This is a genomic window from Nonomuraea sp. NPDC049625, from assembly GCF_040675285.1.
GTDB lineage: Bacteria > Actinomycetota > Actinomycetes > Streptosporangiales > Streptosporangiaceae > Nonomuraea > Nonomuraea angiospora_A.
The window spans coordinates 1-56,099 of the sequence record NZ_JBFAOQ010000011.1; the positions used below are offsets into that span (position 1 = coordinate 1).

The 56,099-nt window shown below is 70.9% G+C and carries 52 protein-coding genes (1 of these 52 running past the window's edge); 33 read left to right on the forward strand and 19 right to left on the reverse strand.

Going from position 1 to position 56,099, the window contains the following annotated elements; all coding sequences use genetic code 11:
* From AB0J87_RS38875 to AB0J87_RS38890, 4 genes are all read right to left on the reverse strand, one after another.
* Positions 1-1,346 (reverse strand): heavy metal translocating P-type ATPase (locus AB0J87_RS38875; RefSeq protein WP_363974093.1); only part of this gene is annotated, 1,346 nt, incomplete at its 3' end.
* A gap of 27 nt (positions 1,347-1,373) precedes the next feature.
* Positions 1,374-2,324, reverse strand: coding sequence for a hypothetical protein (locus tag AB0J87_RS38880; RefSeq protein WP_363974096.1), 951 nt, complete (start codon positions 2,322-2,324; stop codon positions 1,374-1,376).
* Complete coding sequence (locus AB0J87_RS38885; RefSeq protein WP_355195316.1) at positions 2,321-2,533, reverse strand: copper ion binding protein; 213 nt, start codon at positions 2,531-2,533, stop codon at positions 2,321-2,323. Before AB0J87_RS38885 ends, AB0J87_RS38880 begins: the two co-directional genes overlap by 4 nt.
* Before the next feature lie 28 nt (positions 2,534-2,561).
* On the reverse strand, positions 2,562-2,843 hold the full coding sequence (locus AB0J87_RS38890; protein ID WP_355195314.1) for a metal-sensitive transcriptional regulator: 282 nt from the start codon (positions 2,841-2,843) through the stop codon (positions 2,562-2,564).
* A gap of 309 nt (positions 2,844-3,152) precedes the next feature.
* Here AB0J87_RS38890 and AB0J87_RS38895 point away from each other — a divergent pair, with 309 nt between their 5' ends.
* The 5 genes from AB0J87_RS38895 (at position 3,153) to AB0J87_RS38915 (ending at position 9,279) form a co-directional block, all read left to right on the forward strand.
* Positions 3,153-4,763, forward strand: coding sequence for an ABC transporter substrate-binding protein (locus AB0J87_RS38895; protein WP_363974099.1), 1,611 nt, complete (start codon positions 3,153-3,155; stop codon positions 4,761-4,763).
* Entirely contained in the window at positions 4,760-5,758 is a 999-nt protein-coding gene (locus AB0J87_RS38900; protein ID WP_350727961.1) for an ABC transporter permease, read from the forward strand. The genes AB0J87_RS38895 and AB0J87_RS38900 overlap by 4 nt, the downstream gene beginning before the upstream one ends.
* Positions 5,755-6,606 carry an ABC transporter permease gene (locus tag AB0J87_RS38905; RefSeq protein WP_363974102.1) on the forward strand — a complete coding sequence of 284 codons (852 nt, stop codon included), beginning with the start codon at positions 5,755-5,757 and terminating at the stop codon, positions 6,604-6,606. Before AB0J87_RS38900 ends, AB0J87_RS38905 begins: the two co-directional genes overlap by 4 nt.
* Entirely contained in the window at positions 6,603-8,300 is a 1,698-nt protein-coding gene (locus AB0J87_RS38910) for an ABC transporter ATP-binding protein (protein WP_363974105.1), read from the forward strand. Before AB0J87_RS38905 ends, AB0J87_RS38910 begins: the two co-directional genes overlap by 4 nt.
* A gap of 226 nt (positions 8,301-8,526) precedes the next feature.
* Positions 8,527-9,279, forward strand: coding sequence for a (2Fe-2S)-binding protein (locus AB0J87_RS38915; RefSeq protein ID WP_363974108.1), 753 nt, complete (start codon positions 8,527-8,529; stop codon positions 9,277-9,279).
* A 260-nt stretch (positions 9,280-9,539) separates the two neighbouring features.
* On the opposite strand, the gene AB0J87_RS38920 is transcribed toward AB0J87_RS38915, so the two are convergent.
* From AB0J87_RS38920 to AB0J87_RS38930, 3 genes are all read right to left on the reverse strand, one after another.
* Positions 9,540-11,069 carry an MFS transporter gene (locus AB0J87_RS38920; protein ID WP_363974111.1) on the reverse strand — a complete coding sequence of 510 codons (1,530 nt, stop codon included), beginning with the start codon at positions 11,067-11,069 and terminating at the stop codon, positions 9,540-9,542.
* Between the two features lie 184 nt (positions 11,070-11,253).
* On the reverse strand, positions 11,254-13,986 hold the full coding sequence (locus AB0J87_RS38925) for an AAA family ATPase (protein ID WP_363974114.1): 2,733 nt from the start codon (positions 13,984-13,986) through the stop codon (positions 11,254-11,256).
* 68 nt (positions 13,987-14,054) lie between these two features.
* Positions 14,055-15,083 carry an alcohol dehydrogenase catalytic domain-containing protein gene (locus AB0J87_RS38930; RefSeq protein WP_363974117.1) on the reverse strand — a complete coding sequence of 343 codons (1,029 nt, stop codon included), beginning with the start codon at positions 15,081-15,083 and terminating at the stop codon, positions 14,055-14,057.
* A 356-nt stretch (positions 15,084-15,439) separates the two neighbouring features.
* Between AB0J87_RS38930 and AB0J87_RS38935 the strand changes: the two genes are divergently transcribed.
* Complete coding sequence (locus tag AB0J87_RS38935) at positions 15,440-15,784, forward strand: hypothetical protein (protein ID WP_350727953.1); 345 nt, start codon at positions 15,440-15,442, stop codon at positions 15,782-15,784.
* A 4-nt stretch (positions 15,785-15,788) separates the two neighbouring features.
* On the opposite strand, the gene AB0J87_RS38940 is transcribed toward AB0J87_RS38935, so the two are convergent.
* Positions 15,789-16,442: an Lrp/AsnC family transcriptional regulator gene (locus tag AB0J87_RS38940; RefSeq protein WP_363974119.1), complete on the reverse strand. Its 654-nt coding sequence runs from the start codon at positions 16,440-16,442 to the stop codon at positions 15,789-15,791.
* Between the two features lie 109 nt (positions 16,443-16,551).
* On the opposite strand from AB0J87_RS38940, the gene AB0J87_RS38945 reads away from it, so the two are divergent.
* From AB0J87_RS38945 to AB0J87_RS38970, 6 genes are read left to right on the forward strand one after another with little or no spacing between them, the layout of a single operon-like run.
* Positions 16,552-18,132, forward strand: coding sequence for an ABC transporter substrate-binding protein (locus tag AB0J87_RS38945; protein WP_363974122.1), 1,581 nt, complete (start codon positions 16,552-16,554; stop codon positions 18,130-18,132).
* Between the two features lie 13 nt (positions 18,133-18,145).
* Positions 18,146-19,216 (forward strand): ABC transporter permease, encoded by a 1,071-nt coding sequence (locus tag AB0J87_RS38950; RefSeq protein WP_363974125.1) that lies wholly within the window; start codon positions 18,146-18,148, stop codon positions 19,214-19,216.
* Positions 19,213-20,091, forward strand: coding sequence for an ABC transporter permease (locus AB0J87_RS38955; protein ID WP_350727950.1), 879 nt, complete (start codon positions 19,213-19,215; stop codon positions 20,089-20,091). Before AB0J87_RS38950 ends, AB0J87_RS38955 begins: the two co-directional genes overlap by 4 nt.
* A complete protein-coding gene (locus tag AB0J87_RS38960; protein WP_350727949.1) occupies positions 20,088-20,864 on the forward strand; it encodes an ABC transporter ATP-binding protein in 777 nt (258 codons plus the stop codon). The genes AB0J87_RS38955 and AB0J87_RS38960 overlap by 4 nt, the downstream gene beginning before the upstream one ends.
* A complete protein-coding gene (locus tag AB0J87_RS38965; RefSeq protein WP_350727948.1) occupies positions 20,861-21,769 on the forward strand; it encodes an ABC transporter ATP-binding protein in 909 nt (302 codons plus the stop codon). Before AB0J87_RS38960 ends, AB0J87_RS38965 begins: the two co-directional genes overlap by 4 nt.
* Complete coding sequence (locus tag AB0J87_RS38970) at positions 21,766-22,770, forward strand: Xaa-Pro peptidase family protein (protein ID WP_363974130.1); 1,005 nt, start codon at positions 21,766-21,768, stop codon at positions 22,768-22,770. The genes AB0J87_RS38965 and AB0J87_RS38970 overlap by 4 nt, the downstream gene beginning before the upstream one ends.
* On the opposite strand, the gene AB0J87_RS38975 is transcribed toward AB0J87_RS38970, so the two are convergent.
* On the reverse strand, positions 22,767-23,837 hold the full coding sequence (locus AB0J87_RS38975) for a hypothetical protein (RefSeq protein ID WP_363974133.1): 1,071 nt from the start codon (positions 23,835-23,837) through the stop codon (positions 22,767-22,769). The two genes, AB0J87_RS38970 and AB0J87_RS38975, sit on opposite strands and share 4 nt — an antisense overlap.
* A 60-nt stretch (positions 23,838-23,897) precedes the next feature.
* On the opposite strand from AB0J87_RS38975, the gene AB0J87_RS38980 reads away from it, so the two are divergent.
* From AB0J87_RS38980 to AB0J87_RS38995, 4 genes are all read left to right on the forward strand, one after another.
* A complete protein-coding gene (locus AB0J87_RS38980) occupies positions 23,898-24,404 on the forward strand; it encodes an acyclic terpene utilization AtuA family protein (protein WP_350727945.1) in 507 nt (168 codons plus the stop codon).
* Between the two features lie 107 nt (positions 24,405-24,511).
* Positions 24,512-25,285 (forward strand): GNAT family N-acetyltransferase, encoded by a 774-nt coding sequence (locus tag AB0J87_RS38985; RefSeq protein ID WP_363974136.1) that lies wholly within the window; start codon positions 24,512-24,514, stop codon positions 25,283-25,285.
* A complete protein-coding gene (menC, locus tag AB0J87_RS38990; protein WP_350727943.1) occupies positions 25,282-26,382 on the forward strand; it encodes an o-succinylbenzoate synthase in 1,101 nt (366 codons plus the stop codon). Before AB0J87_RS38985 ends, menC begins: the two co-directional genes overlap by 4 nt.
* Positions 26,383-26,508: 126 nt before the next feature.
* Positions 26,509-27,102 (forward strand): hypothetical protein, encoded by a 594-nt coding sequence (locus AB0J87_RS38995; protein ID WP_363974141.1) that lies wholly within the window; start codon positions 26,509-26,511, stop codon positions 27,100-27,102.
* Between the two features lie 130 nt (positions 27,103-27,232).
* Here AB0J87_RS38995 and AB0J87_RS39000 read toward each other — a convergent pair whose 3' ends face one another.
* Positions 27,233-27,622: a VOC family protein gene (locus AB0J87_RS39000; protein ID WP_363974144.1), complete on the reverse strand. Its 390-nt coding sequence runs from the start codon at positions 27,620-27,622 to the stop codon at positions 27,233-27,235.
* A 55-nt stretch (positions 27,623-27,677) separates the two neighbouring features.
* Complete coding sequence (locus AB0J87_RS39005; RefSeq protein ID WP_363974147.1) at positions 27,678-27,881, reverse strand: hypothetical protein; 204 nt, start codon at positions 27,879-27,881, stop codon at positions 27,678-27,680.
* Positions 27,882-27,999: 118 nt separating this feature from the next.
* Between AB0J87_RS39005 and AB0J87_RS39010 the strand changes: the two genes are divergently transcribed.
* The gene (locus AB0J87_RS39010; RefSeq protein ID WP_363974150.1) at positions 28,000-28,674 is read left to right on the forward strand and encodes a TetR family transcriptional regulator; all 675 of its coding nucleotides are present in this window, start codon (positions 28,000-28,002) and stop codon (positions 28,672-28,674) included.
* A gap of 32 nt (positions 28,675-28,706) precedes the next feature.
* Here the strand turns inward: AB0J87_RS39010 and AB0J87_RS39015 are convergent, their stop codons facing one another.
* Both AB0J87_RS39015 and AB0J87_RS39020 read right to left on the reverse strand, forming a co-directional pair.
* The gene (locus AB0J87_RS39015) at positions 28,707-29,612 is read right to left on the reverse strand and encodes an alpha/beta fold hydrolase (RefSeq protein ID WP_363974153.1); all 906 of its coding nucleotides are present in this window, start codon (positions 29,610-29,612) and stop codon (positions 28,707-28,709) included.
* 89 nt (positions 29,613-29,701) lie between these two features.
* Complete coding sequence (locus AB0J87_RS39020) at positions 29,702-30,532, reverse strand: NAD(P)H-binding protein (RefSeq protein ID WP_363974156.1); 831 nt, start codon at positions 30,530-30,532, stop codon at positions 29,702-29,704.
* 74 nt (positions 30,533-30,606) lie between these two features.
* Here AB0J87_RS39020 and AB0J87_RS39025 point away from each other — a divergent pair, with 74 nt between their 5' ends.
* The 3 genes from AB0J87_RS39025 to AB0J87_RS39035 all read left to right on the forward strand — a co-directional run bounded on the left by AB0J87_RS39025 (position 30,607) and on the right by AB0J87_RS39035 (position 33,682).
* Positions 30,607-31,539: an AraC family transcriptional regulator gene (locus AB0J87_RS39025; protein WP_363974159.1), complete on the forward strand. Its 933-nt coding sequence runs from the start codon at positions 30,607-30,609 to the stop codon at positions 31,537-31,539.
* Between the two features lie 398 nt (positions 31,540-31,937).
* Positions 31,938-33,149 (forward strand): cytochrome P450, encoded by a 1,212-nt coding sequence (locus AB0J87_RS39030; protein WP_363974162.1) that lies wholly within the window; start codon positions 31,938-31,940, stop codon positions 33,147-33,149.
* A 191-nt stretch (positions 33,150-33,340) separates the two neighbouring features.
* On the forward strand, positions 33,341-33,682 hold the full coding sequence (locus AB0J87_RS39035; protein ID WP_355196072.1) for a VOC family protein: 342 nt from the start codon (positions 33,341-33,343) through the stop codon (positions 33,680-33,682).
* A 406-nt stretch (positions 33,683-34,088) separates the two neighbouring features.
* Here the strand turns inward: AB0J87_RS39035 and AB0J87_RS39040 are convergent, their stop codons facing one another.
* Both AB0J87_RS39040 and AB0J87_RS39045 read right to left on the reverse strand, forming a co-directional pair.
* Positions 34,089-34,535 carry a hypothetical protein gene (locus tag AB0J87_RS39040; protein ID WP_363974166.1) on the reverse strand — a complete coding sequence of 149 codons (447 nt, stop codon included), beginning with the start codon at positions 34,533-34,535 and terminating at the stop codon, positions 34,089-34,091.
* 305 nt (positions 34,536-34,840) lie between these two features.
* On the reverse strand, positions 34,841-35,347 hold the full coding sequence (locus tag AB0J87_RS39045; protein ID WP_363974169.1) for a DUF2690 domain-containing protein: 507 nt from the start codon (positions 35,345-35,347) through the stop codon (positions 34,841-34,843).
* 838 nt (positions 35,348-36,185) lie between these two features.
* On the opposite strand from AB0J87_RS39045, the gene AB0J87_RS39050 reads away from it, so the two are divergent.
* The 10 genes from AB0J87_RS39050 (at position 36,186) to AB0J87_RS39095 (ending at position 45,194) form a co-directional block, all read left to right on the forward strand.
* On the forward strand, positions 36,186-37,391 hold the full coding sequence (locus AB0J87_RS39050; protein WP_363974171.1) for a hypothetical protein: 1,206 nt from the start codon (positions 36,186-36,188) through the stop codon (positions 37,389-37,391).
* 214 nt (positions 37,392-37,605) lie between these two features.
* Complete coding sequence (locus AB0J87_RS39055) at positions 37,606-38,799, forward strand: MFS transporter (protein WP_363974174.1); 1,194 nt, start codon at positions 37,606-37,608, stop codon at positions 38,797-38,799.
* 128 nt (positions 38,800-38,927) lie between these two features.
* Positions 38,928-39,812 carry a hypothetical protein gene (locus AB0J87_RS39060; RefSeq protein ID WP_363974177.1) on the forward strand — a complete coding sequence of 295 codons (885 nt, stop codon included), beginning with the start codon at positions 38,928-38,930 and terminating at the stop codon, positions 39,810-39,812.
* A complete protein-coding gene (locus AB0J87_RS39065) occupies positions 39,779-40,015 on the forward strand; it encodes a hypothetical protein (protein ID WP_363974179.1) in 237 nt (78 codons plus the stop codon). The genes AB0J87_RS39060 and AB0J87_RS39065 overlap by 34 nt, the downstream gene beginning before the upstream one ends.
* The gene (locus AB0J87_RS39070) at positions 40,012-41,274 is read left to right on the forward strand and encodes an MFS transporter (protein WP_363974182.1); all 1,263 of its coding nucleotides are present in this window, start codon (positions 40,012-40,014) and stop codon (positions 41,272-41,274) included. Before AB0J87_RS39065 ends, AB0J87_RS39070 begins: the two co-directional genes overlap by 4 nt.
* A 29-nt stretch (positions 41,275-41,303) precedes the next feature.
* Positions 41,304-42,245 carry a serine hydrolase domain-containing protein gene (locus AB0J87_RS39075; RefSeq protein ID WP_363974185.1) on the forward strand — a complete coding sequence of 314 codons (942 nt, stop codon included), beginning with the start codon at positions 41,304-41,306 and terminating at the stop codon, positions 42,243-42,245.
* 61 nt (positions 42,246-42,306) lie between these two features.
* Entirely contained in the window at positions 42,307-42,792 is a 486-nt protein-coding gene (locus tag AB0J87_RS39080) for a GNAT family N-acetyltransferase (protein ID WP_363974188.1), read from the forward strand.
* A gap of 96 nt (positions 42,793-42,888) precedes the next feature.
* The gene (locus AB0J87_RS39085; RefSeq protein ID WP_363974909.1) at positions 42,889-43,221 is read left to right on the forward strand and encodes a YciI family protein; all 333 of its coding nucleotides are present in this window, start codon (positions 42,889-42,891) and stop codon (positions 43,219-43,221) included.
* Positions 43,214-44,449, forward strand: coding sequence for an RNA polymerase sigma factor (locus AB0J87_RS39090; protein WP_363974191.1), 1,236 nt, complete (start codon positions 43,214-43,216; stop codon positions 44,447-44,449). The genes AB0J87_RS39085 and AB0J87_RS39090 overlap by 8 nt, the downstream gene beginning before the upstream one ends.
* Positions 44,450-44,540: 91 nt before the next feature.
* Entirely contained in the window at positions 44,541-45,194 is a 654-nt protein-coding gene (locus AB0J87_RS39095) for a DUF998 domain-containing protein (RefSeq protein ID WP_363974194.1), read from the forward strand.
* A 214-nt stretch (positions 45,195-45,408) separates the two neighbouring features.
* Here AB0J87_RS39095 and AB0J87_RS39100 read toward each other — a convergent pair whose 3' ends face one another.
* Positions 45,409-47,643, reverse strand: coding sequence for a hypothetical protein (locus tag AB0J87_RS39100; RefSeq protein ID WP_363974197.1), 2,235 nt, complete (start codon positions 47,641-47,643; stop codon positions 45,409-45,411).
* Between the two features lie 446 nt (positions 47,644-48,089).
* Between AB0J87_RS39100 and AB0J87_RS39105 the strand changes: the two genes are divergently transcribed.
* Entirely contained in the window at positions 48,090-48,794 is a 705-nt protein-coding gene (locus tag AB0J87_RS39105; protein WP_363974200.1) for a hypothetical protein, read from the forward strand.
* A 491-nt stretch (positions 48,795-49,285) separates the two neighbouring features.
* Complete coding sequence (gene tuf / locus AB0J87_RS39110) at positions 49,286-50,461, forward strand: elongation factor Tu (RefSeq protein WP_363974203.1); 1,176 nt, start codon at positions 49,286-49,288, stop codon at positions 50,459-50,461.
* Between the two features lie 69 nt (positions 50,462-50,530).
* Here the strand turns inward: tuf and AB0J87_RS39115 are convergent, their stop codons facing one another.
* The 3 genes from AB0J87_RS39115 to AB0J87_RS39125 all read right to left on the reverse strand — a co-directional run bounded on the left by AB0J87_RS39115 (position 50,531) and on the right by AB0J87_RS39125 (position 55,453).
* Positions 50,531-51,340 (reverse strand): methyltransferase domain-containing protein, encoded by an 810-nt coding sequence (locus AB0J87_RS39115; RefSeq protein ID WP_355196043.1) that lies wholly within the window; start codon positions 51,338-51,340, stop codon positions 50,531-50,533.
* Between the two features lie 88 nt (positions 51,341-51,428).
* Entirely contained in the window at positions 51,429-54,224 is a 2,796-nt protein-coding gene (locus tag AB0J87_RS39120; RefSeq protein ID WP_363974207.1) for a glycoside hydrolase family 2 TIM barrel-domain containing protein, read from the reverse strand.
* A gap of 80 nt (positions 54,225-54,304) precedes the next feature.
* On the reverse strand, positions 54,305-55,453 hold the full coding sequence (locus AB0J87_RS39125) for an amidohydrolase family protein (RefSeq protein WP_363974210.1): 1,149 nt from the start codon (positions 55,451-55,453) through the stop codon (positions 54,305-54,307).
* A 176-nt stretch (positions 55,454-55,629) separates the two neighbouring features.
* Here AB0J87_RS39125 and AB0J87_RS39130 point away from each other — a divergent pair, with 176 nt between their 5' ends.
* A protein-coding gene (locus AB0J87_RS39130; RefSeq protein WP_363974213.1) for an NAD(P)-dependent oxidoreductase crosses the window boundary here: on the forward strand, positions 55,630-56,099 show its start. Its footprint extends 535 nt past the window's final position; only the first 470 of its 1,005 coding nucleotides appear in the window; it begins with the start codon at positions 55,630-55,632; its stop codon lies beyond the right edge, outside the window.

Here is a 56,099-nt window from a genome sequence, read left to right on the forward strand (position 1 = left end):
AGGGTCATCTTGCCCTCGGTGACCGTGCCGGTCTTGTCCAGCACAACCGTGTCGACCTTGCGGGTGGACTCCAGCACCTCCGGACCCTTGATCAAGATCCCGAGCTGGGCCCCTCGCCCGGTCCCCACCAGCAACGCGGTCGGCGTGGCCAGCCCCAGCGCGCACGGGCACGCGATGATCAGCACCGCCACCGCCGCGGTGAACGCCGCCGCCACGCCGTTCCCGGTGCCCAGCCAGAAGCCCAGCGTCCCGACCGCCAGCGCGATCACGATCGGCACGAAGATCCCCGAGATGCGGTCGGCCAGCCGCTGCACCGCCGCCTTGCCGGTCTGTGCCTCCTCCACCAGCTTGGCCATCTGCGCCAGCTGCGTGTCCGCGCCCACCCGGGTGGCCCGGACGATCAGGCGGCCGCCCGCGTTCACCGTCGCCCCGGTGACCGTGTCCCCCGGCCGCACCTCCACCGGCACCGACTCGCCGGTCAGCATCGAGGCGTCCACCGCCGAGCTGCCTTCGAGGATCACCCCATCGGTGGCGATCTTCTCGCCGGGCCGCACCACGAACGTGTCACCGGCCTCGAGCTGGTCGGTGGGGATCCGGCGGCCGTCGGCCAGCTCCACCTCCTTGGCACCCAACTCCAGCAACGCCCGCAACGCCGCCCCCGCCCGCCGCTTGGAACGGGACTCGAAATACCGGCCGGCCAGAATGAACGCGGTCACCGCCGCCGCGGTTTCGAGGTAGATGTTGCCGGAGCCGTCGGTGCGCTCGATCGTGAAGGCGAACGGATGCGTCATGCCCGGCGTGCCCGCGCTGCCGAAGAACAGCGCCCACAGCGACCAGCCGAAAGCGGCCAGCGTGCCGACCGAGATCAGCGTGTCCATCGTCGCCGCGCCGTGCCGCAGGTTCGTCCAGGCCGCCTTGTGGAACGGCCAGCCCGCGTAGACCACCACCGGCGCCGCCAGCACCAGCGACAGCCACTGCCAGTTCGTGAACTGCAACGCCGGCACCATGGCCATCGCGACCACCGGCACACTCAGCACCACCGCGGTGATCAACCGCTGCCGCAACGGCCGCAGCTCATCGGCAGGCTCCTGCTCGGCCCCGGCGCCGGACTCGGCGGGCGGGGCGGGCAGCGCGGCGGTATAGCCGGCCTTCTCCACCTCGGCGATCAGCTGCTGCGGATCCACGCCATCCGGGAAGGTGACCTTCGCCTTCTCCGTCGCGTAGTTCACCGTCGCGCTCACGCCCTCGAGCTTGTTCAGCTTGCGCTCGATCCGGTTCGCGCAGGACGCGCAGGTCATGCCACCGATCGACAGCTCGACAGCCCTGCCTTCAGTCAGGGAAGACATCACATCTCCTTTCCTCGTGTCCTGCGATCAATGCGGCTGGTTGCCGTGAGAAGGGCTCGCGCTCGGCTCAGCCGTGGTTTTGGGCTGTCCGGTACCGGCCTGGGCGGTGAAGTCCGCGGTACGGACCTTGCCGTCATGCTGGAAATCCAGGAACAACCGGTAGTCGCCGCCGCTGGGCACCTCGGCGTAGAAGGTGATCTCCGGCCCCGCCTTGACACTCTCCTCCGGATGCACGTGCAGGTAGGCCAGATCACCGGCCCGCAACGCCACCAGATGCCCGTACGCCCCCAGATACGGCTGCAGGTCCGTCACCGGCTTGCCGTCCTTGCTCACGCTCAGCGTCAGCTTGCTCGCCTGGCCGGGCACGAGATCACCCGCCAACGAGACCGTGTAGCCGTCCACCTCAGCCGTACGAGTCGCCGGGGCCAGGGGCTGCGGCTTGTAGTCACCCGCCACCAGCAGATCCGCACCCAGCGTCAAGCCGCTCCCGCCAGTGGGGGCGAAGTCGGCGAAAGCCCGATAGGCACCCGGGTCATCCAGCGTCAACTTCACCGACCACACACCGTCAGCGGCCATGTCCGGGTGCACATGCTGGAAACTGGCCAGATCCCGCGACACCACGATGAAATGCAGCTTCTTGTCATGCTCGACCTGATAGTCAGTCACCGGCCTGCCATCGGGACCCGTCACGGTGAAACGGAAATCCGTGGGCTCGCCGGGCTTGACGGCGGTCAACGGGTTCAGCGTGTAACCGCTCTCGGACACTTGGAGCCCTCCAGGGGTATCGCCCTTCGCTGTTGCGGTGGCCTCCGCATGACCGCCATGACTCTCAGCGGCGGGAGTCGAATGGGTCGCCCCGTGTTCCGGCTTCGCCGGGGCGGGGCCGACCTCGCCCACCGCGTTCCCGACACCCAGAGCCCCGCCGAAAACCACGGCCAGCCCTACGACGTAGGCACCCAGCTTGGTTGCCGCGTTCATGACCGGCTCGCCACCTCGTAGCCCGCTTCCTCGACCGCGGCCACGATGTCCGCCGCCTCCACGGGGCTGTCACTCTCCACGGTCAGCAGGCCGCTCGCCAGGTCAACCTCCACCGAAGTGACCCCGGACACCTCACCGACCTCCTCCTTCACCGAACTCACGCAGTGCCCGCAGGTCATACCCGTGACGGTGTAGGTAGCGGTAGCCATATCGATCAACCCTTTCCGGTGATGTCTGTCAGGAACGAACGAGCCGCGCGATGGCGTCGGAAGCCTCTTTGACCTTCGCCTGAGCCTCCGGCCCGCCCTGGGCAGCGGCCTCGGCGACACAGTGCGCCAGATGATCCTCCAGCAGGGAGATCGCGACCGACTGCAGAGCACTGGTGGCCGCCGACACCTGCGTCAGCACGTCGATGCAGTACTTGTCGTCCTCGACCATCCGCTGCAACCCCCGCACCTGACCCTCGATCCGGCGCAGCCGCCGCAGCTGGTCCTGCTTGCTGCCGCTGTATCCGACCATGTCTCCCCCTTCCGGCTCCTTGAACGTACCATACCCCCCTACCGTATTCCAAGCCGAGCCTGAGCCCAGGCGGGCGACCAGGGCCAACCGCTGCCCCAACTATTAGTCGGCATAGTAGGTTTCCTACCCACCCCATGCACGAGCTCCGACCGAAGAAGCCCAGGCGGACACGTCATCGCAGCTCAATGCGAATTACGGTGTTTACACAATGGACTCTTGCATCTACGTAGCGGACCTATAGAGTCACGTGAAACGCACGCCCTCCCCGATGGGGTCACCTTGCACCTCATATACCCCCCGGAGGTTTTGTTGTACCACCGAACCACGGCTGCGCTGCTCTCCCTCGCGCTCCTCACGGCATGCGGATCCAGCACCGGCACGACACCCAGCGCCCCCGGCACCCAGCAGGCCAAGAGCATCACCATCGCCATCTCCTCTGACGAGGGCACGCTCACGCCGTTCACCAACCAGACCGGCTACCCGGGCAACAACCTGGTGAAGCTGCTCTTCGACACGCTGGTGATCGTGCGGGGCGACGGCGTCGCGCCGCTCCTGGCAAAAGAGATCAAGACCTCCGACAACAAGACGTTCACCCTGCCGCTCCGGCCAGGCGTCACCTGGCATGACGGCAAGCCGCTCACCTCCGACGACGTGGTGTTCAGCGTCGACTTCTACCGCAAGAACATGGAGGGTGACTCGTCGGTCGACGTCCGCCCGATCGCGAAGGTCAGCGCCAGCGGCGACGTCGTGACCATGACGCTCAAGGCGCCCGACCCCGAGTTTCCGCGCCGGATCCTGGCCGACATGGCGATCCTTCCCAAGCACCTGTGGGAGTCGGTGCAGAAGGTGAGCACGGCAGGGGTGGACAAAGCCGTCGGCAGCGGGCCGTACAAGCTGACGCAGTACGACAACGCCCGCGGCTACACCCTCACCGCCAACCCCGCCTATGCCCTGGGCAAGCCCAAAGTGGATTCGATCAAGGTGGCCGTGATCCCGGAGGAGTCCACCCAGTTCGCCGCCCTGCGCACCGGAGAGGTGCACATGTCCACGCGCATCGTGCCCCCGCAGCAGCTCGCGACGTTGGAAAGGCAGCCGGGCATCGGCGTGGTCAAGGGCACCGAGTTCGCCTCCACGCTGCTGGCGTTCAACACGACCAGACCGCCGTTCGACCGCCCCGAGGTACGCCGGGCTCTGGCCAAGGCCATCGACACGGGGGATCTGGTCAAGACGGCGCTGCTCGGCCAGGGCACCCCGGGCAACCCCGGCTTCATCCACGCGGAGTCGCCCATCAAGGGAGACCGGCTCCCGCCGATCTTCGACGCCGAGGCCGCCAAGCGGGAGCTCGACGCTCTCGGCGCCAAGCCGGGACCGGACGGGATCCGGGTGCTGGACGGCAAGCCCATGTCGTACGAGCTGCTGGTGCAGAGCGCCTCCACGGACCGGCTGCGCAGCGCCGAGCTGATCCGCGACATGCTCAAGAACGCGGGCGTCGCGGTGAAGGTCACCTCGCTCGACTCCGACTCCCTCGACGCCAAGGTCTGGCCCGACTACGACGTCCGGAAGGGCCGCAACTACGACATGTCCATGTGGGGCTGGTCCGCTCCCGTCATGCTCAGCAGCGGCACCATCGCCCAGCTTCTGGCCTCCGACCCGGACGACGGCAGCCTCAATGTCGTCGGCTTCAAGAGCCCGGCCGTCGACGAGACGATCGCCACCATGACCGCCGCGCCCACCATGGAGGCCAGAACGGAGGCCGCCAAGAAGCTCCAGGCCCAGATAGCGGAGCAGCTGCCGTTCCTCACTCTGTACTACCGCAACGGCGCCTACGCCTTCCGTAAGGACGTCTACAGCAACTGGACCTGGCAGAACGGCTCCGGCGCGCTGAACAAGTTCTCCCTCGTCGACTACCGGCTCGGATGACGGCCGTCCAGGCCGTCCGCCGCGGCTACCCCCGCTACATCGCCGGCAGGCTGGCCGAATACCTCTCGGTGCTGCTGGTCGCGCTCACGCTCAACTTCGCGCTCCCCCGGGCGCTCCCGGGTGGCCCGCTCAAGCTGTTCGGCAGCCCGGAGGCGCTGGCCAGGCTGACCGCCGACGAGCGCGCGCAGATCGCCACGCAGTACGGCTTCGGCCGGCCGCTCCCCCAGCAGTTCCTCGACTACCTGACCGGCGTGTTCACCCTGGACCTCGGCACCTCGCTGTCGGACGGCCGGCCCGTCACCCAGGCGCTGGCGGACGCGCTGCCGTGGACGCTGCTCCTGGTGGGCACCAGCACTGCGGTGACCGCCGTCCTGGGGGTGACGCTGGGCGTCGCGGGCGCCCTGCGTCGCCGCCGGGGCAAGGGCTCCGGGCTGCTCGGCGCGGCCGTGGTCGCCGATTCGGTCCCGCAGTTCTGGCTGGGCATGCTGCTGATCGTCCTGTTCGGGGTGAAGCTCCAGCTGCTGCCCACCTACGGCGTGTCCGGGCCGGAAGGGGTGACGGTCGGCGGGGTTCTGCAGCACCTGGTCCTTCCGGTGACGACGCTGACCGTCACCGGCATGGGATATCTGTTCCTCTACACCCGCTCGTCCCTGCTCACCGTCCTGACCAGCGAGCCGGTGCAGCACGCCCACGCCCGCGGAGTGCCGTACGGCAGGCTCGTGCGCAGGCACGCCCTGCGCCCGGCGCTGCTGCCCGTGCACACGATCCTCATGCTGGAGATCGGCTTCCTGGCCGCCGGGGCCATCGTGGTCGAGACCGTCTTCGCCTATCCCGGGCTCGGGCGGCTCACCTTCGACGCGATCACCGCCCGCGACTACCCGCTCATGCAGGGGGCGTTCCTGGTGCTCACCGTCATGGTGGTGCTCATGAACGCGCTGGCCGACGCGACGTACCCGCTGCTGGATCCCCGTGCCAGAACCGGAGACCGGAGATGATGTTCCTCAAGGCGCCGCGCCGGAACCTGCTCGGCGCGCAAGGAGTGATCGGCGTCGGCGTCCTCGTCGCGATCGTCGCCATCGCGGCGTACGGAGCCGTCCTGCCCGACGGTGCGGGGCGCGAGCGCGTGGCCGAGCCGTACGCACCGCCGCGGGCAGGCTTGCCGCTGGGTTCCGACGATCTCGGCCGGGACCTGCTCGACCAGCTCATCGTGGGCGCCGGCACGTCCCTGGGCCTGGCGTTCATCGTCGCCGTCTGCACCACGCTGCTGGCCGCGATCATCGGCGGCGCCGCCGGGATCGGCCCGCGCTGGTTGTCGGTCTCGCTGATGCGCGGCGCGGACGTCCTGCTGATCCTGCCCGAGCTGATCCTCTACATCCTGGCGGCCGCGTTCCTCGGTCAGTCCTTCGGCATACGGGCGGCGATCCTGGCGCTCATCCTGTGGCCGGTCCCCGCCCGCGTGCTCCGAGCCGGGGTGCTCACCGCCTGGTCCCGCGGCCATCTGGAGGTGTCGCGGGCCATGGGCGCACCGGCCTGGTGGTTGCTGGCCCGGCACGGCACGTACCTCATCGGGCCGCTGCTCATCCCGGTCTTCGTCCGCACCGCGAAGGTCGCCATCATCTACGACGCCACCCTGTCCTTCCTCGGCCTCGGCGACCCGACCTCGCCGAGCTGGGGCACCACGCTCTACTGGGTGCAGACCAACGGCGTCTTCCTGTCCGACGCCTGGCTGTGGTGGGCGCTGCCGCCCGGCGCCGCCATCACGCTCACAGTGCTCTCCCTCGCCCTGATCGGCGTCGCGGTGGAGGAACGGCTCAACCCTGCCCTGCGGGAGGCTGCTCGATGACCTTGAAAGTACGTGACCTGACCGTCCGGTACGGCGGCCTGGCCGCGGTCTCGCACGTCAACCTCGACATCGCCGACGGCGAGATCCTGGCGCTGGTCGGCGAGAGCGGCTGCGGCAAGACCTCGCTGGCCCGCACCCTGCTCGGCCTGCTCCCCTCCACGTCACAGGCCGGCGGGTCCGCGTTGCTGGGCGAACACGAACTGGTCGGACGGACCGACTGGACAGGTGTGCGTGGCACCCGCGTCGCCACCGTGCCGCAGGGCGCGATGACCGGACTCAGCCCCGTGCATCGCATCGGCGCCCAGCTCGCCGAGATGCTCACCCTGCACGGCGGCACGGCCCAGCCCGCCGACCTGCTCGACCGCGTCGGGCTCCAGGGGACGATGCTCAGGTCATATCCGCACGAGCTGTCCGGCGGGCAACGCCAGCGGGTGGCCATCGCGCTCGCCCTGGCCGGCGAGCCGGACCTGCTGGTCGCGGACGAACCCACCACCGGGCTGGACGCCGTCACCCAGCGGCAGGTCCTCGCCCTCCTGGCCGGGCTCCGCACCAGCATGCTGATCGTCTCGCACGACCTGGCCGGGCTGCTGCCGTACGCCGACCGCGTCGCCATCATGTACGCGGGCCGCCTCGCCGAAGTCCGCCCGGCTCGCGCGCTGTCCCCGGCCTCCGCCCACCCCTACACGGCGGGACTGCTCGGCGCGACCCCCGTCGCCGACCGCGAGATCGCCTGGGGCAGCATCCCCGGATCCGCGCCCGCCCTGGGGCACATCGCGGCCGGCTGCGCGTTCGCGGCCCGCTGCCCGCTCGCCGTCGACCGTTGCCGCGAGGAGACGCCGCTCTTGGTCGCACGCGGAGAGGCGCAGGTCGCCTGCCACCGTCACGACGAGCCGGACCACCCCTCCTACCCGAACGTGCCCCGCGTCGACAGCCCGTCGGGGAGCACCGTGGTCAGCGCGTCAGGCATCCGGCACACCTACCGGGCCCGCTCACGTGTCGTGGACGCGCTGCGCGACGTCGACCTCGAGATCAGCGCGGGCGAGATCGTCGGCCTCGTGGGCGAGAGCGGATCGGGCAAGAGCACGCTCGCCCGGATTCTGCTCGGTCTCATCAAACCGACCGCCGGTCGCGTGACGCTCGAAGGCCGGGAGCTGACGGCCGGCCGTGCACTGCGCCGCCTGCGACGACGGATCGGCTTCGTCCACCAGGACCCCTACGATTCGCTCCATCCTGGCATGCGGGTGGCGGCACTGGTGGCCGAGCCGATGGCGGTGGCCGGAGTGCCCCGGGGCGAGCGGCTCGGCCGCGTCCGGGAATCGCTGACCGCCGCCGGGCTGCCGGACGATTCCGAGTTCCTCGCCCGCTTCCCCGGCCAGCTGTCCGGCGGCCAGCGCCAGCGGGTGTCCATCGCCCGAGCTCTCGCCGGCAGCCCCGCGCTGCTCATCGCGGACGAGGCCACTTCCATGCTGGACGTCTCCACCCGCGCGGGGATCGCCACCACGCTGCGATCCCTGGCCGTCGAACGCGGCCTCGCCGTCCTGCTCGTCACCCACGACCTGGGCGAGGCCGTCCAGTCGTGCGACCGCATCCTGGTCCTCCAGGCAGGCCGGGTCGTCGAGCACGGCCCGGCCGACGACCTGGCCCGATCCCCGTCCCACGCCTATACGACCCAGCTCCTCCAGGCTGCCACATGAGTTGTCCGGGCCGGTTGACGAACGACAGCCGCACCCTCTCCCGGACCGCACCGGGTAAATGTCGGCGAGCCGTAGCCCTTCCGGTCGCCGGCCCCGGGAAGTGGACGGTGAGGTCGTCGGTTACGACCGGCTCGTGCCCCAGGAGTGGTCGTCCGGCCCTGGAAACCATATACCCGTTAGGGGTATCATCCTCTACTATGGCGATACGTAGTGCGGTTGTGCAGTGATGGATGTATTTTCGCGACTGGAGTCGTTCGGGGACCGCTTCCGGCTTGAACGTGGCCTGACGCCGCACGACGGCTGGATCGCATGCGACCGGCTGCTCGACTCCTCATCGGACGAACTCTCCCGTGTGCTCGAAGCCGAGCGGGTGGCCAGCGGCCAGAAGTCGGATCACGCCACCGCACTGACCGTCATGGCCGTGTACGCGGGCACCGTGACCGCGTCCGCGCTGCTGGCATGGGCGCTCGACCGGGTGGTCGTGGACATGCGACCGCGCAACGTCGCCATCCGGCTCTCCGAGCACCACGGGTTCGAGGCGGTCGCGCTACGCGAGCCGAACGCCGTGGAGGCGCCTGTCGACACGCTTGTCTCCTGGGTGCTCGACGAGCATCTCCTCCCGCTCGCGCACGCCATGCACACGCGCACCCGGGCGGGCCTACGCCAGCTCCATGGCGGAGTGGCGCACGGGTGCGCGGCGGCATTCTGCATCGCAAGCCGGCTCGGCGGCGACGTCGATCGGCTGCACCGAGCCTACGAGGAGTTCCTCGCCGCCTCCACCGGCGGCCTGGAAAAGCTCGGCGAAGTGATCAGGCTGCGAGAGGGCGATCGCGAAGGGCTGTTCTACCTACGCAACACGTGCTGCCTCTACTACACCTCCGACGAAGCGGTGAAATGCTCCAGCTGCTGCCTGGACAGTGCCGAGGACCGCGTGACCGCCTACCGCCAGGTCCTCGCGAACGGAGTGGTCCCCCACTGAGCCGCACAGCGCGCGACCCGAACGACTCCGGGGTCCGGCCACCGCCCCACTCCCCCGCCTCATCGGCCAAGCGTCTGCTTGGCCCGCGGACCCGTCATGGCTCCCCGGCGGCGCGGGACCTGGAGACCAGGCCGGCCCCGATGCGCTGGTAGAACCGCTGTGCCGCCACGTCGGTCTCGGCGACCTCCCAGCGGATCACCTTGCCGTCCGAGGCTGTCGATCCGTCGCGCGACGGATCGACACCATGGTCAATTCCCTTCTCAGCCGGTGGGCGGGATGTGGCGCAGCCGGAGGAGCGCGAGGATCGCCGCGCCGCCCGCGATGACCGCCGCGACGACGGCCGCCACGTTGAGCCCGCCCGCGAAGGCCTCACGAGCGGGGGCGAGGACCTGCGCGGCGAGCTCGCCCGGCAACCCCCGTGCCGCCGAGACCGCGCCGTCGAGGCTGTCGCTGCCGGCCGCGACGGCTTCCGGCGGCAGGCCGCCGGGCAGTTCGCCACTGATCCGGCTACGGTAGACGGCGGCGCCGATGCTGCCGATGACGGCGATGCCGAGCGAGATGCCCAGGTCGCTGCAGGTTGTCGCGAGCCCGGAGGCCGCGCCCGCCTTCTGCGGCGGCACAGAGCCCACGACGAGGTTGGTGGTCAGCGCCATGGACGGCGCGACCGCCGGATAGAGCACCATGAAGCCCGCGACCAGCAGCGGCAGTCCGCCGACGGCGCCGACCTGGGTGAGCATCAGGTAGCCGATCACTTGTACGACCAGTCCGGCCGCGATGAGATACCCCGGGCGGACCCGCCGTACCAGGATCGGGGAGACCGTCGAGACCAGCACCAGCAGGGCCGCCCCCGGCAGCACCCACAGCCCCGCCTGTAGCGGGGAGAGCCCCTCCACCAGCTGCAGGTACTGCGTGACCAGCAGGTACACGCCGCCGAGCGCGATCGCGGCCAGCAGGAAGACGCCCAGCGCACCGCTGACCGCGCGGTGGGCGAACAGCCGCACATCCAGCAGCGGCTCCGGCAGCCGCAGCTGGCGCAGCACGAACCACCCTCCGAACGCCAGCCCGACCACGATGCTCACCAGCGCCGTCGCGAGAGTGCCGGCCTTGCCCAGCTCCTTGACGCCGTAGACGACGGGCAGCAGAGTCGCCAGCGACAGCGCCACGCTGAACAGATCGGGCCGGCCCGCCGCCGGGTTGCGGTTGTCGGGCAGCAGCAGGAGGGCGCCGATCGCCACCACCACCATGACCGGCACGGCCACCAGGAACGCCGCACGCCAGGAGTACGTCTCCAGCAGCGCCCCGCCGAGCACGGGTCCGAGGCCGGTGCCCACCGAGATGCCGCCCGACCACACGCCGACGGCGACTCCCCGCTGCCGCGCGTCGGCGAACGTGGCGAAGATCAGGCCCAGGGTGGCGGGCATCTGGGTGGCGGCCGCGACGCCCAGGACGGCTCGCCACAGGATCAGCAGAGCGGGGTCGGAGGTGTTCGCGGCGGCCAGCGAGACCAGGGCGAAGACGACCGCGCCTGCGATCAGCAATCGGCGATGACCGATCCTGTCGCCCAGCGTGCCCATGGTGACCAGCAGCCCGGCCATCAGGAACCCGTATATGTCGATGATCCACAAAGACTGGGTGCTGGTCGGCCGGAGCTCCGCGGCCAGCTGGGGAATGGCCAGGAACAGGATGGTGAGCATCATGAACAGCAACATGGCGGGCAGGACCAGCACCACCAGCCCGAGCCACTGCTTGAGACCGGCACGCCGGCCGTCGTCGATATCCGCGGAAGACATGAACGTGTTCCTTCGGTGAATGTTCTGGGAGCGAGCCGTCCGGCCCGCTCCAGGGCCGACGACGGGCTTGCGGGCGCGGGCACTCGTGTGCCGCACCGGCCGACATCGTCATGACCCGCAAGGGAATGGACACCCCAACGTTAGGAAGGCCCAGGCGGCCGCCGAATCAGTGAAATCGCCGGTCTCAGGCGGATCGCTCGGCGAGGACCAGCCGCATGAGCTCGGCCCGCGAGGTGATGCCGGCCTTCTGGAAGACCTTGCGCAGGTGGTAGTCCACGGTGCGCGGGCTGAGGAACAGCTGCCCGGCGATCTCCCGGTTGGTCAGCCCCTCCCCGACGGCCAGCGTGATGCGCAGCTCCTGTGGGGTGAGCGTGCTCAGCGTGTCCCCCTCGGGCGCGCGGGTCCGGGCCGACTCCCCGGTGGCGCGCAGCTCGCCCAGCGCGCGCTCGGCCCAGGTGAGGGCGCCGATGCGGTGGAAGGTCTCCGCCGCCGCGCGCAGGTGTTCCCGAGCCTCGGAACGTCGCCGCTCGCGCCGCAGTTGCTCGCCGAACAGCAGTTCCGTCCGGGCGTGCTCCAGCGGAGCGTCCGACCTGGCATGCAGCCGCAGGCTCTCGGCGTAGTGGACCTCGGCGCCGCCGTCGGTGTGGACCAGCGCCTGGCAGCGGGCCGTGAGCGCGCCCAGGTCCGGCGAGGCGATGCGTTCGGTCCACCGCGCGTAGCGGGCCGTGGCCGCGGCGGCCCGATCTCGCTCGCCGGCGCGGACCAGGGCCTCGACGAGGTCGGGGACGATGGCCATGACGAGATCCGGGGGCGCGTCGGCGTCCCAGGAACCGACCGCCCCGAAGTGCCGTACGGCCTCGCGATGCCTGCCCGCGACCAGCTCGATGAGCCCGAGCGCCCGCCTGGCGTAGAACATGGCGTCGGCCAGGTCGCGGTCGCTCGCCTCGGCCAGCACGCCGGAGGCCAGCTCACCGGCGTCAGCCCGGCCCCGGATGGCCGCGGACAGCGCGAGCAGCCCTCGGTTGCGGCATGCCGTGTTCGGCTGACCGACCTCGGCGGCGAACTGGCAGCCCTCCTCGGCGTGGGCCTCGGCGAGCCCCAGCCTGCCGCGCGAGATCTCATCGGCCGCCTGGTACTCGAGGTTCCACGCGAGCGCGCCGAGGGCGCCGCTGTTGCGTGCCAGTTGCCCGGCGTTGCGGAACAGGCGCCCGCTCAGCTCATGGTCGCCGAGCGCGCGGGTGATCGACCCGGCCAGGGTCATCGTGATCGGATCGGTGAGCGATTCGATCATCGCGCGGTCGCGTACGGCCGGTCCTGGATCGCGGCCTGTTCGTGCCCGGCCGGCGTTCCGAAGGAGCAGGAGCATCGCGTCCTCCGGGTCGTCCGAGTCGTCCGGGGCCGGCCCGATCTCGTCGAGCCAGCCGGCGAGGTCGGCCCAGGCCTGTGGCCGGTTGGCGCGGACACCGAGGTTGCCGTACATCGCGACGGTCGGGGCGAAGCGGCGCCGGTCGATCCGCAGGACGCGTGGGATCCAGGGCTTGATCAGGTCCATCGCGTCATCGGGCGAGCCGGCGAACTCGGCCACGATGGCTCGCATGACGGCCACGGAGATCCGGTCCGCCTCCTCCAGGGAGGGCTCGCGCTCGGCCTGATCGAGCAGCTCGGCAGCCGCGGCGGTGAACCCGCCCTGGGCGGCGGCGTGCGCGGCGGTCCACAGCCGCCGTCCCCTGCGCGGGCCGTCGACCGTGAGCTCGGCCGCCCGCGACAGCGAGGCCATGGCCGCGGCCGGGCCCCCGCGCAGGGCCGCCTGTTCGGCCGAGCGCTCGAGCTGGTCGGCGGCGTGCTCGTCGTGCCCGACGGCGGCCTGCCCGAGGTGCCAGGCATGGCGGTGCTGGTCGGCCGGGGTGTCGAAGGCCGCGGCGAAGGCGCGGTGGATCGCGACGCGCCGGTTGCCCGTGGCGCTGTGGTAGACCGCTGATCGGATCAGCGGATGCCGGAACGCCAGCCGCGGCCCGTCGTAGGTCAGCAGCTCGTCGAGCTCGGCGCGGTGCAGCAGGTCGGCGGCGATCCCCATCGAGGTGGCCGCCTTCTCGATGGTCTCGACGCTGCCCGAGCCGTCGGCGGCGATCAGCTGGAGCAGCGGCAGTGATTCGACGTGCCGCGCCCGGATCCTGGCCAGGAACGACCGCTGCAGCCGGTCGGTCATGGCCGGAGGCTCCGGTGTCCCCTCCGGCGGGATCCTCCTTCCGGCAAGCTCGAGCAGGGCCAGGGGATTTCCCCCGGTGATCGCCAGCAGACGGTCCTGCTCACCCTCGCTGAGGCGCCGCCCGCCCGCGCGCCCGGCGAGCAGCGCTCTGCCCGCTTCGGGTTCGAGGCCCGCGAGCGGGATGCGGCGCAGGTCGGGCAGCTCGGTGCTGTGGCCCTCGTCGGCACGCGCGGCCAGCGCCACCGCGATGGGCTCGTCGTCCAGCCGCCGGGCGACGAACGCCAGGGTCTTCAGCGTCGGCCGATCGGCCCAGTGCGCGTCGTCGACGACGCACAACACCGGCTTCTCCCCGGCCGCCAGGGACAGCAGCGACAGGGTCGACAGACCCACCAGGAACGGATCGGGTGGCGTGCCGTGCGCGCGCCCGAACAGGACGCGCAGAGCCTGCGCCTGCGGGTCCGGCAGCTCGTGGGCCCGCCCGAGCAGGGGGAGCAGGAGCTGGTGCAACGTCGCGTACGCGAGATCGGCCTCCGGCTCGACGCCCACCGCGCGGAGCACCCGGAACCCCTCGGCCCGCTCCGTGGCGTGTGACAGCAGCGCGGTCTTCCCGATCCCCGGCTCGCCGTGGAGGATCGCTCCGCCGCCGCGTCCCTCGGCGGCGTGCCGCAGCAACGACTCAAGCAGCTCGCTCTCGTCGTCTCTCCCCAGCACACGCCGAGCATAGAAAGCACCGGCACCTGTGACAAAGCGAGCCCGCCGCTCCAGCCCGGCCGCCGTGATCAGTTACCCGTGGTCAACACCATGCGGAAGCGGGCCCGGCCGGAGAGCATCTTCTGGAACGCCGCACCGGCCTCCTCCAGCGGGACCTCCTCGGTCCACGCCCGGACGCCGTTCCGGGCGGCGAACCTCATGGTGTCCTGGGTGTCGACCGCGATGCCGGAAGCGTGCCCGTGCACCCGCTTGGCCGCGCCCACGAGTTGCAGGGGCGTGATGTCCAGCCGCTCCATGTCGACGCCGACGATGATGAGCTCGCCGCGGCGGCCCAGCCCGTCGATCGTCTGGGACATCGCAGCGGCGTTGGTCACCGTCGCCAGCACGACCTTGGCTCCCCCCTGGGCCTGCAGCGCGTCGGCCATGTTCTCGGCGGCGGTGTCGATGTAGTGGGCCGCGCCGAGCTTGTGGGCCAGCGACGCCTTCTCGGGGCCGCGGGCCATCGCGATGGTGTCGAAGCCCATCTTCGCGGCGAACTGGACGCCCAGGTGCCCCAGGCCGCCCAGACCGAGGATCGCCACGGTGTCACCGGAGCGCGCGGAGCTGCGCCGCAGCGCGTTGTACACGGTCACGCCGGCGCAGGCCAGGGGCGCCGCCTCCACCGCCGTGAGCTCGTCCGGGACCGCGGCCAGGGCGACGGCCGGCACCACGACGGAGTCGGCGAACCCTCCGGCGTACGCGACACCCGGCACCTGAAGCTCGGGACAGAGGATGCCGTCGCCCTCCCTGCAGGCGTCGCAGTGGCCGCAGCTGCCGCCGTACCAGCCGACCGCCACGCGATCACCGACGGACCAGCCGGCGACGTCGGCGCCGATCGTGTCGATGCGTCCCGCGATCTCGTGACCCGGCGTGACGGGGTACGTGGTGCCCGGGATGTGTCCGGCGATGATCAGCGCGTCGGAGTGGCACACCCCGCACGCCTCGACGGTGACCCGTACCTGGCCCGGGCCCGGCTCCTGGGTGTCCACCCGGACCAGAGACATGTCCCCGCCGGGCTCGGCGACCTGTACGGCACGGTGCGTGGCAGAAGAAGACATGCCGTCTCCTCTTCTTACGGAAGCAGCGGCCCCGCGGCGAGGCCCTTCCCGCGCCCCCTTTCCTGTCCATCGGCCGTCGAACCTGGTCAGAGCGGGTTTGCCAGGCTTTGAGGACGAGGAGGGGGCCGTCGTGTACGGTGAAGGCCCAGCGGTCCGGAGCGGCCGTGACGCGCTGGTAGACGTTCTGGCGAGACTGCGCAGGTCCCGCATGGTCCGCGGTGGCGGGCCTCCTCCATGGAAGGGTTCGCGTACGGGCCCCCAGGGTGACGATTCCGGCTGGACGGATTGTCGATCATTGACCGCTCTCCTCACGATCCGTCCAGACGGATGCTGATATTTCAGGAATGTGGGCCACCATGACGGGCGTGAATCTCAACGGCCGCAAATTCGTGATGGTGAGCTCGACCGCGAGCGCAGTCGACCCGGACAGCCCGACGGAGTTCCTGTACCAGGAGTCCGACGGGGTGGTGTGGGGCAGCTACTCCGGCGACACCGTGACCCATGGGCGTTTCGTGGGCATGCGTGACGACGCCCAGGTGGCGATCTCGTACGCGCACGCGCTGAAGGCCGGCGGGAAGGCGGGCGGCCAGAGCAGCAGCCGCATCGAGAAGGGGGACGACGGGCTGCTGCGCCTGGTGGAGGAGTTCAGCTTCGACGGGGACGACACGGTGCACGTGAGCGTGTGCAGGGAGGTCGGCTGATCACTCAGTCGTCCTTGCGGAGGGCGGCGCGGCCCTCGGCGGCGCCGACGAAGCGCATCTTGCCGAGCGGCACGCCGCCCTGCGCCCCCTCCTGGACGGGCCGCCGCGCCGGACGGGCCCGGTCGCGATCACGGTCGCGGTCGCTGGGCAGCACGTACGGCCGCTTCAGCACCTCGTCCAGGATGAACACGGTCTCGGTCGCCTTGACCGCCGGGATGTTGGCCAGCCGGTCGGTCACCATGGTGTGCACGGCGGCCACGTCGGACACGCGCACCTGGATCATGGCGTCGTGCTGCCCGGTGGTGATCGCGCAGTACTCCACCTCCGGCATCCGGGCCAGCTCGGCCCTGAACTGCTTCCACATCTGCTGGCGTACGGTCACGAAGATCAGGGCGGTGATGCCGAGCCCGGCCCGCACGTGGTCGATCTCGGCGGTGAAACGCTTGATCGCGCCGTCGGCGCGCAGCGCCTCGAAGCGCGTGTAGGCGTTCGCGCGGGAGATGCCCACCCGTTCGGCCAGCGCGGCCACCGAGATCCTGCCGTTCTCGCGCAGGACCTCGAGGATCTTCATGTGGATGTCGTCAAGCTCGAGACCGATGCCGATCCGTCCAGGCTGACCGCCGCCGCCGACACCATTTCTGGAAATTTCACTCATCATTACCTCACTGACCTTTATATACGTCTCACCGACCGCACAGTGCCTGGACGTTCTGCCGCACAATCCTCGACATCTTCCTGCCGAACGTCCAAATCTTGGAGGACCCATCATGGCGACCCGCTCGCAGACGGCGGCTGTGCTGCTCGCCGGTGCACTCGCCCTGGCCGCCTGCGGTAGCGGCGGCGGCTCCCAGACTCCCGCCGCGTCCGGCGGTGGGGGCAAGACCCTCGTCATCGACACGTCCTTCGACCTCAAGACGGCCGACCCGGGCCGCACGTACGAGCCGACGGGCCTGATCGTCGGCAAGGCCGTCTACGAGACGCTGCTGACGTTCGACGGCGCCGACGTGACCAAGCCGGTGCCCGCGCTCGCGGAGTCGTACGAGCTGAGCAAGGACGGCAAGATCCTGACGCTCAAGCTCAAGAAGGGCGCCACGTTCGCGGACGGATCGCCGTTGACTGCGGACGACGTGGTGTTCTCGCTGACGCGCGTGCGGGACATGAAGGGCACGCCGTCGTTCCTGCTGGACGGCGTCGAGGTCGCCAAGACCGACGACTCGACGATCACGCTGACGTCGAAGGCGGCCAACCCGGCGCTGCCGTACATCCTGCCGAACCCGGCCCTCGGCATCCTCAACAGCAAGGTCGCCAAGGAGCACGGCGCCACCACGGACGCCCAGGACAAGGCCGAGCAGTACCTGAACTCGGCCTCGGCGGGCTCCGGCCCGTACCAGATCGAGTCGTTCAACGTGAGCAGCCAGGTCACGCTCAAGGCGAACCCCAAGTACTACGGCACCAAGCCCGCCTACGACAAGGTCGTCATCCGCAACGTCGAGGCCGCCACGCAGAAGCTGAACGTCCAGCGCGGCGACAGCCAGATCGCCCTCAACCTGTCGGGCGACCAGGTCACCGGCATGCCCGCGACCCTGCAGGTCAAGAAGACCGCCTCGGCGAACGTCATCTTCCTGCTGGCCAACCAGGACTCCGCGATCAGCAAGACGACGACGAACCCCAAGTTCGTGGAGGCGGTCCGCAAGGGCGTCGACTACGCGGGGCTGCTGGAGCTGGCCGGCGAGGGCTCGGCGCAGGCGCCGGGTGTCATCCCGTCGCAGCTGCTCGGCGCGCTGCCCGCCGACCAGGCGGCCAAGCGGGACGTCGAGGGCGCCAAGGCGGCGCTGGCCGCCAGCGGCGTGTCGAACCCGACCGTCAAGCTGGAGTACCCGAGCGAGCTGACCGTCAACGGCCTGTCCTTCCAGCCTCTGGCCGAGCGCATCCAGGCCAACCTCAAGGAGGTCGGCATCACCGTCGACCTGCAGCCCGCGCCGGTCACCACGGCCCTGGACAACTACCGCAACGGCAAGGAGGAGATGGGCCTGTGGTACTGGGGCCCGGACTACCCCGACCCGAGCGACTATCTGGCGTTCCTGCCGGGCAAGACGGTGGGTCTGCGGGCCGGCTGGAAGGCGGGCGCGGCCAAGGAGATCGAGGCCGCCGGTGACAAGGCCGCCACGGCGATCGGCGACGACGCCCGCAAGGCCGCCTACGTGGACGTGCAGACCAAGCTGAACGCCTCCGGCCCGTTCGTCCCGCTGATCCAGCCCAGCCAGAACATCGTGACGGCGGCGTCGGTGACCGGCCTCGAGTACCACCCGGTGTGGACGGTGGACGTGGCCGACCTCGGCGTGAAGTAAGGGAGCCTCGCAGGTGTCCGACATCCCGGGCGAACCCCGCCGGAGCCGGGCGAGAGGGGTCCATCCGCTCGTCCGCTTCCTGATCCGGCGCATCCTGCTCGCGGTCCTGATGGCCTGGGGCATCACGCTCGTCACGTTCGTCCTGACGAACCTGGTGCCCGGCGATCCCGTGGCCGCGAACCTCGGCCAGCGGGCGCTGGGCGATCCGGCGATCGTGGCCCAGTGGCGGGCCGAGCACGGCCTGGACAAGCCCCTCTGGGAGCAGTACGCGCTCCACCTCCAGGGCCTGGTCCACGGCGACCTCGGCACCAGCCAGCAGAGTCACCGGCCGGTCAGCCAGGACCTGGCCGAGTTCGTCCCGGCGACGCTGGAGCTGGCCGGGGCGGCGATCCTGGTGTCGCTGGTGCTGGGCGTGGCGTTCGGCGTGATCGCCGCGCTGCGCCGGGACCGGCTGTCGGACCACGCGCTGCGCGTGCTGAGCCTCATCGGCATCTCGGTCCCGACGTTCTGGCTGGCGCTGGTGGCGTTCTACGTGTTCTTCTACCGGCTGCAGCTCACCCCGGGCAGCGGCCGGGTGGACGTGGCGCTCAACGGCGCGGTCCCGGCCGTGACCGGGCTGCAGACCGTGGACGCGCTGGTGGCGGGCCGGTGGGACGTGTTCTCCTCCGCGGTCGGGCACCTCGTGACGCCCGCGCTGGTCCTGGCGCTCTACACGATCGGCCTGCTCACCCGCTTCACGCGCTCGGCGGTGCTGGAGGTGCTGGGGCAGGACTACGTGCGCGCCGCCAGGGCCAAGGGCCTGCCCGGCCGGGTGATCCTCTTCCGGTACGTGCTGCGTTCGGCCCTGGTGCCCATCATCACCGTGGCGGGCCTGGCGTTCGGCAGCCTGCTGTCCGGCACCGTGCTGGTCGAGGCGATCTTCGCCTGGCCCGGCGTCGGGCAGTACGCGTACAAGAGCGCCACCACCCTCGACCTGCCCGCCGTCATGGGCGTCGGCCTGGTCGTCGGCGTCGTCTACCTGGTCATCAACCTGATCGTGGACGTCCTGTACGGCGTCATCGATCCCCGAGTGAGGCTGCAATGAGACGGCGGGACCCTCTGGCCCGCAGGGGCCTGCTTGCCCGGCTGCCCGAGGCGTGGCGGCAGCCGCTGGCCGTGGTCGGCGCCGTGCTGGCGGTGGCCTGGCTGGTCATCGCGCTGGCCGCCCCCGTGCTGGCGCCGCACGACCCCCTCGCCCAGGACCTGCCGCGGCTCGCGCCGCCGGGGCCCGGGCACTGGTTCGGCACCGACCAGCTCGGCCGCGACATCCTGAGCCGCGTCATGTACGGGGCCCGGGTGTCGATCCCGCTGACGTTGCTGCTGGTCGTGCTGTCGGTGCTGATCGGCGGGCTGCTCGGCGCCTGTGCCGGGTACTTCGGCCGGTGGGTGGACGAGACGATCATGCGGCTGGCGGACCTGGTGTTCGCGTTCCCGACCGTGATCCTGGCCATGGTGGTGGCCGCCGCGCTGGGCGCCAGCCTGACGAACGCGGTGCTGGCCGTGCTGGTCGTGGCCTGGCCCGCGTACGCCCGCGTCACCCGGGGGCTGGTGCTGGGGGTGCGCGAGCGGGAGTTCGTGCTGAGCGGGCGGCTGCTGGGCTTCTCGGTGTGGCGGTCGCTGCGCGTGGACGTGCTGCCGAACGTGACCGGCCCCATCCTCGTGCTCGCGACGCTGGACATCGGCACCGCGCTGCTGCTGCTGTCCGGGCTGTCGTTCCTGGGCCTCGGGGCCAAGCCGCCGTCCCCCGAGTGGGGGGCGATGGTGGCCTCGGGCGTGGAGGTGTTCGACAGCTGGTGGGTGGCGACCTTCCCGGGGCTGGCGATCCTGACGGTGGTGCTAGCGTTCAACTTCCTCGGCGACACCCTGCGGGACGCGCTCGACCCCCGTACGGCCCGCGCGATCAAGGAGCGTGCGCTGTGACGACGCTGGACATCACCGACCTGAAGATGTCGATCGGCGGCAAGGAGATCCTGCGCGGCGTCGATCTCGCGCTGGAGCCCGGCCGGGTGCACGGGCTGGCCGGGGAGAGCGGCTCGGGCAAGACGATGACGGGCCTGGCCGTGCTCGGGCTGCTGCCGCACGGCGCCCGCGTGACGGGCGCGATCCGGCTCGGCGAGCGCGACCTGCTCACCCTGCCGCCCAAGGAGCTGAACCGGGTGCGCGGCGGCGAGGTCGCCATGGTGTTCCAGGACCCGGCGACCAGCCTGCATCCCATGCTGACCATCGGCAAGCAGCTCACCGAGCACATGCGCCACCACCTGGGGCTGGACAAGCGCGAGGCGCGGGCCCGGGCGGTGGAGCTGCTGGGCAAGGTACGCATCCCGGGCGCCGAGGAGGCGTACGGGCGCTATCCGCACCAGTTCTCCGGCGGGATGCGCCAGCGCATCGCCATCGCCATCGCGCTGGCCTGCTCCCCCAAGGTGCTGATCGCCGACGAGCCGACCACCGCGCTCGACGTGACCGTGCAGGCCGGCGTGCTGCGACTGCTGCGCGGGCTCTGCGACGAGCTGGGGCTGGCGGTGCTGCTGGTCACCCACGACCTCGGGGTGATGTCCGCGGTGGCGGACGAGGTGAGCGTGATGAAGGACGGCCTCGTCGTGGAGTCGGGGCCGCGCGGGCGGGTGCTGCGGGAGCCCGAGCACGCCTACACGCGTTCCCTGCTGGAGTCCCTACCCGACGCGGAGGCGCAATGACTCTGTTGGCCATCGACGACCTGGTCGTCGAGCACCGCTCCCCCGGGCGTCCCGCCGTGCGGGCCGTGGCGGGGGCCAGCCTGGCGGTCAACCCCGGCGAGGTCGTCGGGCTGGTCGGCGAGTCCGGGTGCGGCAAGTCGACGCTGGCCCGTGCCGTCTGCGGGCTGAACCCGATCACCGCGGGCTCGATCGCGTTCGACGGGCAGCCGGTCACGCCGCTCGGCCTGCGGCGCAGGAAGCTGACCGGGATCCAGATGGTCTTCCAGGACCCGTACGCCTCCCTCAACCCCCGGCGGCGGGTCGGCGACCAGATCGCCGACGGGCTGCGCACCTCGCAGGACACCGCCACCTCCCCCGCCGACCTGCTGGAACGCGTCGGCCTGCCGCGGGACTTCGCCGGCCGGCACCCGCACGAGTTCTCCGGCGGGCAGCGGCAGCGCATCGCCATCGCCAGGGCGCTCGCGGCCCGGCCCCGGCTGCTGATCGGCGACGAGCCCATCTCGGCGCTGGACGCCTCGGCGCAGTCGCAGGTGGCCAGGCTGATGCGGGACCTGGCGGTGGACTCGGGCGCGGGGCTGCTGTTCATCAGCCACGACCTGTCCGTGGTGCGGCTGATCGCCGACCGGATCGCCGTCATGTACCTCGGCAAGATCGTCGAGGTGGGCGACACGGCCGAGGTGTGGGCGGACCCGAAGCACCCGTACACGAAGGCGCTGCTCCAGGCCATCCCCAAACCGGACGGGATGGGGGTGCTGCCCGCAGAGCTGGCCGGTGACGTGCCGGACCCGGCGAACCCGCCGGGAGGGTGCCGGTTCAACCCGCGGTGCCCGTCCGTGATGGACGTGTGCCGCGTGAAGGAACCGGAGTTCGGGCCGGTCGCCTGCTGGCTGCACGAGCCGAAGTGACCCCCGTCCCCGGGCCGCGGGCCGCCGCGGCGCGGCTGGCGGCGGTGCGGGCGGCCATGGACGAGGCCGGGGTGGAGGCCCTCGTGCTGCGGCCCTCGCCGGACGCCCGCTTCCTCGGGAGCCTTCTTGGGGACCGTCAGGGCGCGTACCTGGTGGTCACGCAGGACGTGGTGGCCGAGACCGGCGATCCGGCCGGGGTGGTGCCCGCGGGGGCGCGCCGGGTCGGGGTGGATCCGGAGATGCGGGTGCGGGAGCTGTTCGGGCTGGCGATCGAGGCCGAGCTCGTGCCCGCCTCCTCGGTGCTGTGGCCGCTGCGGCTGCGCAAGGAGCCGTACGAGGTCGAGGCCGTCGGCCGCGCGGTGGCGGCGGCGGAAGGGGTGCTGGGGCAGGCGCTGGAGCTGGCCTGGTTCGGGGCGACCGAGCGGGCGATGGCCTACCGGCTGCGGGTGCTGCTGGCCGAGTCGGGGTGCGAGGAGCTGCTGTCACTGCGGGTGGCGGCCGGGGAGCACACGGCCCTCCCCGCGCACGTGCCCGGGGAGCGCGTGATCAACCCCGGGGACGCGCTGGCCGTGGCGGTGTGCGGGCGGTGGGGCGGCTACTGCGCCGAGGTGTCCAGGGTGTTCGCCGTGGCGGAGCCGCCGGACGACTTCGAGGCGATGTACTCGGTGGTGCTGGCCGCCCACCGGGCCGGGCTCGCGGCCGTGCGGCCCGGCGTGCCGGTGGACGAGGTGGCCAGGGCCGTGGGCGAGGTGATCGACGGCAGCGGGTACGGGCGCTTCGCGGCGGCGCACGTGGGCCGGGGCGTCGGGCTGGGGCATGACGAGGGGCCGTGGCCGGGCGAGGACGCCGTGTTCGAGCCGGGGATGGTGTTCTGCCTGGAGCCCGCCATCTACGTGCCCGAACTGTTCGGGGCCCGGGTCGCGGACGTGGTGGTGTGCGCGGACGACGGGCCGGTGCCGCTGGGCGCGTACCCGCACACCCTGCACGTCCTCGACCGCTAAGGCAGCGTGACGGCCTCGGCCAGCCTGCGGGCCTCGTCGGCCCATCCCGCCAGGAACATCAGCGCCTCGCCCCGCTCCCTGAACCGGCGGGCCGCGTCCACGGGCGTGGCGCCGCCGTAGTCGAGCTGCGCCTCCCCCGCCCGGGCCAGCATCAGCGGGGTCAGGAAGTCGTACTTGACCGCCGACGCGCACACCGCCAGCCGCACCAGCCGCTCGTCACCGCGCCAGCCGGAATCCCGCAGCCCCCGCACGTACGCCCCGTGGACGGCCGCGTCGAGCGCGGGCAGCAGAGCGGCCGGCAGGAACAGGTCGAACACGCTGTCCGGGATGTGGTTGCCGACGTCCTCGCCCAGCGCGCCGTCACCCGCGAACGCCCAGTCCACCAGCACGCTCTCCCCGTCGCGGTCGATCACGTTGCTCGGCCACACGTCGAGGTGGCACAGCGCCCTCGGCAGCGACTCCAGGACGGCCAGGAACTCCTCCCGGTCCCGGTGCAGCCGCACCAGCTCCCCGCGCAGCCCGGGCGGGAAGTTCTCGGCGACCAGGGGGTGCCGCCAGGCCGCGTCGTCCTCCAGCAGCTCGTACGGGACCGGTTTCGAGCCCAGGTAGTCGCGCAGGAACGACCGGCTCGACCACGGCCGCTCCACCCGGCCCGCCGCCCCCTGGGCCAGGCCGAGCTGGCGCCCGAAGAGCGTGTGACGCCCGAGGTCCCAGGTGGTGCCGGGCCGCCCGGCCACGTCCTCGGTCCACAGCGCGAGGTCGCCGTCGTCGCGTTCGACCAGCTCCAGCAGCTTCGGCGCGGCCACCCCCGAGCCCGCCCACAGCCCCGGCAGGCCGTCGGCGTAGACGTCGGCCTCCCTGCGCCAGTAGTTCCAGTGGCGCGGATCGTCGGAGTGCCCCCACCCCGCGCCGCCTTCCTTGCGGCGGGTCAGCACCTTGAGCACCGCCGACCTCGACCCCCTGCGCACCCGCCAGATGCCGCCGGTCACCGCGTTCAGCGGGTTGTGCGTGAGCGGCTCGACGACGGCGTCGGCGCCGCCGAGCACCCGCGCGATCTCATCTTCCACTCACGTCACCCTAGCTCGTGACGGTGTGTGATGATCCACGGTCAAGGGTAGTCCAGAATCATGCTGCGCATCGGCACGTGGAGATCTGCCGGGTCGCTCGACATGGTGATCTGCGGCTGGCACGACGGCGGCCCCGGACCCCTCGAAACGGGTATCAAGCTCATCTACGGAGCAGGCGGTCCGATGCCCGGCTTTCCCGGGCTGCGCGTGGGCACCCTCGTGGCGACGTGCGCGGAGGAGATCGCCGAGGCCCTGCTCCAGGGGATCGACGTGGTGGCCACCGCGCCGGACTGCTGCCCCGCGGCGCCCGTCGTGGCGGCGGGCATGTGGCACTACGGCTGGACCGGGAGCGATCCGGGCGCGCTGGCCGGGGCGACCGCCGCGGGCCTCGTCATGGCCGCGCAGCCGGGGCCGTGCGCGGTGGAGATCCGCCGCGACGGCCGCAGCTCGCTCGCCGGTGACGTGCGGGCGGAGACCGTACGCGCCTGCCTGGCCGGGGCCGTCCCCCTGGAGTCGGTACGCCTCAGCCAGGAGGCCCCCAGCAGGCTCCTCATCACACCCTGTTAGCCGCTTCCACCAAAGCCCGGCCCCGGCTTGGTGAACCCGGACGAATCGCGGCGGCCCCGCCATCGAATACCGTCGCCTGGGAAACGTCCGAGACGAGGAGCGGCAGGTTGGTCGAGGTCAGGGAGCTCCATGAGATGGCGGAGTTCGAGCAGGTGGATGCGTTGTTCGACGACATCTGGCACTTCGGGACCGGCGCCCCGCCCATCACGATCGAGCTGATGCGGGCCCTGGCGCACGCGGGCGGCTACGTGGCGGGCGCCTTCGAGGGCGGCCGCCTGGTGGGCGGCTCGGTCGGGTTCCTGGCCAGCGGGAACGCCCTGCACTCCCATGTCACGGGGGCGGCGGCCGGGCGCGGCATCGGGTTCGCGCTCAAGCTGCACCAGCGCCGGTGGGCCCTGGAGCGCGGGCTGGAGCGGATCACCTGGACGTACGATCCGCTCATGCGCCGCAACGCCCACTTCAACCTGGCCAAGCTGGGCGCCCGGCCCCGCGAGTACCTGCCCTGCTTCTACGGGGTCATGGACGACGCGATCAACCAGGGCGACGAGTCCGACCGGCTCCTGGCCGTCTGGACGTTGTCCGACCCGCGCGTGGAGGCTGTGGCGCGGCCGGATGCTTCGGCACGACCGTCGGACGGCCCGCCGCCGGACGCCGTGGTGGCGCTCGCCGACGTGGGCGGGCGGCCGGTGGCCGGTCCGGGGGACGCCGGCACGGTGCTGGTGGCCGTGCCCGCGGACATCGCGGGATTGCGCGGCGCCGACCCGGGAACGGCCAAGGCGTGGCGGCACGCCGTACGCGACGTGCTGGGCGGCCTGATGGCCGAGGGCCGCGCGGTCACGGGGTTCTCCGGGAAGTCCTACTACGTAGTGGAGAAGAAGTGAAGATCACTGGAGTTGAGCTGCGGCGGATCGCCATGCCGCTGGTCGCGCCGTTCCGCACGTCGTTCGGCACGGAGACGGCCCGCGACGTCCTGCTGGTCAGGGTGGTGACGCCGGACGCCGAGGGGTGGGGCGAGTGCGTGGCCATGGACGAGCCGCTCTACTCCTCCGAGTACACCGACGGCGCGGCCGAGGTGATCCGGCGCTTCCTGCTGCCCGCGCTGCCGAAGACGCTGGACGTGCACGACGTCGGCCGCGCGCTGGAGCCCATCAAGGGCCACCGGATGGCGAAGGCCGCGCTGGAGACGGCGGTGCTGGACGCGCAGCTCAGGACGGCGGGCGAGTCGTTCGCCCGCTTCCTCGGCGCCTCCCGCACGCGGGTGCCGTGCGGGGTGTCGGTCGGCATCATGGACTCGATCCCGCAGCTGCTCGACGCCGTGGGCGGTTACCTCGACGAGGGGTACGTCCGCATCAAGCTCAAGATCGAGCCCGGCTGGGACCTGGAGCCGGTCCGGGCCGTGCGCGAGCGGTTCGGCGACGACGTGCTCCTCCAGGTCGACGCGAACGCCGCCTACTCGCTGAGCGACGCCCGCCGCCTGGCCCGGCTCGACGCGTTCGACCTGCTGCTGATCGAGCAGCCGCTGGCCAACGACGACCTCGTGCAGCACGCCAGGCTGGCCAAGCAGCTCAAGACGCCGATCTGCCTGGACGAGTCGATCGAGTCGGCCGAGCACGCGGCCGCCGCCATCGCGCTCGGCTCGTGCTCGATCGTCAACATCAAGCCCGGCCGGATCGGCGGCTACCTGGAGGCCCGGCGCATCCACGACCTGTGCCGGGCGAACGGCATCGCGGTGTGGTGCGGCGGCATGCTGGAGACCGGCCTCGGCCGGGCGGCGAACGTGGCCCTGGCCGCCCTGCCGGGCTTCACGCTGCCCGGCGACACCTCGGGCTCGCGGCGCTACTACTCCACCGACATCACCCAGCCGTTCGAGCTGTCCGACGGCCATCTGGAGGTGCCCGCGGGGCCGGGCCTGGGCGTGGACCCGATCCCGGAGGTGCTCGACGCGGTGACCACGAGCACGGAGTGGATCACGCTCTGACCCTGGGCAGCACGGCCTGGCAGGTGGTCAATACGAGTCCCCCACGTGGGGGATGTTCACGGACGCTGCGGCGGCGAGCATCGGAACGCGCCACGCGAACACCACCTGCCTGACCGGAGGCCCCGCATGACCACCACCCTCGGCGGAACACCACGGACCGGACGGCTTCCGGCCGTCCTGGCCAAGCTGCACGGCCGGACGGCGGTGGGCGTGCCCCGCTGGGCCGTGTGGGCCGCCTACGCCACCACCTTGACCCCGCTGCCCTCCGGCATCTGGCGGATCGCGGCCTTCATCTTCGGGGCGCCGCTGCTGGAGTTCGGCGGGGCTCCCCCGCCCGGCCACGGGCCGGTGCTGATCGACGGCGAGTGGTGGTACATCGTCGCGCTCAGCGTGGTCAGCGAGGCGACGGCGTTCCTCACGGTCGGGCTGGTCGCCCGGTGGGGTGAGGTGTGGCCGCGCTGGATCCCCGGGCTGGGCGGCCGCCGGGTGCCGGTCCTGGCGGCCGTCGTCCCCGCCGGCCTGGGTGCGACGGTGCTGCTGGTCTTCCCGTACGCGCTGGTCATGTTCGCCTTCGGCCGGATGATCAACGGGAGCCCCGAGGGTTTGATCGTGCACGGCTGGCAGGCGGTCACCTTCTGGGTCACGTACGCGCCGCTGGCCGCCTGGGGCCCGCTGCTCGCCATCCTGACCGTGCACTACTTCCGGCGACGATCATCCTAGGTGCCTGGCTGGTCGCTCGCGGGCTCCTGGGCGGCTCCGGTCGAGCCCGTGCAGCGCGATCTCGTAGCCGCCCCGCGCGACGCGGCCCGGGCCGGTCGAGCAGGAGGCGCGCCGCCTGGCGACGGCGTCCTCAGGCGTTGTCGGGCGTGGCCCACTCGACGAACTGGATGATCACGCCGTTGGGGTCGGTGACCTGGAACAGGCGTTCGCCCCAGGGCTCTTCGCGCAGCGGCATCGTGATCTCGACTCCGGCGTCACGCAGCCGCTTCTCCTGGTCCCGCAGGCCGGTGTCGAGCGTGAACGCCAGGATCAGGCCCGCCGCGTGCTGATCACGCTGCTCAGGCGGCAGGACCTGGGTGCCGCGGGCGAGCAGGACGATGTCCACCGCATCGGTACGGGTGAGGGAGACGAAGCCGTCGGCGGCGGCCTGAACGGAGTAGCCCAGGTGAGTGGTGAAGAACGCCTGGGAGGCGGCGATGTCGTCGATCGTGAGCGAGACGGTGGACGCGATGATCTGCAAGAAGGTCTCCCTGTCGGGTCGGAGCCGGGACGGAGGCGTGAGGTGCCGACGCGGGTCAGTAGCCGCGGCGGCGGGGGATGTTGCGGGCGACACGGGGCTCGCGTCGCCCGCGGACGGCACGGTCGGAGGGCAGGTGGCGGAGGTCGTCGCCGCGCTTGATGGGCTGCTCCGGCCGGTGGTGGCCCAGTTGCCCGGTCAGCACATCGGTGCGGTCGATCGCGGGGATGGCCTGCTCGGCGGCGGGGTCGAGGTGGCGCATGGGCACTCTCCTTCGTTCCGGTCGGCGTTCCATGGTCGCAAACTTACGACGGGCGTAAATTTAGCCCAGGCGGCTCGGGGGTGTCAACATAAAAATGCTACGGGGGTAATATTTTCCCATGGCTACCCAGACTCCGGCCCAGACCGCCGGCGACCCCACACAGCTCGAGTCGCCCATCGGCCTGCGGGAGGCCAAGAAGCAGGAGACCCGGCAGCTCATCTCCGACCACGCCACCCGGCTGTTCATCGCCCAAGGCTTCGAACAGACCACCATCGCGGAGATCGCCGCCGCCGCCCGCGTCGCCAAGAAGACCGTCACCAACTACTTCGCCCGCAAGGAAGACCTGGCCCTGGACCACCAGGAGGAGTTCACCGCCGCCCTGGCCCAGGCCGTCGCCACCCGGCAGCCCGGGCAATCCGCCCTTACCGCGCTGCGCCGCGCCTTGCAGGACGCCATCGCCGCCCAGGACCCGGTCGCCGGCTTCTCCGGCGCGGCCTTCGCCCGCATGATCGCCGACAGCCCCACCCTGACCATCTGCCTGCGCGGCCTGCACGACCAGCGCGAACACCGCCTCACCCAAGCCCTCGCCGAGGCCACCGGCACCACTCCCGACGACATCACCGTCCGGACCGCCGCCGGGCTCCTGGGCACCGTTCACCGCATCCTGTTCCAACGCATCCAGGACCTGACCCTGGCCGGACACTCCAACGACGAGATCGCCCGCACCATCGGCGCGGAAGCCACCCAGGCGTTCGACCTGCTGGAGCCCGCTCTGGCCGACTTCGCCACCTGAACCCGCCGACGCCGGTGAACGGCTCTCTTACGTCAGGGCCGCCCACCGGTGTGGGTGGTGATCGTCGCCGCGAGGGACGGCACGACCGCGTGGGGCAGCGCGTGGCCGAGACCGGGCACGGTGACGAGAGTGGCGCCGGGGATGGCGCGCGCCAGCCGGGCGGCGTGCGGCGGCGGGGCGACGGGATCCTCCGGCGCGTCGATCACCAGGGTGGGCACCGAGACGTTCGCGAGCTCGGCCCCGCGCTCCATGCCCGACTGGTCGGCCAGGGCATGGGCGGCGGAGTTACGCCAGGTGCCGCCGTGGGCGGCGATCCGGCGTTCGAGCTCGGCGAACTCCTCGGCGTCGAAGGGCAGGACGCCGCCGTTGAGGACCCTCCAGTGCTCGACGCGCCAGCGCAGCTCCGCCTCCGGGTCGCGCTCTTGTCCGAGCTCCTCCCACAGAGCGAGCAGCCGGGGGTCGGGCCCGGGCAGGTCGTCGTCGGAGATGCCGGGGTCGGGGGCCGCTCCGCCGATCAGCGCGGAGCCGAAGATCGTGGCGCTCATCAGCCGGTCCGCATGGTCGAGGAGGAGCAGCTGGACCAGGGTGCCGCCCATCGACATCCCGACCACGTGAGCACGTGCGATCCGCAGCGCGTCGAGGACCGCGATCGGGTCGTCGGCCAGCGCCCGGATCGGGTAGGGACGCTCGTGGAAGGCATGGGTGGAGCGTCCGGTGTCACGGTGGTCGTAGCGGACGACGAAGTGGTCGCGGGACAGCAGCTCGACCAACTCGTCGGGCCAGGTCAGCCCGCTCGCGTTGGCTCCCATCACCAGCAGCAGGGCGGGACGCTCCGGATCGCCGGTCGTCTCCACCCAGAGCCGGTAACCGTCCGCGACCTCGACGAAGACCTCAGCGTGGCGAAGTCCGCCGGTCCTCGGGTCGGTCGGTCGGGCCATGGCTCACTCCTCATGGGTGGGGTTCGAAGCGACCATATCACGAGACGAAACGTCTCGTCTTGTGTTGCTGAGGCACGCCGGGCCTCGGCTCAGTTGCCCCAGGTTCCCGCGGCGGCGGCCGTCTTGACGTAGTCGGCGAAGGAGCGCGGGTCGCGGCCGAGCGCTCGCCGTACGCCGTCGCCGACGTGCTCACCGGCGCCGTCGCGGATCCGGCCCAGGAGCTCGGCCGCCAGGTCGGCCGCCTCCGGGGGCACTCCCTGAGCCGTCAGCGCGGCCGTGAACCGGGAGGTCTCCAGCGCCGTGTAGCGGACGGGCCGCCCGGTGACCTCGGAGATCATCTCGACCGCGGTGCGGAACGACACCGGTTCGGGGCCGGACAGCTCGTAGATCTCGCCCGCGTGGCCGTCCTGGACGAGCGCGGCGGTCGCGACGTCGGCGATGTCCTCGGCATCGACGAACGCCTCCCGGCCCTCCCCGGCCGGCAGCGCCAGCTCCCCGGACAGGATCGGCTCCAGGAACAGGTCCTCGCCGAAGTTCTGCGCGAACCAGGCCGCGCGCAGGATCGTCCACTCCAGGCCCGTCGCGCGCAGGGCCAGCTCGACCGGCTCCTGGTACGGGTCCGCCGCGCCGCCCGCGCCGCGTGCCGACAGCAGCACCACCCGGCGGACGCCGGCCCGGGTCGCGGCCGCGAGGAACTCTTCCACGGTGGCGGCCGGCACGGCTTCGCTCATCGGGACGAGGTAGACCGCCCCCGCGCCGTCCAGGGCCGGCCCCCAGGTGTCACGGTCGGCGAAGTCGAATCTGGTGCCGCCGGAGCGGGAGGCCGCGCGGAAGGGATGGCCGAGGCGGTCGAGCCGGGCGACGACGCGGCGGCCGGTCTTACCCCGGGCGCCAAGTACGAGAACAGGTGAATCGGACATGAGGCCAGTACATCGAGTGCCGAGCGAGACACTCCATGGCCATCTATCTCGCACACATGTGAGATCGTCTCATCATGGACCTCTTGGAGGACTATCTCGCGGGTGTACGGGCGGACGGCGCGATCTTCTGCCAGTCGGTCGCCGAGCCGCCGTGGGCGGTGCGGTTCAACGATCCCGCCCCGCTGGCGCTGGGCGCGATGCTGCGGGGCGAGTCCTGGATCGTGCGCGACGGCGCGGCTCCCGTCCGGGTCGGGGAGCGCGGCGTCGTCCTGGTCCGCGGCCTGCGGCCGTTCACCGTGGCCGACCGCCCGGGGACGGAGCCCCAGGTGGTGGTCGACGACGCGGAGACGTGCTGGACGACGGCCGACGGCCCCGCGCCCAACCTCGTGCTGGGGCCGCGCACGTACGGGTTCAGCGCCGAGGGCTCCGACCTGTTCGTCACCGCCGAGTATCCGCTGCGTGGCGACGTGTCCGAGCGCCTGCTCAAGGCCCTGCCCGAGGTGGCCGCCATCCCGCCGGAGCCCGAGTTCACGCCGCTGCTGGACCTGCTGGCGGTCGAGATCGGCCGGGAGGAGCCGGGCCAGCAGGTCGTGCTCGACCGGCTCCTGGACCTGCTGCTGGTACGGGCCCTGCGGTCGTGGTTCGCACGGCCCGACGTCGAGGCCCCGCCCGGCTACCGGGCCCTCGCCGACCCGCGGATCGGGCGGGCGCTGCGCCTGATGCACGAACGCCCGGCCCACCCGTGGACGGTCGCGGGCCTGGGCGCGGAGGTGGGGATGTCGCGGGCGGTGTTCGCCCGGCGCTTCGCCGAGCTGGTCGGGCAGCCACCCCTGCTCTATCTCACGGAGTGGCGGATGACCATCGCCGCCGACCTCCTTCGCACGCCCGGCGCGACTGTCGCCGCCGTGGCCAGGAGGGTCGGGTACGCCGACGGCTTCGCCTTCAGCAACGCCTTCAAACGGGTCCGCGGCATGCCGCCCAGCGACCTGGCCCGTTCCCCGAGATAACCGCCCACGGCAGGGCGTCGCCGTCGGCCAGGAACGCTGCCAGGCCCACCGCCACCAGCGGCAACGAGGTCCACGGCAGCGCGCCCCTGCTCGCCGACGGCACCGGGGCCCCGCTTCGGACAGGCAGCCCAGCGGGATGACGGCCGCCGCCCATTCCGGACCCACCGCCCTCCACTCCGATGATCCCGGGAAACACCTGGGGCCGGATGAGCGAGCTGAAGACCCTCATCCGCTCGGACGACCGGAGCTCCGCCACGGCCTTCCGAGCAGACCTTCACGTTCCGCAATGGCGGAAGCGGCAGAGGTTGAGGGCTCCACAGTGACAACGTTCACGACTTGGCCCGGTCGAACCCAACGCGGAAAGTGAGGGGGACATTCATCCCACAGTGGGGAAATCCATGGCTACTCCTCTCCAGATCCCCGTGCCGTCGGAGCGGACGTCCGCGACCCTCCGCCGTTACCTCGACCAGAGCGGGCCGATCTTACGCGTCGAACTGCCGGGCCAGGTGCCCGCCTGGCTCGTGACCTCGTACGAACTGGTCAACGAGGTCCTGACGAACGACGACACGCTGTTCAGCAAGAACCCGGCGAACTTCACGGCGCTGAACGACGGCACCATCCCGGCCGACTGGCCGCTGCGCCAGCTCATCGAGGGAGAGCACCTGCTGACCCAGGACGGCGCGGACCACCGGAGGCTGCGGGGACTCATCAACCGGGCCTTCACCCCCGCCCGCGTACAGGGACTGGCCCCGCGCATCCAGCGGATCACCGACGAACTGCTGAACCGGATGGCCGGCCAGAGCGGCGCGGTGGACCTCGTGCGCTTGTTCACCGAGCCACTGCCGGTCATGGTGATCTGCGAGCTGTTCGGGGTGCCGGAGGGCGAGCAGCAGCAGATCCGCGACTGGAGCCACACTCTGCTGCAGCACACCACCTCGCCGGAGGAGATGCTCGCCGCCAACGCCGGGTTGCTCGGGTATCTGGCCGCCTTCATCGAGCGCAAGCGTGACGACTCGGGCGACGATCTCACCACGGGGTTGATACGTGCGCAGGAGGACGACGGCGACCGCCTGTCCGACAGCGAGATGATGTGGATCCTGTGGCTGGTGCTCATCGCCGGTCACGAGACCACGGTTCACCTGCTGGCCAACACGGTCGTCGCGCTGTGCTCGGACCCGGAGCAGTTGGTCTTCGCGCGTGCGAAGAACGCCTGGGAGCAGGTGGTGGAGGAGGCGCTGCGCAGCAGGAACTCGGTGATCAGCGTCATGTTCCGGTATCCGCTGCGGGAGGTGCGGCTCGGCGGGGTGACAGTCGGGGCGGGCCAGCCCATCATGGTCGGCATCTCCAGCACCGGGACGGACAGGGCCAGATTCGGCGGGGAGGCGCCGCGGTTCGACGCGGTACGGGAGCCGGACGCGCACCTCGGATTCGGCCGTGGTCCGCACTTCTGCCTGGGGGCGCCGCTGGCCAGGCTCGAGGCACGTATCGCGCTGGCGTCGTTGTTCGGCCGGTTCCCCGATCTCCGGTTGGCGGTCGAGCCCGGCGAGATCCCGTACACCTCGTCACTCATCACCGAGGGTCCCACGACGCTGCCCGTGCTCCTCCGCTAAGGGCCCGGTCCGCCTCTTCGTGGGAGATGCCCGGCATGGCACCATCGACGTGGAATGGGGGTCCCTGTCCTCGCACCGCGGCCGGGGAACCGGGCGGCTTTGACTCAGATCATCGCGAGGCGGACGACGATGAGTTTCCGGCGCTGCCGAAGTCAGTACCGGCGACCCATCGACGACGTAGGGATGACCACATGACGCTCGATCTGTTCGCAGGCGTACCCGTCACCGACTATGCCGCGGCGCTGCCGTGGTACGAGCAGTTCTTCGGTGGGCCGCCGTCGTTCCTGCCGAACGACATCGAGGCGGTGTGGGAGGTGGCCGAACACCGGTACGTCTACATCGTGCAAGATCCACAACGGGCAGGGAACGCGCTGGTGCTGTCGTTCGTCGACGACCTCGACGGACGGGTCGCCGAGATCGCCCGGCGAGGCATCGAGCCCGCGAAGCGCGAGAGGTACGACGGTGGCGCGACCAAGGTGACCTACCGGGACACGGACGGCAATGAGATCAGCTTCGGCGGCGGCCCGAGCTGACGCCACCCTCTGAGGACATCGATGGCGGTCGCGCGGGTGCGAGCGACCCACGCGGCGCCGGCACTGGTCCCGGTAATGCCCGGGGCTCCCGTGTAGACGAACGCGGTCCCGTTGCGCCCCGCCGCGTCGATCGCGTCCTGCTTGACCGAGACCCCCCTGGATCGTGGACAGCGCCCGGAACAGCGTGGCCCGCACGTCGGCGACCAGCGGCTGCTCGCCCAGCAGCTGGAAGACCGCCTGGAAGATCCACTCCTGCGTCGTCGCATGGACGTCGCCGAACTCCGAGACAGGAGTGGCGTCGACGCTCACCCGGATCCTGGCGATCATGGCGCGGTATTCGAACCTGACGCGCCCCTTGCGCGGTGCGGCTGACCGCGCAAGGGGCACATCGAGGAGGGCGACCGGACTACTGCACCTTGCAGTACCTGTTCTTGTGGCCGCGAAGGACCTTCCAGACGGTGTAGCCGCTGTTGGAGAACTTCTTGTTCCCCTTGGTCCGGCCATTGGTGTCCAGCGGTCTGCACCAGTACTGCCAGTGGTCGACGCGGTAATTGCGGCTCACCACCGCCGCAGTTATCTTCTTGCCCTTCTTGCAGTGGTTGTTGAAGTAGATCTTGGTGGTGGCGTTGCCCTTCTCCCAGCTGAAGTTCACCTTCCTCTTGCCACCCAGGCCCTTGCCGCACCTGATGCTGGCCTCCGCCAGGCGCATCGCGGTGCTGTCGGCCGTGGCGGCGAAGGCGGACCGCGCCGCGGCGGTGGCAGGCGCGGGAGCGGCCTGGGCCGCCGGACCGGCCAGCATGGTCGCTCCGAAAACGGCAGCGACGGTAGTGCCAATGAGCTGGAACGTGCGCATGGATTTCCTCCTTGCTGTCTGAGGGCTGATACGGGGTTTCCGGGCCGGCGTGCGAAAGCCGGCAGTTGCGCGGAGGCCGTTCACCCCTTCATGGGCGACCTGCAGGCGCAGCCGCGCGCCCCAACCACGTGCGGGGAGCTGCACAACCCACGTCATCGTCGCGTCGGGCGACGCGGTTGACGGGGGCGTCGTTGAACACAGCGCCGATCGTGGTGATCCTGCCTCCGCTGATCACGTCGGCGTGGGGCAGAGCCGGTCCATCGGCCTCGCCGGGACCCGCGCGCCACGCGGAGCGCCCACGTGGCTCAGTCGCAGGCCTTGGCTGTGGTGCCGCTGCCCTTGTTGGCGCGGCCCACCCCGGCCGTCACCGTGCCCGTGGCCTTGGCGCAGATGCCGCTGGGGGCGTAGATCATGTTGCCCCAGTGGTGCCCGCCGTTCCCGGGCCGGTAGGTGAAGGATCTGCTCTTGGTGCCGGTGTAGACCGTGATGGTGCCGGAAGCGCCCGCGGCGACCGACACCTCGCCCCAGTTGGTGCCGCACTGGCGGGAGTAGAACAGCCGGATCGTGCCCAGGCGGTCTCCGACCTCGTTCCTGAGCGAGGCCTTCTTCCCGGTGTTGACCCTGGAGCGGGCGCACCCGCTGCTGTACGGATCCTTTCCGTCGTACGGGTGAGCGCTCGCCGACCCTGCGGTCCTCGCGGCAGGGAGGGAGGCGGCTTGGGCCGCACCGTTCATCAGACCGGTGGTCAGGAGACCACTGGCCAGCGCGGCGCTCGTGCCGAAGACGGCCATCGTCTTGGTGATCGATGTCATGGTGCCGTGACTCATAAAGCGACGGCGGGCCTGCTTGTCAGACTGTATCGCCCGGCCCGTTGTTCCGCCGTTTGGGCGTCTGGCCTTTCGAGATCCACCCTTGCAACAGTGCGGCTCGCCGGTCTGTGTCGAAGTGCACACTGGCGCAACTTTTTTGGACAGGCCGAAAACGGGCTGATGGCCGGCGCTGGGGACGTCGGTACGCATCCATGGGGCGACCTTGCCGCAGCCGGAGTTCTCGGCCCTGCCAGTCCATGGCCCCCGGTAGCGCGGGCCGGCGCGCGGACGGAGCAGGCCGACTGAGAGATGATCCGAACATCGGTGGTTGAGACGGCTGTCGTAGAAGCCGGTGCCGAGGCGCGGCCTTCCACACCATGATCACCGGCTCGATCGGCGCCCACTGCTCGTCGGATCAGTCGCTCGGCAACGGTTCGCGCCGGCCCACTCGGCCCTCTCACACACGTGCGCCTACCGCTAGGTGGTAATGACGGTCTGTCGTCGCCGGCGAAGACGGCCGGCCGGATGCCGTCCTCCGGGAGACCAGGAGGTCCAGCGCATCCAGTTCCCCTGCCGTGGACGAATGGCGCAGACGCGATGCCGGCGGGTGCGGCACGAACCCGTCGCCGCGCTGGGGCCGACGACCGTCCCGACGAGGTCGGTCAGCTCGTCGGCGGAAATCTGGACCCGGGGGGCCGCTGAGCTCCGAGGTCGGGGAACGCAGGACAGCCATCAGCGGTTGTTCCGCGCCCCGAGGTTGTAGATCACACTGGCAGGTCCAGGGATCCGCATAATGTGTGCGATGAAGATCGTACGGGATCTCGTCGCCGTGACGGCCTGCTTGGGCCTGCTGGCCGCATGTTCGGCCGGAAGGCCGCGGGTGCCTTCCCCCGCCGACGTGCCGGTGAGGTCCGCACCCGGAACCACCACGGCAAGCGCGGGGGCCGGCCCCACACCAACCGAGACGGTCACGCCCTCGACGCGGTGGAGGAGCATCCCGGGCGCCGGGTTGAAGGCGGCATCGGCACTGGTCGACGTGCTCGCCAAAGGGCCGGAAGACGCCTGGGCGGCCGGCTTCGAAGCGGGTGCCGAGGACGAGGATGGGGTGCCTGTCCTGGTTCACTGGAACGGCTCGGTCTGGACCAGGATCCCGGTTGAGGACAGCGAACTTCGCGTGCGGGCGTTCGACGTGGCAGGACCGGACGACATCTGGCTCGTGGGCAGTTCGCCCTCAGGCGGGGGCGTCTCCCATTGGGACGGTCGCGTCTGGGCCACACCGCGCCCCTTTGGAGTGGCCGATGGCTACCGACCGTACGACGTGGCCACCGGGAAGGGGCGTGCGGTCATCGTCGGTTCGGGCCCTGACGGAGCCTTCGCCATCCAATGGGACGGTAAGAGGTTCCGGCGGATGCGGTCGGGGACGGACGGTGTGTTCGAGGCGGTCGCGCTGAAGGACGGCCATGTCTGGGCGGTCGGCCGGCGGGCTCGGGAGGATTGCCAGGGCACCAGGCCGACGGTCGCCCACATGTCTCCGGACGGAAGGTGGAGCTACAACGAGGACATGTCCGTTCCTGAGGTCCTCGGAGGTCGTCTGGAGAGCGTGCTGGCGATCACGCCGACAGACGTCTGGGCCGTCGGCGCGATCGGGGGCTACGACCCGGAGATGTATCCCCCAGCGAACTGCCGCCCGACCTCAGATGGCGAGGAGGGGGCGGAGACCCCGGGATCCCTCCCCACGCCGCTCGTCATGCACTGGAACGGGTCGGCCTGGCAGCGGGTGGAACTGCCACCAGTGAAGGGTGCTCTGCACGGCCTGACGGCCTTCGGCAAGAACAACCTGTGGGCGAGCGGTACCGACCCCCGTCAGCCAGGTGTCGCGCTCCTCCTCCACTACGACGGCACGTCGTGGACGCGCGAAGGCATCAGCGCCGGTGGCAGCGGTCATGCCGCCATCGCGGCCATCCCCGGCACCTCAAACATGTGGGCCGTGGGCTCCGTCGGCGAGGACACCGACCACGAGCATGCTTTCGTCGCAAGGCGGCATTGATCGATGCCTTCCAACGGTAGGTGACCTCAGCTTCCTCGTGTCTCACCGACTGGTGCCGCATTCCTCGAAGGGTGTACATGCGGTGGAGGGCGGGCCCTTCGGCATTTGGGGCTGATGCCGTCACGGCATGGTGTGGTCTGAAACCTGCCGGTATCCGCTCCCCCATCGCTGCTTGGCTGGTTCCCAACCCCACGGTCCCAACCCGAACGGAACCATGTCCACGATCACCCAAGCCCGGCCACGCCCACCGCTCATCAGCTGGCTGGCGGTCACCTCGCTCACGCTGGGCATCTTCGCCATCGTCACCAGCGAGATCCTGCCCATCGGCCTGCTGACCGACATCGGCGCCGACTTCGGCATCTCCGATGGCACCACCGGACTGACCATGACCCTGCCCGGCATCGTCGCCGCCGTCGCCGCGCCCGCCGTCACGCTGGCCACCGCCCGCCTGGACCGCCGGGTGATGCTGTGCGCGCTCATGGCGGTGCTCGCGGTCGCCGACGTCCTGGCGGCGGTGGCGACCTCGTACTGGATCATGCTGGTCTCCAGGGTGCTGGTCGGCCTCACCATCGGCGGCTTCTGGTCGATCGGGGCCGGGCTGTCCGCCCGCCTCGTGCCGCCGCGCTCGGTCGGCACCGCCACCGCGCTGATCTTCTCCGCCGTCCCCCTGGGCTCGGTGCTCGGCGTGCCGGCCGGCACCTTCATCGGCCACCTCGCCGGCTGGCGAACCGCCTTCCTCGTCCTGGCCGCGCTGTCGGTCGTCGTACTGATCGCCCTGCTGATGCTGCTGCCGCCGCTCCCCGCCCACGAGGTCACCAGCGGCCGCGTCCTGCTCGGCCTCCTGCGCGAACGGGGTACCAGGATCGCCCTGCTGGCCACGTTCCTCATCGTCCTGGCGCATTTCGGCACCTACACCTACGTCACCCCCTTCCTCCAGAACGTCACCCACCTGGACCCGGCCGCCATCAGCGCCACCCTCCTGGCGTACGGCATCGCCGGGACGGCCGGGAACTTCCTGGCGAGCAGGGCGGTCGCGACCGCCCCACGAGCCGCCTTCCTGGCCTGCGGCGGCCTGATCGCCCTCGCCACGCTGCTGCTGCCCGTGGCCGGCACCTCCACCGCCGGGGCCGTCGCGCTGGTGGTCTTGTGGGGGCTGGCCTACGGGGGGGTCCCGGTCTGCTCCCAGGCCTGGTTCATGAACGCCGCGCCGGGGACGCCGGAGGCCGCCACGGTCGTCTTCACCTCCTCCTTCCAGGCGACGTTCGCGCTCGGGGCGCTGGCCGGCGGTCAGGTCGTGGACGCCTTCTCGGTCTCGACGGCGATGATCTGCGGCGGTCTGACCGCCCTCCTCATGGCGGCAGCTTCGTGGTCGCTCACCACCGACAGAAACACAAACCCGCGGTGTTGATGGCGGTAGGTATTTTCCTCTTGGGCTTGGCCATCGCGCTCCTGTTCCTTGCCTCGCAACTTCCCGGCACCATCGGGGCAGTCGTCGGAACCGCACAGGTCCTGACGGCCGCCGCCAGCGTGATTACGTTGAGTGACGGATTGCTGCGGTGGGTGCCGTCCCTGTCGCGCCGTAAGCGTGGCGCGGTCGCGTCCGCACCCACGTCCGCCGACGTGGCCACCGCGAAAGACATCCTCACCGGCCTGGTGACCGAGAAGTGGCGCGAGGAGACCGCCCTGCGCTCGCTGGGCGGCCCGGGCGCCGGGAAGACCACTCGGGCCGTGCAGCTCGCGTTCGAACTGCTGAACACGCGGCAGCCGAAGGAGCCCGTCCCGGTGCTGGTGTCGGCCGCACGCTGGGACGACCGCGTACATCCCCGGCCACAGGACTGGCTGGCCGACAGCCTGGCGGCGGCCTACCCCGCGCTGTGCGCGGCGAGCCTCGGCCCGGACGTCCCTGAGACGCTCCTGGCGCGCGGCGAGGTGCTGCCCGTCATCCACGGGCTGGACGAGCTGCCCGGCACCGCCCGAGCCGACATGTTGACCGAGCTGAACCGGTCGATGTGCGAGGCCGACCAGCTCATCCCCGCTCTGGTGAGCACGCGCGTGCCCGCCGGCAACCCGCCCCAGCCCTTCCGGCCGCAGCACACCTGGACCCCGGAGCAGGTCGGCCGCTGGCTCACGTACCTGTCCCGCCAGCTCGCGCACAGCGAGGAGGACCCGCGCGACGTGGCGTGGTGGCATCTGGCCCGTCACATGCCCAGCCTCCCGATCCGGGCCGCGATCCCGTTGAGATCCCCATGGACCAGCTGGGCAAGGCGGCCGAAGCGCGCCTCGGCGATGCCCGGTTCGTCCTCGACGAGCTGGGAAGGCGCGGGTGGAATCTCGACAAGGTCGGCATGTTCGGCCACTCCTTTGGCGGCTTCACCGCCGCTGAGGCCATGCTGGACGATCAGCGGATCGACGCGGGTCTGAACATGGACGGCCATCTCTTCACCGACCTCGGGGAAGTCGCGGAACGCGGCCTTGACCACCCGGTCTTCCTGTGCGGCGGCGCCGGCAACGGTTCCCGGATGGCCGGCCCGATATCCTGCGCGAAGTATGGACTGGAGGTTCCGGTCGGCGGCGGAGGCCCAACACTAATGATCATCGGAGTCACCAGGGAGCCCGCAGCATGACCGGCACCACGGAGGCCCTTGGCGGGTCGGCTGCAGCCGACAATGCAGCACGAAGTGTCACGCGCCCGTTCTACGTATACGCCGTGCTCGCCAACACGCTGTTCCAGCGCGGCGTATTCGTCCTCTTCCTTCAGCAGCGAGGCTTCTCCGCCGAGCAAGTGGCTTTATTGCAGACACTGCTCTACCTGGTCAGCGGACTTGCGGAGTTGCCGACGGGGGTCATCGCCGACCGAATCGGCAGGCGTGCCAGCATCGTGATCGGCCAGCTGCTGATAGCCGGATGTCTGCTCGGCCAGGGGACGTTCTCCGACTACTGGGTGTTCCTGGCGCTGTTCATCGGGCAGGGCGTGGGCATGGCATGTGTGTCCGGCTCGGACACCGCCCTGCTGTACGACCTGCTCGTGCGTCGTGGTGCAACGGCCAGCTACGTCAAGATCAAGTCCCGGTTCACCATGCTCGGGACGGTCACCTCGGGAGCCGCCATCGTCCTCGGCGGCCAACTTCAGCAGATCTCCTGGGGAGTCGTCTATGTCGGTTCGGCGGCGTGCCTCACCTTAGCCGTGGTGGTGCTGATGTCACGGGTGCCCGAGATCCGCGGCGCGGACGCGGTGGACGAGCAGGACGGAGCCGAGGAGCACGGCGACGCCACAGCATGGCGGGCGATGCTTCGGGTCGCCACGCCGGCGCTCGTGACGCTTGTCGTGGTGTCCGGATTGATGCATGCGACTTTGACGCCGTACATCATCTTTGCGCAGAAGACCCTCTCCGATCAGGGAGCGGGCACCGCATTGGTCAGCGTGGTCATATCGGCGGGATTCTTCGCCGGCGGGCTCACTCCGCTGCTGTCGGACCGCGCGGACCGGCGCATCGGGTACCGGGTCATAGTCCCGGTGTCCCTCCTGACGCTCGCCGCGGCACTCGGCCTGAGCGGCCTCGGCCTTGTCTGGGTCACCATCGCCGCGTTCCTGGCCCTGGTCGGGATTCCCGAGATCACCGCCGTGATCGTGGACAACGTGTTCAACGAGTCCGTGCCGTCGCGCCACCGAGCGAGCCTGCTGTCGATGATCGCATTCGTGGAGTCGGCGCTCATCGGCATCGGCTATCTCGTCCTCGGCGCGCTCATGGACGGGCTGGGCTCCAGTGTGGGCATGGCCACCTACGCCGCGGTCCCCTTGCTGGCATGTCTCCTGTGGCTCCCGGTGCTCTTCCGAGGGGCACGGGTGACCACCGAGACTGCCACTGGAAGTGATCTTCAGTGAGAAACCTCGCTGAGAAGCGAATAGAAGCCATGGTCGCCGAAGCCGGATATCGGAATGACGAACCAATCGTGGTCGGGCTCCAGCGACGCGACAATGCGCCGGCTTTTCACGCGCAGGGGCTGACTGCCAGGCGCGAGACGCTGACCGGCACCACACCGATCTACGCCGCCTCCCTTTCCAAGCAAATCACCGCCGCATGCGTGGCGTTGCTCGTCCAGGAGGGTGCGCTGGACCTCGAGTCCGCTTTATCGCGCTGGCTTCCCCAGCTGCCTTCATGGGCCGATGACATCCGGCTCAGGCAGCTTCTCCATCACACTGCGGCTCTGCCCGACGATCGTGACATCGACGCCATTCTGGCCGGCGATGCCGACCGGACCAGCGAAGGCGTCATCCAGGCCCTCACCCGATCTCCCGCCCTCCCTGGCAGGCCGGGCGGCAATTATGCCTATTCGAACGCGGGATATGTCTGCCTCGCCGCTGCGGCGGCACGAGCTGCCGGTCAGCCGATTCCGGATTTCGCGCGGGACCGGCTTTTCGCCCCGCTGTCGATGAGCGACACGCTTTTCTGGGCCGGACCCGCTCCCGCGCCTCCCGGTGCGGCACCGCTGTCCCCTGAACACCCGGCGCCGCTGTCACTGGGTGACGGCGGCGTGTGGACCACCGCCGGTGACCTGCTGCGGTGGAGCCAGGCGCTCAATGCCGATGAGCTCGGCCTCTCCGCCCTCATGCACATCCCAGGCCGCCTCGATGACGGGACACCGATCGACTACGCCTGGGGCATCGGCGTCCGCTCGCACGCCGGGCACCGCGTCTACCGGCATGGGGGCGGCTGGCCGGGACTGCGGGCCATGCAGGCCCGGCTGCCCGACCTGGGCTGGAGCATCGTGTTCCTCGCGATCGCCGACGACACCGAACGTCGGACGGTGCTGCTCAATCTGCTTCTCGACGCGGTGGTGGCAGCAGGCGAATAGCCGGATCCGGCTGCCCATCAGGGCTTTTTTCGGAGGACTTCCGCCTGGCATGCTGCCGTTCATGAACGAGGTCCGGATTCGGCCCGCATGCGATGACGATCTTGAAGGCGTCCTGGCGCTGGCTCCCCGGCTCGCCGAGGGTGTGGCGGCGTGGCGTGACCCCGAAGGTGCCGCCCGGGCGGCGCGGGAGTGGCTCGCCGGGTCCCTCGCCGCGGCCGAGGCGCAGCGGGGAGCGGTGTTCGTCGCCGTGTACGGTGGGGACTCACAGGTCGTCGGCGTGGTGTCCGTCCAGCGCCAGCGGCACTTCACCGGCGCGATGGACGCCTACGTCGGCGAGTTGGCCGTCCATCCGCGAGCCGTACGTACGGGCGTGGGCCGGCGGTTGATGGCCGCCGCCGAGGACTGGGCCCGGCAGCAGGGCCTGCGTCACCTGACCCTGGAGACGGGGGCGGCGAACACGACCGCCCGGCGGTTCTACGCCGCTCTGGGGTATCTCGAAGAAGGGGTGCGGCTGACCCGCTCTCTGGAGCCCGCAACCTCTCTATGAGAAGTTGTCCATTTGGCGGAGGGCCGTTCGTGGTGATGGTGTACGGCGAGCCTGCCGTACGCCGAACTCACCCATGAAGGGGACACCGTGAAGTACATGATGCTGATCAACGCCGCCACCACCGACCAGGACGAGCAGTGCACCTTCGAGGACTGGATGGCCTACGACAAGGCCGTACGGGAGGCGGGGATCTGGGTGTCCGGCGAGTCGCTGGCCGATCTGGTGACCGCCACGACCGTGCGCGTGGACAGGGACGGGGTGCGGACCGTGATCGACGGGCCGTATGCCGAGACGCGAGAGGTTCTGGGCGGGTTCTATGTGATCGACGTACCGGACCTCGACGTGGCGCTCGACTGGGCCGCCCGCTGCCCGGGCGCGCGTGGCGGCGGGTCGGTGGTCGTGCGCCCGGTCGCCGACTTCAATGAATGAGGTCGAGGCGGTCTTCCGGGAGGAGCGCGGCAGGCTGCTGGCCGCGCTCGTGCGCCGCTTCGGTGACCTCGACCTCGCCGAGGAGGTGACCTCGGACGCCATCGAGGCGGCGTTGAAGCACTGGCCGGTCGAGGGTGTGCCGCCCAAGCCGGGCGCGTGGCTGATGACGACGGCGCGGCGCAAGGCGGTCGACCGGCTCAGGCGCGACCAGGCCTTCGCCGCGCGGCTGGCCATCCTGCAGGTGGAGGCGGAGCGGGCGGCGCACGCCCCTCCGGCCGACGCGGACGGCGGCGAGCTGCCGGACGAGCGGCTGCAGCTGTTCTTCACCTGCGCCCACCCCGCGCTGCCCGCCGAGGACCGCGGGGCGCTGACGTTGCGCTGCCTGGCGGGGCTGACCACGCCGGAGGTGGCGCGGGCGTACCTGGTGCCGGTGCAGACGATGGCCAAGCGGATCGTCCGGGCGAAGAAGAAGATCCGCGAGGCCCGCATCCCGTTCCGCGTGCCCGGCGCGAACGAGCTGCCGGAGCGGCTGCCCGGGGTGCTGCAGGTGATCTACTCGATCTTCACCGAGGGGTACGCCGCCAGCTCCGGCCCCGACCTGCAGCGCCTGGACCTGGCCGAGGAGGCGATCCGGCTGGCGCGCATCCTGCGCCGGCTGCTGCCCTCCGAGCGGGAGGTCGCCGGGCTGCTGGCGTTGACGCTGCTGGTCCACGCGCGCCGCGAGGCCCGTACCGGTCCCGACGGTGAGCCGGTGCTGCTGGACGAGCAGGACCGCGGCCGGTGGGACCGGGACCTGATCGAGGAGGGCTCGGCGCTGGTCGTGACCGCGCTGAGCGGCGGCCCGCCCGGCGTGTACGGCGTGCAGGCCGCGATCGCCGCCCTCCACGACGAGGCGGCAGACCTGGCCACGACCGACTGGCCGCAGGTCGTGGCCCTGTACGACGTGCTGCTCGCGCTCGACCCGTCCCCGGTGGTCGCGTTGAACCGGGCGGCGGCCGTGGCCATGCGCGACGGCCCGGAGGCGGGCCTGGCGCTGCTGGACGAGCTGGCCGGCGAGCCGCGGCTGCGCGGCTATCACCCGTACCTGGTGGCGCGCGCCGACCTGCTGCACCGGCTCGGCCGCCGTCCCGAGGCCGCCGCGGCCTATCGCGCGGCCCTGGAAGCGGCCGGGAGCGAGCCGGAGCGCGTCCACCTGCGGCGTCGCCTGGCCGCCGTCGAGGAGTCCTGAGGAATTTCGCGGGCGGCTGTCCATCCGGCCGCATCCCGTTCGTGGTCATGCCGTGCGACGAAGCGATGACCACCAACCGAAAGGATCCACGATGAGCACCGTTGCCGAGCCCCTGACCTCTCCTGCGAGAGGGGCCGCGCTGCTGCTGGGCTGCGGCGCGGTCGCCGGGGTCCTGTTCCCTGTCGTGTCGTTCACGCAGGCGTTCACCCGGACCGGATTCGACCTGCGGCGGCACGCGCTGAGCGCTCTCACGCTCGGCGACCTGGGCTGGCTGCAGACCGCGAATTTCGTGCTCACGGGCCTGCTGGCGTGCGCCTTCGCGCTCGGCGTACGGCGGGCCGCCCGCCCCGGTGTGACGGGAGCGGCCGCTTCGCTCATCGGGCCGATCCTGATCGGCGCGTACGGCGTGGCGATGGTCGGCGGCGGGGTCTTCGCGCCCGATCCCGCACTGGGCTGGCCGGCCGGCGCCCCCGCCGGGCTGCCGGAGCGCCTCAGCACCGGCAGTATGTTGCACACAGTCTTCGGGGCGACGGCGTTCCTGTCGCTGATCGTGGCCGGGCTCGTCTTCGCGCGGCGCTTCGCGAGCCGTGGCTGGATGGCCTACAGCGTCGTCAGCAGCCTGGCCACGTTCGTCCTCACGGTGCCGCCGTGGGGCGAGGACAGTGCCAGCCTGCGCTTCGCCGCCGGCGCCGTACTCATCTCCGCTTGGCTCGCCGCCTTGTCCGTCCGGCTCGGGAAACGCTGATCGGCGAAATTCGACACGCGGCAGGACGACATGACTCACGTGGACGGCGGCGGAACGGCTGAGCCTCGCCGTCTTGCTGGGCTGCCTCGCTGTGCGCCCATCTGGCCTCTCGACCCGCACCACCCTGTGCGTGGCGTTCAGGGGCATTCCGGGATTCGTCCGTGGAGTCACGTCTGTGGCCGTCCGGCGACGTCGATGTGTCTCGTCGTGGCGGTCACCAGTCAGGGGGCAGGTAGTAGTCAGTGGTCGAGCCCGGGCCTTCGGCTGTTTGGCGGGCGCATAGTCGGGCGAGTGGATGGCTGTCCGGCAGCACGGCGAGAAGGCTCGTGAAGGCGACCTGTGCGGTGTCGGTGTCTCCGGAGAGAGCGGTCCACAGGGCGAGCTGGTAGGCGGCGCAGTGGGTGAGTTCGTGGTTCTGTCCCAGGACGCGAGCGCAGTCGTCGCGGGCGGCGGTGGCCGTGGTCAGGGCCTCTTCAGTACGGTCGGCGTGTCCCAGCATGGCGGCGAGCTGGATGATGCGCGTCAGGGTGCGCGCGTGGTCGGCACCGTAGAGGACCACGCAGCCCTCGATGACTTCTCTCTGCAGGCGAAGGCCGGTCTCTCGGTCACCGTTTCGAGTCGCCCAGTCGGCCAGGTTCCAGCGGGCGTCGTTGGTCAGGGCGTGATGGTCACCGAGTAGGCGGGTGGCATCGTCGTTGAGTTCGCGCCAGGCGCGCTCGGCGGCCTGCGGCCCGTCGGCTTCCGCCCAGCAGGCCACTTCGAATCGCAGACCCAGCACCTGACGGTGCTCCGGCCCCCAGAGGGTCTGTCCGGTATCCAGGAGCTCCCTGGCCATCGCGAGGGCGTCGGCGGCCGATCCGGTGTGGCCGGTCCAGCGAATCAGGTTCCGTCTGGCTTGGATCGTGGCCGGGTGGATCCTTCCGTGGAGCTCCAGGAAGCCCTCGTATGCTTCGGTGGAGAGGGAGACCGCCCGGTCGAGGTCCCCGGACTGCCCCGTCCACCAGGCCAGCTGAAGGGTGAGTTCGAAGAGGTCGTCCGGAGCGGTGTCAGGCGGCGCGGACCGCAGCGCCGATCTGAGGACGTCGACGGCCTCGGCATGCCGGTTGGCGTCACCGGACATCTCCGCCAGGCCGATCGCGCCCATGAGGGCACCGCCGTCGACCGCCTTGCGGAAGGCGGATGTCGCGGCGTCCCATTGGGTCCGTTGCTGGGCGGCCCGGCCTAGGTCGACGCAGGTCGCCGGGTCGGCGTGAACGATGAGCGTGTCCCAGACCGGTTGGGCGATCCCGCTGGTCCCGCGTTCGGAGTCGATCGCTTCGGGCAGGTAGTCGAAAACCCGGTAGCCGGTGCCGTCGTGATTGGGGACCAGGAGGCTGCTGGTGGCGAAGATCGGTTTCGTTGCCCAGGCCAGAGCGGATTCCCAAGGCTCGGGGCGGGCGCGGGCGCCCCCGAGGTCGAGCAGGTGGTGTTCGTGGAGGTCACGCAGGACCGGAGCCGGGAGGTGAGTGGTCCAGCCCGCGCAGAAGGCGTCGGCAGCGGCGGCCACCAGCGCCGCGCCTCGGGAGTGGTTCCCTTCGGGAGAACGGGCGTCCTTCCAGGTCGCGAGGAGCCGCGGTCCGGCTGCCAGGAACTCGGCGATTCCGTACGTGCTGGATGACTCGATCGCTTGGGCGATGCGCTCGTCCTCTGTGTGCTCGGACGCCCGGCGCAGCTCTGCGGCGCTCCACCGGCGGTCGAGCCGTATCTCATGGGCGAGGCCGAACACCGCCGCCTCCGGAACGGGGGACGCCTCGATCCCCCGGAAGCGGGCCCTCTCATGGGTGCGGATCGTGGCCACCACCAGCACCCCCGGCTTCCCGACGATCACGTTCCTGATCTGGTTCGGGAGGGCCCTTCCCGAGGTCAGGTAGCGTTCGAGATCGTCCAGCCAGATCACCGACGGCCGCACGGACTCGGCCGTCTCGAAGGCGGCCGCCAGGCTTTCCCCGCTCTCCGGATCCGGGATGAGCAGGCGGTGACGCGGGCATTTCTCACGCAGCGCCTCGAACGCCGCACGTGACTTCCCCGCGGTCGAGTCCCCGACCAGCAGGACGAAACGGTGTGAGGCCAGGGCCGACTCGATCTCGCCGCTTCTGTCCCTGGGGATGAACGCGGGGAACGCATCACCGCCCGCACTATGGACGCGCACGACTGACAGATCATCGATATCGCGGATGCGGGGAACTCTGCCGCGCCGAGCCACCACCAGCCCGCGCTCGCGCGCCGTCGGCGCCTCCACCAACCGGTTGCCCCGCCCGGACACCACGCCGGCTGCGGCCCCCATCACAGCGACCAAGACCGCGCCCACCCCGGCGGGAAGCTCCGACTCGGCGAACGCCGCCACCGACGTCGCCACCGCCGCACCGACGATCAGCCACCAACCCTTGACGCGCCCTCTCCACATCACCATGACATGAGACCAAGCCGCGTCGCCTCCGCGATAGGGCCAATCCACACCACTCGACGGGACGTAACCTCGCCTCTGAGGTTCTGTAAGCGAGGTCGCCTGGTCATATTCCGGTATGCCGCATCGACTCACAGATGCAGCCCTTACGATTCGCCACGGCGTGCTTGGCCGCCGTAGATTGCTGAGGGCGATCGACGCGTGCCCTGATCACATCATGATCGCGATGGCGGCGTTCGGCTGGTGGCTCTAAGAAGCTCCTGGTAAACGGGTTGATCACCACAATCCTCACCGTCACAACCAGGAGCTTCAGGTGCTGTTCGATCGTGCCCCAACCGCTCCCATGTCAAGCTCCGCGCTGCAGCCCTTCCAAGCCCGGCCACCTGTGCAAGACCATCGCCGTCCTTCAGAACCACTGGATCGCACAGGCAGCCTGAGGATGAAAGGAACCGATGATCGTGCAGGTGAAGATCATCATTCACCGAGTGCGGCTGGGAGCCTCGGAGCTCCGGGTGATCCGCCCGGCCAAACCTTTGGGCAATGGGGCACTCTACGACACCGGTAGTCAGTATCACATGTATGTGGACCGGACGGATGGCCGACGGATCGGCGCGTTGTGGCTGCTCGCGGCCCGATCGCCACGCTCTCTGGTCTACTTGCCGATGCGCGCCACTCCGGCCGCCCCTGGGATCAACCCCGACTGGGATATGGAGGAGAGGTGCCCGGACCGGCCGCTTGATCTCGTGCTGGTCCACCACTCGCTGCAGTTCCCGCCCTCCCGCTGGAAGCAGGTACGAAAGCGGATCACCGCCCGAAACCTTCCGGGCGAGATCCGGACGGCAAGTGTGCCGGACACCGACCTGCCCGCCGACGAGGAGATCGACTACCGGGCCCTGAACTACCAGGAGAACAAGGACGCACTCCACCAGCGCGTGCACGCCGAGACGCTGTTTCTGACCGGCAGCACCGCGGCGTTTCGGCAGCCGGCCCGCCACTTTTTCGCCGTGGCGAAGGAAGGGCCGCCCGCCGCCGCGACCTCGCTGTACATCTCGGGCGCCTGCAACTATCACGTCTGCCGGCTGTTCTACTGGCCGAATCTGGATCCAGGCGGCGGGCAGGACATCCACCTGGAGTACGCCCCGCGATGGACGGTCTGACAAACCCATGACCTGCGAATTCAGGCTGTCCTGGGTTCCGTTTCGGCCTCCGGAGGGCCCCGAAAGGCATGCCGGTCCGGGGTGGGTGTCAGTCGGCCCACCGCCTCGTCGGTCAACGGGTGGGCCCGCGATGGCGCCGGAGGCGCGGGGGTAAGGACGCCTGAGCCCTTTGGCGCGAAGCGCCGCCTTGGCGAAGACCTTTGAGCCGGAGCGGGCTCCAGCAGGCCGGCCATCCAGATGGGCAACGGGTGGGTGGCACCGGCCCACCTACCCGGGAATATTCGGTTGCGGTCGCGTGCTGAGGATCGCACTATGTTCCTCATGTTCCTGCACGCTCTCCTTGTGACGCCCGCGGTGCCGGGCGTGCTTGAGCGTGCCTGCGACGGCCTGGAGCGTTGACCTCTTCCCGTGAGTCCTGAGGTGACCCGGCGGGGGGAGGTTGTCGGCCCCGAGTACGGGTCACACGGAAACCAGGTCTCAAGGAAGGAACCATGGCCAAGCAGGCCTACGTACGGAACAAGCCGCATCTCAACATCGGCACGATGGGGCACGTCGACCACGGCAAGACCACGCTGACCGCCGCAATCACGAAGGTGCTGGCGCAGCGCGGGCAGGCCACGTACACGCCGTTCGAGCGGATCGACCGCACGCCCGAGGAGGCGCGGCGCGGGATCACGATCAACATCTCGCACGTCGAGTACGAGACCGCCACCCGCCACTACGCGCACGTGGACATGCCCGGGCACGCCGACTACGTGAAGAACATGATCACGGGGGCGGCGCAGCTGGACGGCGCGATCCTCGTCGTGTCCGCGCACGACGGGATCATGCCGCAGACCAGGGAGCACGTGCTGCTCGCCAAGCGGGTCGGCGTCGAGCACTTGGTCGTGGCCGTCAACAAGGCCGACGGCGCGGACCCGGAGCTGACCGACCTGGTCGAGCTGGAGCTGCAGGAGCTGCTGGCCGAGCACGGCTACGACGGCGTCCCGATGGTGCGGGTGTCCGGGCTGCGGGCGCTGGAGGGCGACCCGGTCTGGATCGCGTCGATCGAGGCGCTGCTCCAGGCGGTGGACGAGCACATCCCCGTGCCGGTGCGGTACGTGGACGCGCCGTTCCTCATGCCGGTCGAGAACGTGCTCACGGTCACCGGCCGGGGCACGGTCGTCACCGGGGCCATCGAGCGCGGCACCGTCCGGGTCGGTGACTCGGTGGAGGCGGTCGGGTTCGGTGAGGCGTTCGGCGCCGTCGTCACGGGCGTGGAGACGTTCGGCAAGACGATGGAGCGGGGCGAGGCCGGTGACAACGCGGCCGTGCTGCTGCGCGGGATCCGCCGCGAGCAGGTACGGCGCGGCATGGTGCTGGCGGCGCCCGGCAGCCAGCGCGCCCGCCGGTCCTTCACCGCCCGCGTGTACCTCCTGACCGCGGAGGAGGGCGGGCGGCGCAAGCCGATCGCGTCCGGCTACCGGCCGCAGTTCTACCTGCGGACGACGGACGTGCCCGGGGAGCTGACGCTCAGCGGCGCCGTCGCCGCCCAGCCGGGTGACACGGTGGACGTGGCGGTCGAGCTGGGCAAGGCGGTCGCGCTGGAGCCCGGTCTCGGCTTCGCCATCCGCGAGGGCGGGCTGACGGTCGGCGCGGGCACCATCCTCACCGTGCCCGACGCCTGACCGGCCGCGCCACGCCCGGCCCCAGAAAGAGCGCCCGGCCCCGGAAGGAGAAGGGCCGGGCGCGTCCGGTCAGGGGCGGACACCCGTCGCGAAGCGGACCGTGCGGGGAAGCACGAAGCGGTCCTGGGGGAGCGCCGCCTCCAGGGCCGCCCGGGCCTCCTCGCGCAGATGCTCCGGGATCGCCTCCAGCGGGGCCCTGCGGGCGGCCGACCAGAGCCAGTCCCACACCTGCCCCGCCTCGACGGCCACCTCGAACACCACGTCCTCGTGCCGCACCCCGCCCAGCCCGCCCGCCTCGAACAGCCCGGTCAGCTCTTCGGCCGAGCCCAGCGTGTGGCTGAACGGTGCGCCGCCCGCCCCCGACGTGTACGGCTCCAGCGCCCGCCCGACCAGGCCGAGCAGCTCGACCTCGACCGGGCTCGACCGCACCAGCAGGCTGGCCGACAACCGGCCCCCGGACCGCAGCAGCCCGGTCATGGAGCGTACGGCGGCCAGCGGGTCGGGCAGGAAGTACAGCATCATCCCGGCCAGCACGACATCGAACCGCTCGCCAGGCAACAGCTCCTCGGCCCGCTCCGCGTCGCCCAGCAGGACGGTCGCGTGGCTCAGGCCGTACCGCTCGATCTCGGCCGTGGCGGCGGCGACCATGCCGGGCGCGAGGTCCAGCCCGACCACCCGCCCCGTGGGGCCGACGGCCTGGGCCGCGGGCACGAGCGAGGCGCCCGTCCCGCAGCCGGCGTCCAGGACGCGGTCGCCCGGCCCGGGCGCGGCCTGGCGTACCAGCTCGGCGGCCACGGGCGCGAAGAACGGCACCCCCACCTGCTCGTACGTCCCGGACGCGCGGTCGAACACACCGGCCAGGTACTCCTTGGCATCCATCACATTCCTCCCGTTGAACGTCAGTGAACGGTCAGCACGAAGGCTGCGCGGCCCCGAGGGAGGGGCCGCGCATGATCAGATCCGTCGGTCAGCTGGGCTCGAAGCGGAGCCTGAACGTCGCCCGTCCGGCCCTGAGGTCGTAGACGGGAAGGGCGCCGGGCCCGCAGGTGGCGGTGCCGATGCCCTGCTGGGCCAGGTCGAGGCCGAGGTGCACGCGCTCTCCCGGCACCAGGTCCGGCCGGTGCCGCGCCCGGTCCAGGTCGAAGGCGCTCCACGACCGCGCGGTCAGCCCGAACACCGGGAACCCGCGCACCGTGAAGGCGCCGAAGTCGGCCCAGCGCACGTCCGCCCGGTGGCCGTTCTCCTGCGGGAACACGTACGGCGTCTGGAACTCGTCGAGGCTTGCCCGCCAGCGGCCGACCCTGGCGGCCATCCCGGTGTCCGGGTACGCTTCGCCTGGCCCTCTGCCGAACCAGGTGATGTGCTCGACCGCACCTGCGGGCAGCGTCATGTCCAGCCCGAGGCGCGGGATGGGGTCCGCCCAGTCACCCTCCGGCTCCACGTCCACTCGCAGCTCCAGGCCGCCGTCCGAGGCCGTCCAGGTGTAGGTGGCGCGCATGCCGGCGTCGGTCGCGGCCGGCGCCACCCGCGTGCGCACGGTCAGCGCGTCACCGATCTCGACCTCGTCCACGCGGTGGGTGAGGCGGTGCAGGCCGAGCCCGCGCCACTTGCCGGCCAGCCCGCCGTAGGTGTCGTTGTCGGTCGGAGCCCGCCACAGACCGAGCCGCGGCCCCTCCACCTCCACGCCGAACAGCCTGATCAGGCGCCCGGTCTCCAGGTCGAAGGCCGAGTCCCCCGCGGAACCCACGGAGATCTCGCCGCCGTCGCGGACCAGCCCGGCGCTCCACGTCGCGGGCGCGCCCTCGACGGCCTCGCCGATGAGCGGCGACAGGAGCGCCTGGCCCCAGGCCACCTCGTGGCCCGCCCCGGCCCACGGCTGGTCGGACGCCAGCACCGCGCGCACGGTGAGCCACACCTCTCCGGTGCCCGCGCCGGCGGGCAGCTTGACCTCGCCGCCCTCGGCGGGCACGGTCAGCCGGTGCTCGGCGACGGTCTCCCCGTCCGCCTCCACCGTGGCCAGGAACTCCAGGTGCGACAGGTCCGCGAAGCCGTGGCCGTTGACGACGTGCACCACGCCGTCCCCGAACTCGAACCGGACCGGCTCGAACACCTTCTTCAGGTCGATCAGCCCGGGCGACGGCGTGCGGTCGGGGAAGACGAGACCGTCGATGACGAAGTTCGAGTCGTGCACGGGCTCGCCGTAGTCGCCGCCGTACGCGTACTCGTACTCCGGATGCGCGAGCCCGTGGTCGATCCACTCCCAGATGAACCCGCCGGCCAGCCGCGGATACTTCTCGAACAGCTCCTGGTACTCGGCCAGCCCGCCGGGCCCGTTGCCCATGGCGTGGGCGTACTCGCACTGCATGAACGGCATGCCGCGGCGCCGCGCGTCCAGTTCGGGGTCGTCCAGCGGCGCCTCCTCCTGCCGCCCGATGAGCTCGACCTCGGCGTGCGAGGCGTACATGCGGGAGTAGACGTCCGTGTGCGCGCAGGACCGGTCGCCCTCGTAGTGGATCGGGCGGGACGGGTCGCGTTCGCGGGTCCAGTCGGACATGACGGCCAGGTTCCTGCCGACGCCCGCCTCGTTGCCGAGCGACCACATGATGATGCTGGGGTGGTTCTTGTCGCGTTCGACCATGCGGCGCATGCGGTCGAGCAGCGCGTCGGCGTAGCGGGGGTCGTCGGTGGGGTTGCCGCGCCAGCCGATCATGCCGAAGCCGTGGGTCTCGAGGTCGCACTCGTCGATGACCCACAGGCCCAGTTCGTCGCACAGGTCGAGGAAGTCGGGGTGGGGCGGGTAGTGGCTGGTCCGGACGGCGTTGACGTTGTGCCGCTTCATCAGCAGCACGTCCTCGCGCATCGTCTCGTACGTCAGCGTACGGCCGCTCTCCGGATGGAACTCGTGCCGGTTCACGCCCTTGAACAGCAGCGGGCGGCCGTTGGCCAGGAGCACGCCGTCCACGATGGAGATCGTGCGGAAGCCGACGCGCAGCCGTACCGTCTCCTCAGGGAGGGTGAGGACGGCGTCGTACAGGCGGGGCGTCTCGGCCGTCCACGGCTCCACCTCCAGCGTCACCTCCGCCCCGGGCGCGAGGTCGGCGACGCCGAGCTCGGGGACGCTCAGCGTGCCCGAGCCCTCGAAGCCGAGCGTGCCGCGCCCGTCCGCGTAGGAGGCGCGCACGAAGACGTCGGCGGTGGAGCGGGTGAGGGTGACGTCCCGGAAGATGCCCGGCAGCCACCACATGTCCTGGTCCTCGAGGTAGCTGGCGGCCGACCACTGGTGCACGCGGACGGCCAGCACGTTGCGTCCCGGCCGCAGGTACGGCCCCGCGTCGAACTCGGCGGGCAGCCTGCTGCCGGTCCAGAAGCCCAGCTCGTGGCCGTTGAGCCAGACCCTGGCGAAGGAGTCGGCGCCCTCGAACCGCAGCCGGCCGCCCGTCCACCCCTCCGGCAGGTCGAACACGCGGCGGTAGTCGCCCGTCGGGTTCTCGTCCGGGACCCGGGGCGGGTCGACGGGGATCGGGAAGTCGACGTTGGTGTACGCGGGGGCGCCGTGCCCGTGCAGGTTCCAGTGGGACGGGACCGGGAGCTCGTCCCAGCCGGCGTCGTCGAAGGCCGGCTGGGCGAAGTCGTCAGGGACGTTCGCGGTGGGTGAGAGGCGGAAGCGCCACGTGCCGTTGAGGTCGAGGGCGGGCGCGTCAGAGCGGAGAGCTGCCCGGGGTTCGAGCAGTCCCGAACCGGGGGAGAAAGTTTCGAGATCCATCGCGGTCGAGCCTAGAGGTTAGAGATGGTTTCGTCATCGATGAGTTTTCTGTCCACACATGGGCGGAACATCGTTCGCCTTCACCCTCCGAGGTCATAGACGCGATGGGCGTTCTCCGCGCCCACCATCCAGGCCACCCGCATCGCCTGCTCCACCGACCACTCCCCCTCGGCCACGAACCCGCCGACCACCCGCGCCATCGCGCGCCGCCACAGCAGCGCCCCGAGATAGTGCAGCTCGGCCGGGCCGAAGCCGTCGGAGGAGAAGAGCAGCTTCGCGAACGGCGCAACCTCCAGGCTCTCGGCCACCAGCGCCACGCTGCGCGCGCCGGTGTAGCTCACGCCCAGCCCCACGTCGAAGAACACGTTCGGGTACGCGTGCGCCAGCAGCCCCGCGTGCCGCTGGTACGGGTAGCAGTGCAGCAACAGCAGCGGCACCCCGGTCGGCTCGGCCAGCTCGATGAGCCCGCGCAGCAGCAGCGGGTCCGACCGGCGCAGGTCCACGTCCGGGTCCCCGAACCCGATGTGGAACTGCAGCGGCAGGCCCCGCTCCAGCCCCGTCCAGATGAGGTGACGCAGCAGCACGGGATCGGACAGCCGCCCGCCCCCGGCGGACAACCAGCGCCCGGCGGCCTCCGTGACCTCCTCGCGCGTGGGCGGCGCGGGGTCGAAGTCGAGCCCGCAGCGGTAGGCGGCGATGCTCTTGAGCCCGCGCGCCGTACGCGTGCGCTCCCACAGCGCCTCGGCGAACCGGTCGGCGAACGCGCCCGCCCCGCACCCGCCGGCGGCCACCTGCTCGGCCACGGCCTCCAGCCGCACCACCTCGTCGGCCGGCACGCCGGTGACCTCCGCCATGCCGGAGGGCCCGAGCAGCTCCTCGCCCCGGTAGCCGGTCTCGACCAGGAAGTGCCCGATGCCGCTCGCGCCCAGCAGCAGCCGGTTGGTCTCGTCGGCGCCGAGCCGGGCGCGCCTGGCCAGGTACTCCTCCGGCGTGCAGAACGGGTCGAGGCCGAGCACCGGCGCGCAGTGCCGCAGGATGGCGTGGCCGACCTGGGAGTCGAACGGGGTCATCCACGACGGCACCGGCCGGTCGGACTCGGTGATCAGCTCCTCGAACGCCCGGCGCGACAGGTCGTGGGACGTGACGCCGTGCACGTGGTGGTCCACCAGCGCCATCTCCTCGATGGCACGCACGAAGCCGGCGGGCATGAGGTCGAGCTCACTGGACATCGGCGGTGTCTCCCCAGGTCTCCCTACCCGGTCAGGATAGGGAGCTACCCGCGTCAGGAGGGGTTCACGCGCCGCGGTGAAAAGTTGTGGCCATGGGTGACAAGACAGACGAAAACTGTTTTAATCCCGCCTAGGTCCCAGTATGACCGTTTTCCTCGAGCGGGAAAGGCGGGTCCGTGCGAGTACCAGGTGGCGAAGTAGTCATCACCGGCGGTCTCGGATTCATCGGCTCACATCTGGTGGACGCCTACCTCGCGGCGGGCCACCGCGTACGGATCATCGACTCGAACGCCGGAGCGGTCGTGGACGGCGAGGACTACGACACCGACCCGCGCTGCACGGTCATCAGGCAGCGCGTGGAGGACCACCTGGCCTCCGGCGGCGACTTCGCGGGCGTGGACCGCGTCATCCACGCGGCCTCCTACGTGGGCCCGGCCAGCATCCTGTCGCGGTCGGGGCGGCTCGGGCACGACATCATCGGCAGCACCGCGCCGGTCATCGAGGCGTGCGCCGCCGCCGGGGTGCCGCTGTGCATGTTCAGCTCGGCCGAGGTGTACGGGCGCAGCGGCGTGCTCGACGAGAAGGACGACATCGTCGTGCCGACCCAGTACAACACGCGCATCGAGTACGCCATCGCCAAGACGCT

Bases quoted from the DNA above. Each gene is read 5' to 3' on its own strand.
- AB0J87_RS39105 (WP_363974200.1), top strand. From the start codon at position 48,090: ATGATCGTGCAGGTGAAGATCATCATTCACCGAGTGCGGCTGGGAGCC.
- AB0J87_RS39015 (WP_363974153.1), bottom strand. From the start codon at position 29,612: ATGGCCCGACCGACCGACCCGAGGACCGGCGGACTTCGCCACGCTGAG.
- AB0J87_RS38880 (WP_363974096.1), bottom strand. From the start codon at position 2,324: ATGAACGCGGCAACCAAGCTGGGTGCCTACGTCGTAGGGCTGGCCGTG.
- AB0J87_RS39020 (WP_363974156.1), bottom strand. From the start codon at position 30,532: ATGTCCGATTCACCTGTTCTCGTACTTGGCGCCCGGGGTAAGACCGGC.
- AB0J87_RS38890 (WP_355195314.1), bottom strand. From the start codon at position 2,843: ATGGTCGGATACAGCGGCAGCAAGCAGGACCAGCTGCGGCGGCTGCGC.
- AB0J87_RS39025 (WP_363974159.1), top strand. From the start codon at position 30,607: ATGGACCTCTTGGAGGACTATCTCGCGGGTGTACGGGCGGACGGCGCG.
- AB0J87_RS38965 (WP_350727948.1), top strand. From the start codon at position 20,861: ATGACTCTGTTGGCCATCGACGACCTGGTCGTCGAGCACCGCTCCCCC.
- AB0J87_RS38940 (WP_363974119.1), bottom strand. From the start codon at position 16,442: ATGATGAGTGAAATTTCCAGAAATGGTGTCGGCGGCGGCGGTCAGCCT.
- AB0J87_RS39005 (WP_363974147.1), bottom strand. From the start codon at position 27,881: ATGCGCCACCTCGACCCCGCCGCCGAGCAGGCCATCCCCGCGATCGAC.
- AB0J87_RS39055 (WP_363974174.1), top strand. From the start codon at position 37,606: ATGTCCACGATCACCCAAGCCCGGCCACGCCCACCGCTCATCAGCTGG.
- AB0J87_RS38905 (WP_363974102.1), top strand. From the start codon at position 5,755: ATGATGTTCCTCAAGGCGCCGCGCCGGAACCTGCTCGGCGCGCAAGGA.
- AB0J87_RS38935 (WP_350727953.1), top strand. From the start codon at position 15,440: ATGACGGGCGTGAATCTCAACGGCCGCAAATTCGTGATGGTGAGCTCG.
- AB0J87_RS39040 (WP_363974166.1), bottom strand. From the start codon at position 34,535: ATGCGCACGTTCCAGCTCATTGGCACTACCGTCGCTGCCGTTTTCGGA.
- AB0J87_RS39125 (WP_363974210.1), bottom strand. From the start codon at position 55,453: ATGTCCAGTGAGCTCGACCTCATGCCCGCCGGCTTCGTGCGTGCCATC.
- AB0J87_RS38910 (WP_363974105.1), top strand. From the start codon at position 6,603: ATGACCTTGAAAGTACGTGACCTGACCGTCCGGTACGGCGGCCTGGCC.
- AB0J87_RS38945 (WP_363974122.1), top strand. From the start codon at position 16,552: ATGGCGACCCGCTCGCAGACGGCGGCTGTGCTGCTCGCCGGTGCACTC.
- AB0J87_RS39010 (WP_363974150.1), top strand. From the start codon at position 28,000: ATGGCTACCCAGACTCCGGCCCAGACCGCCGGCGACCCCACACAGCTC.
- AB0J87_RS39070 (WP_363974182.1), top strand. From the start codon at position 40,012: ATGACCGGCACCACGGAGGCCCTTGGCGGGTCGGCTGCAGCCGACAAT.
- AB0J87_RS39065 (WP_363974179.1), top strand. From the start codon at position 39,779: ATGCTGGACGATCAGCGGATCGACGCGGGTCTGAACATGGACGGCCAT.
- AB0J87_RS39120 (WP_363974207.1), bottom strand. From the start codon at position 54,224: ATGGATCTCGAAACTTTCTCCCCCGGTTCGGGACTGCTCGAACCCCGG.
- AB0J87_RS38955 (WP_350727950.1), top strand. From the start codon at position 19,213: ATGAGACGGCGGGACCCTCTGGCCCGCAGGGGCCTGCTTGCCCGGCTG.
- AB0J87_RS39085 (WP_363974909.1), top strand. From the start codon at position 42,889: ATGATGCTGATCAACGCCGCCACCACCGACCAGGACGAGCAGTGCACC.
- AB0J87_RS38915 (WP_363974108.1), top strand. From the start codon at position 8,527: ATGGATGTATTTTCGCGACTGGAGTCGTTCGGGGACCGCTTCCGGCTT.
- tuf (WP_363974203.1), top strand. From the start codon at position 49,286: ATGGCCAAGCAGGCCTACGTACGGAACAAGCCGCATCTCAACATCGGC.
- AB0J87_RS38995 (WP_363974141.1), top strand. From the start codon at position 26,509: ATGACCACCACCCTCGGCGGAACACCACGGACCGGACGGCTTCCGGCC.
- AB0J87_RS39075 (WP_363974185.1), top strand. From the start codon at position 41,304: ATGGTCGCCGAAGCCGGATATCGGAATGACGAACCAATCGTGGTCGGG.
- AB0J87_RS39100 (WP_363974197.1), bottom strand. From the start codon at position 47,643: ATGGTGATGTGGAGAGGGCGCGTCAAGGGTTGGTGGCTGATCGTCGGT.
- AB0J87_RS38980 (WP_350727945.1), top strand. From the start codon at position 23,898: ATGCTGCGCATCGGCACGTGGAGATCTGCCGGGTCGCTCGACATGGTG.
- AB0J87_RS39080 (WP_363974188.1), top strand. From the start codon at position 42,307: ATGAACGAGGTCCGGATTCGGCCCGCATGCGATGACGATCTTGAAGGC.
- AB0J87_RS38930 (WP_363974117.1), bottom strand. From the start codon at position 15,083: ATGTCTTCTTCTGCCACGCACCGTGCCGTACAGGTCGCCGAGCCCGGC.
- AB0J87_RS39090 (WP_363974191.1), top strand. From the start codon at position 43,214: ATGAATGAGGTCGAGGCGGTCTTCCGGGAGGAGCGCGGCAGGCTGCTG.
- AB0J87_RS39095 (WP_363974194.1), top strand. From the start codon at position 44,541: ATGAGCACCGTTGCCGAGCCCCTGACCTCTCCTGCGAGAGGGGCCGCG.
- AB0J87_RS38900 (WP_350727961.1), top strand. From the start codon at position 4,760: ATGACGGCCGTCCAGGCCGTCCGCCGCGGCTACCCCCGCTACATCGCC.
- AB0J87_RS39030 (WP_363974162.1), top strand. From the start codon at position 31,938: ATGGCTACTCCTCTCCAGATCCCCGTGCCGTCGGAGCGGACGTCCGCG.
- AB0J87_RS38920 (WP_363974111.1), bottom strand. From the start codon at position 11,069: ATGTCTTCCGCGGATATCGACGACGGCCGGCGTGCCGGTCTCAAGCAG.
- AB0J87_RS38885 (WP_355195316.1), bottom strand. From the start codon at position 2,533: ATGGCTACCGCTACCTACACCGTCACGGGTATGACCTGCGGGCACTGC.
- AB0J87_RS39115 (WP_355196043.1), bottom strand. From the start codon at position 51,340: ATGGATGCCAAGGAGTACCTGGCCGGTGTGTTCGACCGCGCGTCCGGG.
- AB0J87_RS39035 (WP_355196072.1), top strand. From the start codon at position 33,341: ATGACGCTCGATCTGTTCGCAGGCGTACCCGTCACCGACTATGCCGCG.
- AB0J87_RS39045 (WP_363974169.1), bottom strand. From the start codon at position 35,347: ATGACATCGATCACCAAGACGATGGCCGTCTTCGGCACGAGCGCCGCG.